The 57,671-nt window shown below is 44.1% G+C and carries 54 protein-coding genes, 2 pseudogenes and 1 riboswitch (1 of these 57 only partly in view); of the genes and pseudogenes, 43 read left to right on the top strand and 13 right to left on the bottom strand.

The genetic code is table 11. The features are described from left to right. The 25 genes from J2Z66_RS13880 to J2Z66_RS13760 form a co-directional block, all read left to right on the top strand. On the top strand, positions 1-179 hold the 3' portion of the coding sequence (locus J2Z66_RS13880) for an FtsK/SpoIIIE family DNA translocase (protein ID WP_209972032.1). It extends 2,350 nt beyond the left edge of the window; 179 of the gene's 2,529 nt are visible here — the last part of the coding sequence; the start codon falls outside the window, past its left edge; it ends in the stop codon at positions 177-179. Between the two features lie 242 nt (positions 180-421). Continuing rightward, positions 422-1,195, top strand: coding sequence for a spore cortex-lytic enzyme (sleB, locus tag J2Z66_RS13875; protein ID WP_209972031.1), 774 nt, complete (start codon positions 422-424; stop codon positions 1,193-1,195). Between the two features lie 122 nt (positions 1,196-1,317). Continuing rightward, positions 1,318-2,598 (top strand): EF-P 5-aminopentanol modification-associated protein YfmF, encoded by a 1,281-nt coding sequence (yfmF, locus tag J2Z66_RS13870; protein ID WP_209972030.1) that lies wholly within the window; start codon positions 1,318-1,320, stop codon positions 2,596-2,598. Between the two features lie 3 nt (positions 2,599-2,601). After that, the gene (gene yfmH / locus J2Z66_RS13865) at positions 2,602-3,891 is read left to right on the top strand and encodes an EF-P 5-aminopentanol modification-associated protein YfmH (RefSeq protein ID WP_209972029.1); all 1,290 of its coding nucleotides are present in this window, start codon (positions 2,602-2,604) and stop codon (positions 3,889-3,891) included. Continuing rightward, positions 3,888-4,643 (top strand): elongation factor P 5-aminopentanone reductase, encoded by a 756-nt coding sequence (gene ymfI / locus J2Z66_RS13860; protein WP_209972028.1) that lies wholly within the window; start codon positions 3,888-3,890, stop codon positions 4,641-4,643. The genes yfmH and ymfI overlap by 4 nt, the downstream gene beginning before the upstream one ends. Before the next feature lie 93 nt (positions 4,644-4,736). Beyond that, complete coding sequence (locus J2Z66_RS13855; protein WP_209972027.1) at positions 4,737-4,988, top strand: DUF3243 domain-containing protein; 252 nt, start codon at positions 4,737-4,739, stop codon at positions 4,986-4,988. A gap of 186 nt (positions 4,989-5,174) precedes the next feature. Next, complete coding sequence (locus J2Z66_RS13850) at positions 5,175-5,939, top strand: DUF3388 domain-containing protein (RefSeq protein WP_209972026.1); 765 nt, start codon at positions 5,175-5,177, stop codon at positions 5,937-5,939. A gap of 46 nt (positions 5,940-5,985) precedes the next feature. After that, positions 5,986-6,864: a helix-turn-helix domain-containing protein gene (locus tag J2Z66_RS13845; RefSeq protein ID WP_209972025.1), complete on the top strand. Its 879-nt coding sequence runs from the start codon at positions 5,986-5,988 to the stop codon at positions 6,862-6,864. Between the two features lie 59 nt (positions 6,865-6,923). Further along, positions 6,924-7,415, top strand: a complete 492-nt coding sequence (locus J2Z66_RS13840; RefSeq protein WP_209972024.1) for a YajQ family cyclic di-GMP-binding protein — start codon at positions 6,924-6,926, stop codon at positions 7,413-7,415. 121 nt (positions 7,416-7,536) lie between these two features. Next, positions 7,537-8,865 carry a 30S ribosomal protein S12 methylthiotransferase RimO gene (gene rimO / locus J2Z66_RS13835; protein ID WP_209972023.1) on the top strand — a complete coding sequence of 443 codons (1,329 nt, stop codon included), beginning with the start codon at positions 7,537-7,539 and terminating at the stop codon, positions 8,863-8,865. Continuing rightward, positions 8,862-9,449: a CDP-diacylglycerol--glycerol-3-phosphate 3-phosphatidyltransferase gene (gene pgsA / locus J2Z66_RS13830; protein WP_209972022.1), complete on the top strand. Its 588-nt coding sequence runs from the start codon at positions 8,862-8,864 to the stop codon at positions 9,447-9,449. The genes rimO and pgsA overlap by 4 nt, the downstream gene beginning before the upstream one ends. A 73-nt stretch (positions 9,450-9,522) precedes the next feature. Next, positions 9,523-10,773: a competence/damage-inducible protein A gene (locus J2Z66_RS13825; RefSeq protein ID WP_209972021.1), complete on the top strand. Its 1,251-nt coding sequence runs from the start codon at positions 9,523-9,525 to the stop codon at positions 10,771-10,773. Positions 10,774-11,037: 264 nt separating this feature from the next. After that, entirely contained in the window at positions 11,038-12,096 is a 1,059-nt protein-coding gene (recA, locus tag J2Z66_RS13820) for a recombinase RecA (protein ID WP_209972020.1), read from the top strand. 67 nt (positions 12,097-12,163) lie between these two features. Further along, a complete protein-coding gene (locus J2Z66_RS13815) occupies positions 12,164-12,868 on the top strand; it encodes a regulatory protein RecX (protein ID WP_245375528.1) in 705 nt (234 codons plus the stop codon). A 368-nt stretch (positions 12,869-13,236) separates the two neighbouring features. After that, positions 13,237-14,778, top strand: a complete 1,542-nt coding sequence (gene rny / locus J2Z66_RS13810) for a ribonuclease Y (protein ID WP_209972019.1) — start codon at positions 13,237-13,239, stop codon at positions 14,776-14,778. Positions 14,779-14,851: 73 nt separating this feature from the next. Further along, positions 14,852-15,646 carry a TIGR00282 family metallophosphoesterase gene (locus J2Z66_RS13805; protein ID WP_209972198.1) on the top strand — a complete coding sequence of 265 codons (795 nt, stop codon included), beginning with the start codon at positions 14,852-14,854 and terminating at the stop codon, positions 15,644-15,646. 108 nt (positions 15,647-15,754) lie between these two features. Next, the gene (spoVS, locus tag J2Z66_RS13800; protein ID WP_027084382.1) at positions 15,755-16,015 is read left to right on the top strand and encodes a stage V sporulation protein SpoVS; all 261 of its coding nucleotides are present in this window, start codon (positions 15,755-15,757) and stop codon (positions 16,013-16,015) included. A 93-nt stretch (positions 16,016-16,108) separates the two neighbouring features. Further along, positions 16,109-17,053: a dipeptidase gene (locus tag J2Z66_RS13795; protein WP_209972018.1), complete on the top strand. Its 945-nt coding sequence runs from the start codon at positions 16,109-16,111 to the stop codon at positions 17,051-17,053. A 199-nt stretch (positions 17,054-17,252) separates the two neighbouring features. Further along, positions 17,253-19,001, top strand: coding sequence for a 2-oxoacid:acceptor oxidoreductase subunit alpha (locus tag J2Z66_RS13790; protein ID WP_209972017.1), 1,749 nt, complete (start codon positions 17,253-17,255; stop codon positions 18,999-19,001). Beyond that, positions 18,989-19,855: a 2-oxoacid:ferredoxin oxidoreductase subunit beta gene (locus tag J2Z66_RS13785; protein ID WP_209972016.1), complete on the top strand. Its 867-nt coding sequence runs from the start codon at positions 18,989-18,991 to the stop codon at positions 19,853-19,855. Before J2Z66_RS13790 ends, J2Z66_RS13785 begins: the two co-directional genes overlap by 13 nt. A 92-nt stretch (positions 19,856-19,947) precedes the next feature. Beyond that, complete coding sequence (gene pduL / locus J2Z66_RS13780; RefSeq protein WP_209972015.1) at positions 19,948-20,517, top strand: phosphate propanoyltransferase; 570 nt, start codon at positions 19,948-19,950, stop codon at positions 20,515-20,517. A gap of 158 nt (positions 20,518-20,675) precedes the next feature. After that, positions 20,676-22,262 (top strand): tRNA (N6-isopentenyl adenosine(37)-C2)-methylthiotransferase MiaB, encoded by a 1,587-nt coding sequence (gene miaB, locus J2Z66_RS13775; RefSeq protein ID WP_209972014.1) that lies wholly within the window; start codon positions 20,676-20,678, stop codon positions 22,260-22,262. A gap of 139 nt (positions 22,263-22,401) precedes the next feature. Further along, positions 22,402-22,791, top strand: coding sequence for a YlbF/YmcA family competence regulator (locus J2Z66_RS13770; RefSeq protein WP_209972197.1), 390 nt, complete (start codon positions 22,402-22,404; stop codon positions 22,789-22,791). Between the two features lie 28 nt (positions 22,792-22,819). Beyond that, complete coding sequence (locus tag J2Z66_RS13765; RefSeq protein WP_209972013.1) at positions 22,820-23,557, top strand: phosphonate ABC transporter ATP-binding protein; 738 nt, start codon at positions 22,820-22,822, stop codon at positions 23,555-23,557. Further along, on the top strand, positions 23,554-24,030 hold the full coding sequence (locus J2Z66_RS13760) for a low molecular weight protein-tyrosine-phosphatase (RefSeq protein ID WP_209972012.1): 477 nt from the start codon (positions 23,554-23,556) through the stop codon (positions 24,028-24,030). The genes J2Z66_RS13765 and J2Z66_RS13760 overlap by 4 nt, the downstream gene beginning before the upstream one ends. A gap of 589 nt (positions 24,031-24,619) precedes the next feature. Here the strand turns inward: J2Z66_RS13760 and J2Z66_RS13755 are convergent. After that, positions 24,620-25,030, bottom strand: coding sequence for a hypothetical protein (locus J2Z66_RS13755; protein ID WP_312894549.1), 411 nt, complete (start codon positions 25,028-25,030; stop codon positions 24,620-24,622). A gap of 236 nt (positions 25,031-25,266) precedes the next feature. On the opposite strand from J2Z66_RS13755, the gene J2Z66_RS13750 reads away from it, so the two are divergent. The 8 genes from J2Z66_RS13750 (at position 25,267) to J2Z66_RS13715 (ending at position 33,047) form a co-directional block, all read left to right on the top strand. Then, on the top strand, positions 25,267-25,494 hold the full coding sequence (locus tag J2Z66_RS13750) for a hypothetical protein (RefSeq protein WP_209972011.1): 228 nt from the start codon (positions 25,267-25,269) through the stop codon (positions 25,492-25,494). Positions 25,495-25,604: 110 nt separating this feature from the next. After that, complete coding sequence (locus tag J2Z66_RS13745; RefSeq protein ID WP_209972010.1) at positions 25,605-26,612, top strand: 2-oxoacid:acceptor oxidoreductase family protein; 1,008 nt, start codon at positions 25,605-25,607, stop codon at positions 26,610-26,612. 48 nt (positions 26,613-26,660) lie between these two features. Continuing rightward, positions 26,661-28,964, top strand: coding sequence for a thiamine pyrophosphate-dependent enzyme (locus J2Z66_RS13740; RefSeq protein ID WP_209972009.1), 2,304 nt, complete (start codon positions 26,661-26,663; stop codon positions 28,962-28,964). 11 nt (positions 28,965-28,975) lie between these two features. After that, positions 28,976-29,263 (top strand): hypothetical protein, encoded by a 288-nt coding sequence (locus J2Z66_RS13735; RefSeq protein WP_209972008.1) that lies wholly within the window; start codon positions 28,976-28,978, stop codon positions 29,261-29,263. A 132-nt stretch (positions 29,264-29,395) separates the two neighbouring features. Then, positions 29,396-29,481, top strand: a riboswitch (cyclic di-GMP riboswitch). 115 nt (positions 29,482-29,596) lie between these two features. Then, positions 29,597-30,544 (top strand): C40 family peptidase, encoded by a 948-nt coding sequence (locus tag J2Z66_RS13730; RefSeq protein WP_209972007.1) that lies wholly within the window; start codon positions 29,597-29,599, stop codon positions 30,542-30,544. A 129-nt stretch (positions 30,545-30,673) separates the two neighbouring features. Beyond that, the gene (locus J2Z66_RS13725) at positions 30,674-31,264 is read left to right on the top strand and encodes a ribonuclease H-like YkuK family protein (protein ID WP_209972006.1); all 591 of its coding nucleotides are present in this window, start codon (positions 30,674-30,676) and stop codon (positions 31,262-31,264) included. A gap of 169 nt (positions 31,265-31,433) precedes the next feature. Next, entirely contained in the window at positions 31,434-31,940 is a 507-nt protein-coding gene (locus tag J2Z66_RS13720) for an ADP-heptose synthase (protein WP_209972005.1), read from the top strand. Between the two features lie 249 nt (positions 31,941-32,189). Then, positions 32,190-33,047, top strand: coding sequence for a DUF421 domain-containing protein (locus J2Z66_RS13715; protein WP_209972004.1), 858 nt, complete (start codon positions 32,190-32,192; stop codon positions 33,045-33,047). Between the two features lie 14 nt (positions 33,048-33,061). Here J2Z66_RS13715 and J2Z66_RS13710 read toward each other — a convergent pair whose 3' ends face one another. Further along, positions 33,062-34,093, bottom strand: coding sequence for a YkvI family membrane protein (locus J2Z66_RS13710; RefSeq protein WP_209972003.1), 1,032 nt, complete (start codon positions 34,091-34,093; stop codon positions 33,062-33,064). A 272-nt stretch (positions 34,094-34,365) separates the two neighbouring features. On the opposite strand from J2Z66_RS13710, the gene mgrA reads away from it, so the two are divergent. After that, the gene (gene mgrA, locus J2Z66_RS13705) at positions 34,366-35,355 is read left to right on the top strand and encodes an L-glyceraldehyde 3-phosphate reductase (RefSeq protein WP_209972002.1); all 990 of its coding nucleotides are present in this window, start codon (positions 34,366-34,368) and stop codon (positions 35,353-35,355) included. Between the two features lie 23 nt (positions 35,356-35,378). Here mgrA and xerS read toward each other — a convergent pair whose 3' ends face one another. Continuing rightward, positions 35,379-36,464, bottom strand: coding sequence for a tyrosine recombinase XerS (gene xerS, locus J2Z66_RS13700; protein WP_209972001.1), 1,086 nt, complete (start codon positions 36,462-36,464; stop codon positions 35,379-35,381). Between the two features lie 254 nt (positions 36,465-36,718). Between xerS and J2Z66_RS13695 the strand changes: the two genes are divergently transcribed. Then, entirely contained in the window at positions 36,719-37,348 is a 630-nt protein-coding gene (locus J2Z66_RS13695; protein WP_209972000.1) for a HEAT repeat domain-containing protein, read from the top strand. A gap of 21 nt (positions 37,349-37,369) precedes the next feature. Here J2Z66_RS13695 and J2Z66_RS13690 read toward each other — a convergent pair whose 3' ends face one another. After that, on the bottom strand, positions 37,370-38,740 hold the full coding sequence (locus J2Z66_RS13690; protein WP_209971999.1) for an MFS transporter: 1,371 nt from the start codon (positions 38,738-38,740) through the stop codon (positions 37,370-37,372). 38 nt (positions 38,741-38,778) lie between these two features. Further along, positions 38,779-39,234 carry a MarR family winged helix-turn-helix transcriptional regulator gene (locus tag J2Z66_RS13685; protein WP_209971998.1) on the bottom strand — a complete coding sequence of 152 codons (456 nt, stop codon included), beginning with the start codon at positions 39,232-39,234 and terminating at the stop codon, positions 38,779-38,781. A 638-nt stretch (positions 39,235-39,872) separates the two neighbouring features. Between J2Z66_RS13685 and J2Z66_RS13680 the strand changes: the two genes are divergently transcribed. Continuing rightward, positions 39,873-40,967, top strand: coding sequence for a hypothetical protein (locus tag J2Z66_RS13680; protein WP_209971997.1), 1,095 nt, complete (start codon positions 39,873-39,875; stop codon positions 40,965-40,967). A gap of 345 nt (positions 40,968-41,312) precedes the next feature. On the opposite strand, the gene J2Z66_RS13675 is transcribed toward J2Z66_RS13680, so the two are convergent. The 5 genes and pseudogenes from J2Z66_RS13675 to J2Z66_RS13655 all read right to left on the bottom strand — a co-directional run bounded on the left by J2Z66_RS13675 (position 41,313) and on the right by J2Z66_RS13655 (position 46,922). Next, entirely contained in the window at positions 41,313-41,717 is a 405-nt protein-coding gene (locus J2Z66_RS13675; protein WP_209971996.1) for a CBS domain-containing protein, read from the bottom strand. An 87-nt stretch (positions 41,718-41,804) separates the two neighbouring features. Continuing rightward, positions 41,805-42,638 carry an SMI1/KNR4 family protein gene (locus tag J2Z66_RS13670; RefSeq protein WP_209971995.1) on the bottom strand — a complete coding sequence of 278 codons (834 nt, stop codon included), beginning with the start codon at positions 42,636-42,638 and terminating at the stop codon, positions 41,805-41,807. An 11-nt stretch (positions 42,639-42,649) separates the two neighbouring features. Then, positions 42,650-43,615 (bottom strand): LuxR C-terminal-related transcriptional regulator, encoded by a 966-nt coding sequence (locus J2Z66_RS13665; RefSeq protein ID WP_209971994.1) that lies wholly within the window; start codon positions 43,613-43,615, stop codon positions 42,650-42,652. Between the two features lie 143 nt (positions 43,616-43,758). Continuing rightward, positions 43,759-46,655 (bottom strand): annotated as a pseudogene (locus J2Z66_RS13660) (Tn3 family transposase). Between the two features lie 33 nt (positions 46,656-46,688). Then, the gene (locus tag J2Z66_RS13655; RefSeq protein WP_245375525.1) at positions 46,689-46,922 is read right to left on the bottom strand and encodes a recombinase family protein; all 234 of its coding nucleotides are present in this window, start codon (positions 46,920-46,922) and stop codon (positions 46,689-46,691) included. Positions 46,923-47,225: 303 nt separating this feature from the next. On the opposite strand from J2Z66_RS13655, the gene J2Z66_RS13650 reads away from it, so the two are divergent. From J2Z66_RS13650 to J2Z66_RS13640, 3 genes are read left to right on the top strand one after another with little or no spacing between them, the layout of a single operon-like run. Then, the gene (locus tag J2Z66_RS13650) at positions 47,226-47,897 is read left to right on the top strand and encodes a response regulator transcription factor (RefSeq protein WP_209971993.1); all 672 of its coding nucleotides are present in this window, start codon (positions 47,226-47,228) and stop codon (positions 47,895-47,897) included. Beyond that, entirely contained in the window at positions 47,885-48,991 is a 1,107-nt protein-coding gene (locus J2Z66_RS13645) for a HAMP domain-containing sensor histidine kinase (protein WP_209971992.1), read from the top strand. The genes J2Z66_RS13650 and J2Z66_RS13645 overlap by 13 nt, the downstream gene beginning before the upstream one ends. A gap of 57 nt (positions 48,992-49,048) precedes the next feature. Next, complete coding sequence (locus J2Z66_RS13640) at positions 49,049-50,527, top strand: serine hydrolase domain-containing protein (RefSeq protein ID WP_209971991.1); 1,479 nt, start codon at positions 49,049-49,051, stop codon at positions 50,525-50,527. Between the two features lie 86 nt (positions 50,528-50,613). Here the strand turns inward: J2Z66_RS13640 and J2Z66_RS13635 are convergent, their stop codons facing one another. Then, the gene (locus tag J2Z66_RS13635) at positions 50,614-51,162 is read right to left on the bottom strand and encodes a hypothetical protein (protein WP_209971990.1); all 549 of its coding nucleotides are present in this window, start codon (positions 51,160-51,162) and stop codon (positions 50,614-50,616) included. Then, on the bottom strand, positions 51,131-52,255 hold the full coding sequence (locus J2Z66_RS13630) for a winged helix-turn-helix domain-containing protein (RefSeq protein ID WP_209971989.1): 1,125 nt from the start codon (positions 52,253-52,255) through the stop codon (positions 51,131-51,133). Before J2Z66_RS13630 ends, J2Z66_RS13635 begins: the two co-directional genes overlap by 32 nt. 212 nt (positions 52,256-52,467) lie before the next feature. Between J2Z66_RS13630 and J2Z66_RS44070 the strand changes: the two are divergent. Both J2Z66_RS44070 and J2Z66_RS13620 read left to right on the top strand, forming a co-directional pair. Then, positions 52,468-52,767: pseudogene (locus J2Z66_RS44070) on the top strand (fibronectin type III domain-containing protein); the annotation flags it as partial. Beyond that, the gene (locus J2Z66_RS13620; RefSeq protein ID WP_209971987.1) at positions 52,712-53,041 is read left to right on the top strand and encodes an S-layer homology domain-containing protein; all 330 of its coding nucleotides are present in this window, start codon (positions 52,712-52,714) and stop codon (positions 53,039-53,041) included. The pseudogene J2Z66_RS44070 and the gene J2Z66_RS13620, both read left to right, overlap by 56 nt. 70 nt (positions 53,042-53,111) lie before the next feature. Here the strand turns inward: J2Z66_RS13620 and J2Z66_RS13615 are convergent, their stop codons facing one another. Continuing rightward, positions 53,112-53,330, bottom strand: coding sequence for an alpha/beta-type small acid-soluble spore protein (locus J2Z66_RS13615; RefSeq protein ID WP_209971986.1), 219 nt, complete (start codon positions 53,328-53,330; stop codon positions 53,112-53,114). 450 nt (positions 53,331-53,780) lie between these two features. Here J2Z66_RS13615 and J2Z66_RS13610 point away from each other — a divergent pair, with 450 nt between their 5' ends. Both J2Z66_RS13610 and J2Z66_RS13605 read left to right on the top strand, forming a co-directional pair. Then, entirely contained in the window at positions 53,781-54,398 is a 618-nt protein-coding gene (locus J2Z66_RS13610) for a TetR/AcrR family transcriptional regulator (protein ID WP_209971985.1), read from the top strand. A 19-nt stretch (positions 54,399-54,417) separates the two neighbouring features. Further along, positions 54,418-57,486 (top strand): MMPL family transporter, encoded by a 3,069-nt coding sequence (locus J2Z66_RS13605; RefSeq protein ID WP_209971984.1) that lies wholly within the window; start codon positions 54,418-54,420, stop codon positions 57,484-57,486. The last annotated feature ends 185 nt before the right edge of the window (positions 57,487-57,671 follow it).

Genomic DNA, 57,671 nt, shown 5'->3' with positions numbered 1-57,671 from the left:
AGGCCAAGCAGGCATCTGTTTCCTTGCTTCAACGCCGTATGAGGGTTGGTTATACGCGTGCAGCGAGACTTATTGATTCTATGGAGGCTAAAGGTGTTGTAGGCCCTTATGAGGGCAGCAAACCCCGTGAGGTTCTAGTCTCACTTGAGCAGTATCACCACAACAGCGTCAGTTCCTGACATCCATCACTATAAATACAATTATCAAAGTATCCAAGAAACCACACTTTCATCGTGTGGTTTTTTGTTTTAGGAAAATGAAACCAATTTTTCTGGTTTTCATGGAGAAATGCGCTGGTGCTAGGCAAAGTACTAAACGAATTCACTATTAGGGACTGAATCTCACATGCATAGAAGCGACCTCTGTTTATCATAATAAGCAATAAAAGGCAGCAATGCGAGAAGAGAGGTTGAGTAGGAAAATGAACAGAAGAATTATGGTCATCACATTTTGTGTCATTTTTGTTCTATTTGCCGCATATCAGTTGAAGAACAGTGACACTAGCAAGGAGACCTTCAGTAAAAATACGGTTAGATATGGCGCCACTGGAACAGATGTTTATGAGTTGCAAGGAAGGTTAAAGTTTATTGGTTTCTATGGGGGAAATATTGACGGAGATTTTGGCTACAAAACGCTGCAGGCTGTCAAACGATTCCAAGGTGAATTCGGCATGAGAGTGGATGGAATTGTTGGTCCCAAAACGAAGCTAAGATTATGGGAAGCCACAAAAATTTGGAAGCCTACAGCTCCTACAGGTGGGGGGGGAGGCGGAGGAGCCGCGGCAAGCCCGCCTGCACAAAGCCCAACGGGGAATTTGACACCATCCTCCAATCTAGGGTTCTCTGAAGAGGATATTACGTTAATGTCCAATGCTGTTTATGGCGAGGCCAGAGGGGAGCCTTATATTGGTCAGGTTGCCGTGGCCGCTGTTATCTTGAACCGGGTACAATCAGGAAGCTTCCCTAATTCGGTATCAGGAGTTATTTTTCAGCCGGGGGCATTCACTGCAGTTGCTGATGGACAGATCTGGCTCAAGCCAAATGAATCAGCCAGAAAAGCAGTCAAGGATGCAATTAATGGCTGGGATCCTTCAGGAGGCTGCCTGTATTATTTCAATCCAGTGACAGCTACCTCCAAATGGATTTGGACTCGTCCACAGGTTAAACAAATTGGCAAGCACATTTTTTGTAAATAATTTGTAAATACAAGGAACAGTGTAACAGCTGCGAAAGAAGGAGCCTCTCTCGGTTGCTTCTTTCGTTTATGTAAGCCTATAATGAGAAGATAACTTCGAAGATTGAAAGGAGAGTTGAGCCTTTGAAACAAATCCACTTCGAACGCAGCATCCTGAATCAGATTCGCATTCATGTGCTGCCTACGGATCAGTTCAAGACTTTTGCCATTTCTGTATACATAGGAAGTCCTTTATCGGAGGATCACGTTACTGAGACAGCACTAACACCATTCGTACTTAGAAGGGGTAACGAGCAGCATCCGGAAACGAAGCAGTTTCGTGAATATCTCGACGAGCTTTTTGGAGCAGGCTTTGGTTTTGACATTTATAAGCGCGGTGATTATCAGATCGTACAGCTGCGTATGGATATAATTAATGACCGGTTTGTTTCATCCAATGAATCCTTGCTGAAGCAGGGGCTAGAATTTGTCGGGCAAACGCTGACAAGGCCTGTGCTGGAGGAGGGACATTTCCGCGATAAATATGTGACTTCAGAGAAACAAACGCTGCAGAAGCGGATTGAAGCTGTTATCAACGATAAAATTCGCTATGCCGCTGAAAGATGTATAGAGGAAATGTGTAAAGATGAGCCTTACCGGCTTCATCCCTTAGGTACCATTGCTAATCTCCAGAAGATTACATCCTCACGGCTTTATGAGCATTACAAAGAATGGCTGCTGAACTCGCCGATTGATGTTTATGTCGTTGGCAACACGACGCTGGCAGAGGTCGAGAGCATCGTCGGTAAAGCCTTTCAAATTCCACGGACAGAAGGAGCCAGTTACCTGAAAACCGTCCTTCAACCAGCGGCGGAGCAAGCCCGGACCGTTGTAGAAAAGCTGGATGTGAACCAAGGAAAGCTGAACATGGGCTTGCGTACTCCAATTACTTATGCAAATGATCAATATCCGGCAGCTCTCATGTATAATGGTGTGTTGGGCGGGTATCCTCATTCCAAGCTGTTTATCAATGTCCGTGAAAAGGAAAGCCTTGCCTACTATGCATCTTCCAGATTGGACGGTCACAAAGGGATTCTTACGCTTCAATCCGGTATTGAAATTAAAAATTACGAAAAGGCTGTAGCCATTATCAAAAAACAGCTGGAGCTTATGGAGCAAGGGGACATCACCGATACAGAGCTTAAGCAGACTAGGGCGATGATTGGCAATCAGCTTAAAGAGCTGCAGGATTCTGCTTTCGAGCTGATTTCCTTTGATTTCAACACGATTCTTTCCGGCAAAGAGAGGACGGTTGCTGAATTAATTAATGCCGTTGAGCAGGTGGATGTGCCCGATATTGCAGCAGTAGCGAAGCAGATTAAGCTGGATACCATTTACTTCTTACGTGATCGGAAGGGAGAGTAGAAGATGCAGACCATTCCTTATCCACATCTGAATGAAACGATATATCATGAAAAGCTTCCCAACGGGTTGAATGTTTACGTTCTTCCTAAGGAAGGATTTCAGAAGACATATGCGACCTTTTCCACCCAGTATGGATCTGTGGACAATCATTTTGAGGTCCAGGAAAATCAGAGCGTAAGAGTTCCGGATGGCATTGCCCATTTCCTGGAGCACAAGATGTTTGAAGAGCCGGAAGGGGACGTCTTTGCTTCCTTTGCCTCTCAAGGTGCGTCAGCCAATGCTTTTACGAGCTTTGACCGCACAGCTTATTTATTCTCGGCGACAGATCATGTGCTGACCAATTTGGAAACCCTGCTTAATTTTGTGCAAAATCCTTATTTTACCGATGAGAATGTGGAAAAGGAAAAGGGGATTATTAGCCAGGAAATTAATATGTACCAGGATAATGCTGACTGGAGAAGCTACTTTGGCTTAATTGAAGCGATGTATCAAAAGCATCCTGTTCATATCGACATCGCAGGCACCGTTGATTCCATTATGCAAATTACGAAGGAAACACTCTATGAGTGTTATCATACCTTCTACCATCCCAGCAATATGAGTTTATTTGTAGTGGGTGGCGTTAAGGCGGAGGAAATTATTTCTTTTGTTGCAGCAAACCAGGCGGCGAAATCGTTTAAGCCTCAGGGTCACATTGAGCGTCATTTCGAGCAAGAGCCGACTTCCGTAGCCATGGTCAAGAAGGTCATCGATCTGCCCGTATCCTTACCCAAATGCCAGTTCGGCTTTAAGGAGCCTGCGCCTGGATTTGAGGGGAATGAATTGTTGAAGCTGGAGATTACCTCCAAGCTCGTGCTGGATATTCTTTTTAGCGGAAGCTCCACGATTTATCAAACGCTTTATGATGAGAATTTGATTTCCGATAATTTCGGACATGAATATAATTGCAGCAGCGGCTACGCTTTCTCCGTTATCGGAGGGGATACCAAGGATCCTGAGCAGCTGTTAAACCGCATTCGTGAATTATTGGAGCAGGTTGGAACTGATGGCATTGACAGGGAAACCTTTGAACGCAGCCGGAAAAAGAAAATCGGCAACTTCCTGCGGATGCTGAACTCGCCCGAAGCGATTGCCAACGAGTTTACGAAATACCGGTTTAAAGATATTGACTTGTTTGATATTTTACCTATGTATGAAAGCATGACACTGGAGCAGGTGAACGCACGCTACCGCGAGCATTTCAATTGGGATCAGCTGGCCATTTCGATTGTACAGAGCAGTGATTCTGAATGAGTCAGACGAAGCCCTTCACTGAGCAAACGGTATTGATTACAGGCGGCAGCAGAGGCATTGGCGCGGCTATAGCGCAGCGTTTTGCATCCGTGGGTATGAATGTAATCATTCACTATCTGCAGTCTCACGAAGCGGCAAATGAGGTCGCCAGAGGCTGTATGAAGTATGGCTCCAAGGTGCTTACTGTATCTGCAGATATCCGCTCTAAGGAGCAGATTATCAAGATGCGGGAAAAGCTGGAGCAAAGAGGCATGATTCCTGATATCGTCGTCAACAATGCAGGAATTTCACATTATGGTTTGCTTTCTGATGTGACTGAGGAAGTTTGGGATCAAGTCATGTCGATTAATTTAAAAGGAACCTTCCTGTGCACCCAGGCATTTATTCCGCACATGATCAGCAACAAGTATGGGCGAATCATTAATGTTTCTTCGATTTGGGGCATTTCGGGAGCTTCTTGCGAAGTTGTCTATTCGACAGCCAAGGGAGGAATGAATGCTTTTACGAAGGCATTGGCCAAAGAATTGGCACCTTCCTCTATTACTGTCAATGCGGTGGCGCCTGGCGCTGTGGACACAGAAATGATGAATGCTTTTCAGGAAGAAGAGAAGACGGCTTTACAGCAGGAAATTCCCGCGGGCCGCTTTGCGCTTCCAGAAGAAATAGCTTCCCTGGTCTACTTTCTGGCACTTCCCGAATCCGGCTACATCACAGGTCAAATTATTAGTCCCAATGGGGGCTGGTTAACGTAAACTGCCATTTCACTGCTTTGCATATTTCCTTTGATGAATGTGAAGATTAGAAAGTGTATTACTTTTTCACAAAATCAAAGGAGGCACTCACAGATGGCTACTGTACTAAAGGTGTTCGAAAAGTGGAAAGAGTTTTTAGCGGAGCGGGTCAGTCAAGCAGAACGGGCTGGGATGAGTGAAGAAACGGTCAGCAAGCTAGCTTTTCAAATTGGCGAATTCCTTGCCGACAAGGTCGATCCTAAGAATGAGCAGGAACGTGTGCTTAAAGAGCTATGGGATGTGGGTAATGAAGAAGAAAGACGCACAATTGCCAAGCTTATGGTAAAACTAGTGGACCAAGCCTAACACTCATTTTTCATTGATCAAAGGGTAAAAGCCTCCTCCCGGAGGCTTTTCCATGCCTTGAAAAGTCCGCCGATTTTTTTTAAACAGATAATAAGAAAGACCAGGGAGGATTTTGAAAGATATTGTAGAATTTAATCTAATTACTTTTTTCCCGCTAATGATTGATAATGAAGAGGTGGAATTCATTTGGATGTAAAAGAATGGTACATGGAGTATAAAATTCATAAGAATCGTCCAGGCTTATTGGGAGATATAGCTTCCTTAATGGGTATGCTGGATATTAACATTGTGACTATTAATGGTGTTGAAGACAGAACCCGCGGCATGCTGCTGCAAACCAACGATGAAGAAAAAATTGATTTATTGGGTAAAATGCTTAAAAAAGTAGATAATATTACTGTGAATGCGCTTCGCACCCCTAAACTTGTAGATATTCTTGCCGTAAGGCATGGAAGGTATATAGAACGCGATTCGGATGACCGTAAAACATTCCGCTTTACTCGTGATGAGCTGGGACTGCTGGTTGACTTTTTAGGTGAAATTTTCAAAAGAGAAGGCAATCAGGTGGTAGGTCTCAGAGGAATGCCCAGAGTAGGGAAAACAGAATCCATCATTGCAGGTAGTGTATGCGCCAACAAAAGATGGACGTTCGTTTCTTCTACCTTGTTAAGACAAACGGTTCGCAGCCAGCTATCTGAGGATGAAAATTCTGTGAATAACGTCTTTATCATTGATGGTATCGTATCCACGATCCGTTCTAATGAGAAGCACTTCACCTTGCTGCAGGAAATTATGGCTATGCCCTCTACAAAGGTTATCGAGCATCCTGATATTTTTATTCGGGAGTCGGAATATACATATAATCATTTCGATTATATCATCGAGCTGCGGCATAATCCGGATGAAGAGATTAATTATGACAGCTTTACAGCCAATATTGAACCTTTTTAAACTTCATAACGTCAAATATAAGGAGCATCTGCGGGAGGTGATCTAAGTGTCTGAACTCGGATCGATATTAAAAAAAGCAAGATTGGATCAGAAAATAACGTTAGATGATATGGAAGAAACAACAAAGATAAGAAAAAGGTATTTGGAAGCTATTGAAGAGGGCAATTACAAAGTACTGCCTGGGAGCTTTTACGTGCGCGCCTTCATCAAAAACTATGCTGAAGCGGTAGGTCTGGACCCAACGGAAGTGCTAAGCCTCTATCAAACTACTGTACCTACAGATGTTGCTGAAAAAACTGTGGTGGATAACAACCTCCGTAAGAAGAGGCATGGTACGCGCAATACAGATAAGCTCAGCAGATTGGCTTCAAGCGTTATGGTTGTCGGCTTTGTTGTATTAATTCTTGGTCTTATTTATTTCTATGCTTTCCAGACCCCCAAGAAAACTTCGGATGGCGGTGATCCTTCCGACAACAAGCCTACTCGAATAACGGATCAGACGAATGTTTCAACAAATACACCTAATTCTACGGATGGAACTTTGCCGGGTGGACAACTTCCTACATCTACCCCGGTGCCTACACCTACTCCTACACCTGCGCTCACAGAAGTTAAATTCAGCAATAGTGAGAAAGGTATTGACTACTACACAGTTACAGGCGTTGAGAAGCTTAATATACAATTGAAAATTGTGGGGGCCGATTGTTGGGTAAGAATCGATTCTGTTTCCGAGGATAACACCAGAAAACTCTTGAAGCAAACGACCTATAAAGATGGAGATACGGACTCCTTTGAGCTGGAAACGTCAGCTTATTTGCACACAGGTGCTGCTAAAGCCCTGGAATTGAGCGTCAATGGCACCATTGTACCTGTAGGCGATTCGCTTAATCCGAAGAAAATTCAGCTGAATTTGCAAAAAAACTAGAAATGTGCCGTATTCTGCGCTTTCCCGGGTAATAATGATTGGAAAGGGGGTGCTTTTTTATGAGTAATGAAAGCTCATTTGATATTGTGTCTAAAGTGGATATGCAGGAAATGAATAATGCTATCCAGCAGGCTCTGAAAGAAATCGAAACCAGATTTGACTTCAAGGGCAGTAAGAGCAGCATTAATCTGGAGAAGGATCAGCTTGTAGTTACTTCCGATGATGAATTCAAGCTGCAAAATGTTCTCGATATTCTGCATTCCAAAATGGCTAAAAGAGGAATTACGCTCAAAAATCTCGAGTATGCCAAAATTGAGCCAGCGGCATCTTCAACCGTGAGGCAGAAAATCAGTCTGAAGCAGGGCATCGATCAGGAAAATGCAAAAAAAATTAATATTCTGATTCGTGATTCCAAGCTGAAGGTCAAAAGTCAAATACAGGGTGATCAAATTCGTGTAACCGCGAAAAGTAAAGATGATTTACAAGCCATTATCACTCAATTACGTAAAGCAGACATTTCACTCGACTTACAATTCACTAACCTCAAGTAAGCAACTGCACAGAGAATTGGAAGCTGAAAGTCCCGGGAAATCGGGGCTTTTCTTTTTTTGACAGCCTATGGGGCTTGTATTATACTTAATGGATGGTTAAGGATCATTGGAGGTTTCACAGATGACTGAAAAGGTTAAAGTAGTTACATTAGGTTGTGAAAAGAATATGGTGGATTCGGAGATTATGTCGGGGTTGATTCATGGTCGCGGATTTCAGCTTGTGGACAATAAAGAAGATGCCACGGTTATTATCGTAAATACGTGCGGCTTTATTGATGCAGCTAAGGAGGAATCAGTCAATACCATATTGGATATGGCTGATCTGAAGCAGACCGCCAAGTTAAAGGCATTGATTGTCTCTGGCTGTTTGACGCAGCGTTACAAAAAGCAGCTGATGGAGGAAATGCCGGAGATCGATGGCATCGTTGGAACCGGAGATTTCGATAAGATTAATCACATAGTGGATGAGGCCCTCCGTGGGCGCAAGCCGATTCTGGTTGGCAATCCTGCGTTTAATTATGACCAAGAGCTGCCCAGACTTGTCACGACTCCGCGCTACACAGCTTATGTAAAAATTGCCGAGGGCTGCGACAACGCATGCACCTTCTGCAGTATTCCCATTATGAGGGGGGCATTCCGCAGCAGAAGTATGGAGTCGATCATAGGCGAAGTGCAGCAGCTTGCTTCGCAAGGTGTCAAAGAGATTAGTTTAATTGCTCAGGATTCTACAAATTATGGAACCGATCTTTACGAAGAGTTTATGCTGCCTACTTTGCTTAACAAAGTGACAGAGGTTCCAGGTATCGAGTGGGTTCGTTTGCATTATGCTTATCCGGGATTTTTTACGGATGAACTGATTGCCACGATTGCTGCCAATCCGAAAATCTGCAAATATATCGATATGCCTCTGCAGCATAGCGAGGACTCGATTCTTAGACGGATGCGCAGACCCGGAAGACAGAAGGATACTAGAGAGCTGCTTCGTAAAATTCGCGAAAACATTCCGAATGTTGCCCTGCGTACTTCCATTATCGTTGGATTTCCAGGTGAGACAGACGAGGATTTCGAGAACTTAAAGCAATTTGTTCATGAAATGCAATTCGATCGTTTGGGTGTGTTCTCCTACTCCAAAGAAGACAATACGCCCGCTGCCCGGCTGCCGGATCAAGTTCCAGAAGAGGTGAAGGAGCATCGTGCCAATACACTGATGGAAATCCAGCGTCAAATCTCCAACCTTCGCGGCGGAAACCGTATTGGTCAAGAAATTGACGTGCTTATCGAGCGTTATGATGGCCGGAGTGACGTCTATATTGGACGTTCGCAATACGATGCGCCTGAAATTGATGGCGAGGTGTTCGTCTCTAATGCTGATTTGAAGATTGGAGAAATTGCCAAGGTTCGCATCACACATTCCTATGAGTTTGATCTGTCCGGGGAGGTTGTTGCATGAACCTGGCTAACCGCATCACTTTAGCGAGGATTTTTCTTGTGCCGATCATCATGGTTTTCCTGCTGATCAAGGTGCCGTTTCCTAATATCAGGATTGAGGAATTCAGTATTACCTACAATCAGATTATTGCCGCTTTGATTTTTATTATCGCGGCAAGCACGGACAGCTTGGATGGCTATATTGCCAGGAAAAGAAAGCTCGTTACGAATCTTGGCAAGCTACTCGATCCATTAGCGGATAAGCTGCTTGTTACTGCTGTGCTGATCTCATTAGTCGAGATGGATAAGCTGGATGCCTGGATTGTCATTTTCATTATAAGCCGTGAATTTGCTGTCACCGGACTGCGGCAGATCGCTTTGCTGGAGGGGAGTGTATTGGCTGCGAGCAAGTGGGGCAAGGCGAAGACTGCCGTACAAATTACAGCCATTATCTCTTTATTGATTAATAATTTCCCTTTTAATTTTCTGGACATCCCTTTTGATGTGATAGCAAGTTGGCTTGCTGTTATCATAACGGTATATTCAGGTTTCGATTATTTTGTCAAAAACAAACATGTTATAAACTTTGCGGAAAAAACACAGTAGGGGCGAACCTATTGTGTTTTCTTTCCCTTGAAGACAGCTTCTTTATTAATGCGGAATTATAGGAGGAACTATCATGAAAGCAGAAATTATAGCGATCGGTACAGAGCTTCTACTTGGTCAGATTGTTAACACCAATGCACAGTTTCTTGCTCAGGAGTGTGCGGCTCTGGGCATTGATATTTATTATCAAACAGTAGTTGGGGATAACGCTTCAAGGTTATTAGACTCATTTAAGCTTGCGGCTTCACGTGCCGATGTCGTTATCTGTACTGGCGGTCTGGGACCGACACAAGACGATTTAACCAAGGATGTGCTGTCAGACTATATTGGACAAGCGCTTTTTATTCATCAGCCTTCCATGGATACGATAACGAAGCTGTTCCAAAACAGAGAGACTCCTATGGTGGAGACCAATGCAAGACAGGCATTGCTATTTGAAAATAGCGACCCGCTGCAAAATGATGTAGGATTGGCTGTTGGAGCCGCTCTTACGTTTGAAGGGACACACTTTATCGTTTTACCAGGTCCACCCAAAGAGATGAAGCCGATGTTTACGAGGCATGCAACGCCTTGGCTTAAAGCGGTTATGACGGATGAGGTTCCTCTATACTCCAAAATGCTTAAATTTGCTGGAATTGGTGAATCCAGTTTAGAGCACGAGCTGATCGATATGATTGACGCTCAAACGGACCCTACGATTGCTCCTTATGCCAAAGAGGCGGAAGTGACGATACGCTTGACGACCCGTGCCCATACACCTGAGGAGGGGGAGCCTAAGCTAGCTTCAACCGAGGCGGAGATCCGCAAGCGGCTCGGTCAGCATTTATATGCTGTTAAGGATGTGCCGATCGAGCATGTAGTCCTTGAGTTGCTCAAGGAAAAGAATCAGACGCTTTCTGTTGCTGAGAGCTGCTCAGGAGGGCTTCTAAGCGATTTGCTTACAACAGAGCCCGGTAGTTCGGAAGTGTTTAAAGGAGGCGTTGTGTGCTATTCTAACGCTCTTAAACATCAACTGCTGGATATACCTATGGATATGCTGGAAGGTCCGGGTGCCCCTGGCGCGATAAGTGAGGAAACCGCCCTGCTGCTCGCCGAAAATTTGCAAAAAATTACAGGAACGGATTATGCCCTTTCCATAACAGGAGTTGCAGGCCCTTCTTTATCTGAAGGAAAGCCTATAGGTCTCGTATATATTGGCCTTGTTGGCAAGGAATCCATCCGGATAACAAAGAAGCTGCAAATCTCGGGAACAAGGGATTCAATTAAATGGAGATCATCCAAAGATGCCCTGTACCAGTTGTGGAAGCAGTTGATAAATAACTAGGTTTCGCTTATAATAAAAGTATCTGTTAGCGGAAGAACCGTAGCAAGGTGATACCTTTGTTACGGTTTTTTGTTGCGCGTTTAAGGAGATACTTCGTTCTGCACGTCGTCCCTTAGTAAGACAAGTGCATTGTCTGGCTCAAATAGTCATTTATTACGGGAGAAATAAAAAAAAACGAATGTATGTTCGAAAAAATGCTTGGCAAAGAGCGGAAAACAAGTTATTATAAGAATATACCAATTACGATAAAAGGAAGTGAATGTCTTGACAGACCGTCGCGCCGCACTTGAAATGGCATTGCGCCAAATTGAAAAGCAATTTGGGAAGGGTTCTATCATGAAGCTTGGTGAATCCACTCATATGAAGGTTGAAACTATTTCGAGCGGCTCTTTAGCTCTGGATATTGCTTTGGGCGTTGGAGGCTTTCCACGCGGCCGTATTATTGAAGTATACGGACCGGAATCCTCAGGTAAAACAACCGTAGCTCTTCATGCTATTGCAGAAGTTCAGCGTTCTGGAGGACAAGCTGCTTTTATTGATGCAGAGCATGCTTTGGACCCATCCTATGCGAGCAAGCTAGGAATCAACATAGATGATTTATTGCTATCCCAGCCTGATACAGGTGAACAAGCTTTGGAAATAGCCGAAGCGCTCGTCCGGAGTGGTGCTGTTGACATTATTGTTATTGACTCTGTAGCTGCACTTGTGCCAAAAGCGGAGATTGAAGGAGATATGGGAGATTCCCATGTGGGTCTGCAAGCACGTCTGATGTCGCAAGCTTTACGTAAGTTATCAGGTGCTATTAACAAGTCCAAGGTTATTGCAATCTTTATTAACCAGCTTCGTGAGAAAGTTGGCGTAATGTTCGGGAATCCGGAAACAACTCCTGGAGGACGTGCATTGAAGTTTTATTCCACCATTCGTTTGGATGTTCGCCGGGTGGAAACACTTAAGCAAGGTAATGATATGATAGGGAACCGGACAAAGATCAAAGTCGTCAAGAACAAAGTGGCTCCGCCGTTCAAACAAGCTGATGTGGATATTATGTATGGTGAAGGTATCTCTAGAGAAGGCAGCATTATCGACATTGCAACTGAAATGGACATCATTAACAAGAGTGGTGCATGGTACTCATTCAATAACGATCGTTTAGGACAAGGCCGCGAAAACTCCAAGCAGTTCCTTAAAGAAAATAAAGAAATCGCCAATATTATTGAGCAAAAAATACGCGAAAGCAGCAATCTGACTCAAGTCATCAGTCCGAATTTGGAGGACGATGAGGATGAGGATGAAGACGAGATTGCAGCATTAGGTCTAGAATAAAATTATAGTACGAAGGCACCTTTAAACTTTTAAAGGTGCTTTTAATTTGTAAAGGGGTGCGACGAATTTGACACATATAGAAGCTGACATAGAAGCTGAGGCTTTCATCATTACTAAGGTGGAGAAGCAGAAAAAAAACAGACATCGTTATAATATTTTTATTAACGAAGCTTATGCTTTTTCCGTTCATGAGGATATTTTGATTAAACATCGTCTCATAAAGGGAGAATCTATCCAGGTTGATCAAACGAAGCAAATTATTGAGGATGAGGAACGGCATAAATCATATTCCAAAGCTGTAGAGTTAATTGGAAGACGGCCTCATTCCATTCAGGAAATAGAACGTAAATTAAAAGAAAAAGGATATGAAGAAGACACGATCAGTTTTACTATAGACACTTTAAAGCAGCAAAACTACATGAACGACAAAGAGTTTGCAAAGATTCTAACGGAAAACCGAATTTCGGGTCAGCGTAAGGGAAGGAATTATATTCGTCAGGAGCTGCAGCAAAAAGGGGTAGACCAGGAATTCATTCGTGATGCTCTAGATGATATCAACGTAGAGGAAGAATGGAATAGTGCTCTAAAGCTTGGTGAAAAAAAGTGGAGCGTTACTTCCGGAACCAAGCAGGACCGTAGAAGAAAAACGGTCAGCTTTTTACTGAGAAGGGGGTTTGTCGGCAGCTTGGTCACAAAAGTTATGAAGCATATTGATGCTGCAGGAGAGGATGAGGAGCTGGATATTCATATAGAGGAATCCTTCGATGATTAACCTCATTAACTAAAATCTTAACCGTGTTAATTAATTGTAAATTCCCAATTAACGGATACTTGAGGTATTAGTTGGCCAATAGCTTGACAAGCTTCTTCGACAAAAGATAAAATAACAGTGTATATTTTCATAAATAATCATGATCATAGCATTCTATGATTTTGATCGGCAGCTGTAAAAAACGCCAATTTTTGCACTGTCTTTATGAATCGTATGGGCAATAAGCCATTTATGAGTGTCCATTCAATTAGAACCATACTCTGGCTGGAGCATGGGTTATGACCTACCCACACAATTGAAAAACGGATTAAAAAACCGAAGGAATCCCAAACTAACAACTTGGAGAAACCAACGAGGAGGTGAACAAGATGCACACTGCCATCTGGATCTCGATCATTCTCGTTGTTGGCCTTCTATGTTTAGGGGCCGGTTATTTTGTCCGCAAATCTCTTGCAGAAGCGAAAATTTCCAGTGCAGAGCATGCCGCTGACCAAATTAGAGAAGCAGCTAAAAAAGAAGCGGAAGCATTGAAAAAAGAAACGGTTGTAGAAGCTAAGGACGAAGTCCATAGGCTGCGCACCGAAGCTGAAAAAGACATTCGTGAACGTCGGAACGAAACTCAACGACAAGAGAGACGATTGTTGCAAAAAGAGGAATCGCTGGATAAAAAAATCGAATCTTTAGAACGTAAAGAAGAGCAGGTTGCCAACAAAGAGAAGAGAATCGAAGATACACAAGCACAGATCGACCTGATTTATAAAAACCAATTGTCCGAGCTTGAACGGATTTCTGGACTCTCCATGGAAGAAGCTAAAAGCATTATTCTTACCAATGTTGAGCAGGAGGTTCGTCACGAAACGGCACAGCTTATTAAAGAAATTGAGCAGCAAGCTAAAGAAGAAGGCGACAAGAAAGCAAGAGAAATCATTACGCTCGCCATTCAAAGATGTGCTGCTGATCACGTTGCAGAAACAACAGTATCTGTAGTAACGCTTCCAAATGAAGAGATGAAGGGACGTATTATCGGACGTGAAGGCCGCAATATTCGTGCTCTTGAAACATTAACGGGTATTGACCTTATCATTGATGATACGCCAGAAGCCGTTATTTTATCAGGCTTTGATCCGATCCGCAGAGAAATTGCCCGGACTTCATTAGAAAAGCTAGTCGCAGATGGACGTATCCATCCTGCGCGTATTGAAGAAATGGTTGAGAAATCCCGCAAGGAAGTGGATGAGCGTATCCGCGAATACGGGGAACAGGCAACTTTTGAAGTCGGTGTACACGGTCTGCATCCAGACCTGATCAAAATTTTGGGAAGACTTAAATTTAGAACCAGTTACGGACAGAACGTATTGAAGCACTCGATGGAAGTAGCTTATCTAGCTGGATTAATGGCTGGGGAGCTCGGGGTAGACGTAACTTTGGCGAAACGTGCCGGGCTGCTTCATGACATCGGCAAGGCGCTTGATCACGAAGTCGAAGGCTCTCATGTAGAGATCGGCGTAGAGATTGGTAAGAAATACAAAGAACATCCCATCGTTATTAACAGTATCGCTTCACATCATGGTGATGTGGAGGCAACCTCAGTCATTGCAATGCTCGTAGGAGCTGCAGATGCGTTATCGGCGGCAAGACCAGGGGCACGGAGAGAGACACTTGAAACCTATATCAGACGTCTTGAGAAGCTTGAAGAAATCTCTGAGTCGTTTGAAGGTGTTGAGAAGTCTTATGCGATTCAAGCAGGTCGCGAGGTGCGCGTTATGGTTCAGCCTGAGAAAGTGGACGATACCGAATCGTTCCGGCTGGCCAGAGATATTACGAAGAAAATTGAGAGTGAACTCGATTATCCGGGGCATATCAAGGTTACTGTCATACGTGAGACGAGAGCGGTTGAATACGCTAAATAACAGTGTTACATGGGAAAAGTGGCCTAAACAGCCACTTTTCCTTGTTTTAATATTCGAAGTGAGGTGTAAGATTATCAAAGTTGTATTCATAGGGGACATTGTCGGCTCAGTCGGAAGAAAAGCATTAAAAACGATTATGCCGCGATTAAAGCAAACACATGCGAACGCTATTTTTATCGCCAACGGGGAGAATGCCGCTGCTGGAAGAGGGATTACGTCGGCGATTGCCAAAGAAATGTACGAGATGGGTATTCACGGAATTACAATGGGCAATCATACGTGGGACCAGAAAGACATCTTTGATTTTATTGATCAGGATGAGAAAATGGTCAGACCGGCTAACTTTCCACCTGGAACACCGGGTCGGGGGCATACGGTTATTAAAGTGAAGGACCAGGAGCTGCTTCTTATTAACCTCCAGGGAAGAACCTTTCTGCCACCTATTGATTGTCCGTTCCGTAAGGTGGAGGAGATCCTCGAGACTGCAAAGAAAAAATATAAATTTATTTTTGTTGATTTTCACGCAGAAGCAACCTCAGAGAAGATTGCCATGGGCTGGCACCTGGATGGCAAAGTATCAGCGGTTGTAGGGACGCATACACATGTTCAGACTCACGATGAACGTATTCTGCCTCAAGGCACTGCCTATGTTACGGATGTAGGCATGGTGGGGCCGAGAGATGGGGTACTCGGAATGGAGCGCGTCTCTGTTTTGCAGAAATTTAAAACACAGCTGCCTGTTCGTTTTACAACGGATGAAGGGAAATGGCATTTTCACGCAGTTGTGATGGACTTGAACGACCAGACTGGCCTAGCCAAAGGAATTAAGCTAATCCGGTATGATGAGGATCACGTTTTTATGGATTAAATCCACAAGTTTGCAAGATTGACTCGGGGTTAGGAGGAATTATTATCTCTTCTCTAGAATATGATGGTTACTGGAATCTATCCATCATCCCCCGAGGAGGTACTCTTCATGGAAGTATTAAAAGTTTCAGCAAAATCCAATCCAAACTCTGTAGCAGGTGCATTGGCAGGCGTGTTACGTGAGCGTGGAGCCGCAGAGCTTCAAGCTATCGGTGCAGGTGCGCTAAACCAAGCCGTCAAAGCAGTAGCTATTGCAAGAGGATTTGTTGCGCCTAGTGGAGTTGACTTAATTTGCATTCCAGCATTTACAGATATCGTAATTGATGGGGAAGATCGGACAGCCATTAAATTGATAGTCGAACCTCGCTAATAGCATACAAAATAAATAAGCAATACGGCCTGTTTACCCTGTAGACAGGTTTTTTACGTTTCCGACTAGGTGCAAAGAAAGGATTGATGGAACATGCATATCATTGACGCTCATTGTGATGCGCTCTCCAAGCTTTATTTAAACCCGCGGCTCGATTTCTATAAAGAGGAAAAGGAGCTGGACGTAAGCTACCCCAGATTGCAAAAGTCAAAGGTCAAGATCCAGTGCTTCGCCATTTATATGCCAGAGCAAATTCAGCAGCCAACTTTTGAGCATGTGCGGCTTATGATAGATATCTTTTATAAAAAAATCATAGGCAATCATTCGCAAATGCGAATAGTTAATAGTATTAAAGACTTTCACGAAATAATGAATACAGAGCAGACAGGAGCCATACTCACTTTGGAAGGGGCAGATGCACTGGCAGGGAATATTGCCTATGTGCAGGACTTGTATCAAGCTGGTGTTAGAATTATAGGGATTACATGGAATTATGCTAACTGGGCAGCAGATGGTGTCATGGAGCCTCGAAAAGGCGGATTTACCATCAAAGGGAAACGTCTTATTAAAGAAATGGAACGAATCGGCATGATTGTCGATGTATCTCATTTATCTATTGCCGGGTTTTGGGAGCTTATGGACATGTATTCCAAGCCTTTCATCGCTTCCCACTCCAATTCGGCACAGCAGTGCGGCCATCCAAGAAATTTATCAGACGACCAGATCAGAGCTATAATTAGCAGAAAGGGACAAATAGGTCTAACTTTTGTTCCTTATTTTGTGAAAAGTCAGCAGCCGGTCCAGATTAAACATCTGCTTGTGCACCTCGACCATATTTGCGCTTTAGGCGGGGAAAAGCATCTTGGATTTGGCTCAGATTTCGACGGAATCGATCAATGGATTTACGGTTTGGAGAATTCAGGGAAATTTGAGAATTTAATTGAGGTTTTATGTCAAAACTATAGAGAGACACAAGTCGAACAATTTTTATTTGGGAATTGGAAACTTTTTTTACTACAGAATCTTCCAGAAAATTGACGATCAATCTATTGTTGATATGTATTCCATCTAAAAATTCTATCTTTATGCTCCATTCCAAACCCTTGCTTTTTACCAACTAAAGGAATAGAATTTTAATAATAAGTGAAAGATTTTGTTTATACCTCTTTATCAAAAAAGGATATGCGGCACAGCTTATTATTACACGCAGCTACCAATCAAAAGGAGTGGACGTACGGTGATTAGTCAGTTATCTTGGAAAATCGGAGGTCAGCAGGGGGAAGGGGTCGAGAGTACAGACCGGATTTTCTCTACAGCGCTGAACCGACTCGGTTATTATTTGTATGGGTACCGACATTTTTCCTCGCGGATTAAAGGGGGGCATACGAATAACAAGATTCGCATCAGCACTAAGCCTATTCGGGCGATTTCCGATGATTTGGATATCCTGGTTGCTTTTGATCAAGAGACCATCGATTTTAATGCGCACGAGCTTAACGCTAATGGAGTTATTGTGGCGGATGCCAAGTTTAACCCAGTATTACCAGAAGGTATTCAAGCACGTCTGTTTCCAGTGCCTATTACGGCCATTGCAGAAGAGCTGGGAACTTCCTTATTTAAGAACATGGCCGCATCGGGTGCGTCTTGGGCATTGCTCGGACTGCCTATTGATGTGTTTAATAAAGCAGTAGAAGAAGAGTTTGGACGCAAGGGGGCAGCTGTTGTCGAGAAGAATATCGAGGCAGTTCGCAAAGGCGCAGAATCCGTATTGGAGCTAGCTGGAGGACCGCTTCATGAGTTCGCTCTTGAGCCTGCTGATGGTGGACAGAAGATGTTCATCATCGGAAATGATGCGATCGCACTTGGAGCTCTTGCTGCAGGCTGTCGCTTTATGCCCGCTTACCCCATAACACCAGCGTCTGAGATCATGGAATACCTGATCAAGACTTTACCTAAATTTGGCGGTACAGTCATCCAGACTGAAGATGAAATAGCTGCATGTACGATGGCTATCGGAGCCAACTACGGCGGTGTGCGTACGCTTACAGCATCTGCAGGTCCAGGGCTTTCTCTGATGATGGAAGCTATTGGTCTTGCCGGTATGACGGAAACGCCAGTTGTTATCGTTGATACTCAGCGCGGAGGACCAAGTACAGGTTTGCCGACGAAGCAAGAACAATCCGATCTGAATGCAATGGTTTACGGCACGCACGGAGAAATCCCCAAGATTGTACTTTCACCAAGCACGATAGAAGAATGCTTCTATGATACTATCGAGGCATTCAACCTTGCAGACAAGTACCAATGTCCTGTTATCCTGATGACAGATCTTCAATTGTCGCTAGGTAAGCAGTCTTCAGCAATGCTTGACTATAACCGCATAGTAATTGATCGTGGTAATTTGGTTACTGAGCCAGAAGAAGCTGAACAGAACCAATTGTTTAAACGCTACGAGTTTACTGAGGACGGCATCTCACCTCGTGTACTGCCTGGCGTTAAATATGGTATCCACCATGTAACTGGCGTTGAACACGATCAAACAGGACGTCCTTCAGAAAGCACTGAAAACCGCCAAAGAATGATGGACAAACGGATGGAGAAGCTGAAGCATATTAAAGTTACTGATGCGGTTAAAGTGGATGCTCCTCATGAAACTCCCGATATCCTGTTAATAGGAATGGGCTCGACAGGTGGAACTATTGATGAGGCAAGAGAAAGATTAGCGAAGGAAGGTATCAAGACGAACCACGCTACCGTTCGCCTAATCCACCCTTTCCCGACTAAAGACATCAAATCCTATATAGAAAAAGCAAAGACAGTTATCGTAATTGAGAACAATGCTACAGGCCAATTAGCAGATCAAATCAAGCTGCACACAGGTTATGGCGATAAAATTCAAAGCTTGCTTAAATATAATGGGAATCCGTTCTTACCAGCGGAGATCGAACAAAAATGTAAGGAGCTGAGCTTAGCATGGCAACATTAAAAGATTTTCGTAACAATGTGAAGCCGAACTGGTGTCCAGGTTGTGGAGACTTCTCCATTCAAGCGGCTATTCAAAGGGCGGCAGCCAGCGCCGGATTAGAACCGGAAGGTTTAGCTATCGTTTCAGGTATTGGTTGTTCCGGAAGAATTTCCGGTTACGTAAATGCTTATGGTTTCCATGGTGTACATGGCAGATCGCTTCCTATCGCGCAAGGGTTAAAAATGGCAAACCGTGAGCTGACAGTTATTGCCGCAGGCGGAGATGGCGATGGCTTTGCAATCGGAATGGGACATACTGTCCATGCCATTCGCCGGAATATAGACGTGACTTATATTGTCATGGACAATCAAATATACGGACTGACCAAAGGTCAAACATCTCCACGTAGTGCCGAAGGGTTTAAAACCAAGAGTACACCACAAGGCTCGATTGAGTCGGCACTTGCTCCTTTGGAATTAGCTCTTGCTGCGGGTGCGACTTTTGTAGCTCAATCCTTCTCCAGCAACTTGAAGCAGTTGACCGCTATTATTGAAGAGGGCATTAAGCACAAAGGCTTTTCATTAATCAATGTGTTCAGCCCTTGCGTAACCTTCAATAAAATCAACACCTATGACTGGTTCAAAGAAAATATCGTTGATTTGGAAGAGATTCCTGATTACGATTCATCCAACCGGGTTATGGCGATGACCAAGCTGATGGAAACTGGCGGCATGCTGACGGGTATTATCTATCAGGACAAAACGAAGAAAAGCTACGAGGATATGGTAGTTGGCTTCAAAGAAGAAGGGCTCGCCAAGCAAAATGTTAAGATTACTGAGGATGAGTTCAATAAACTCGTTGCTGAATTCAAATAAAAAAGCGTTACAAATGAGGGCATATGGGAAACCGTATGTCCTTTCATTTGCAAGGCTATACTGATAAAAAATGTAAACTGGAGGGGACAACTATGTTTCAGGTACCTATAGGAGTTTCAGCACGTCACATTCATTTATCCTTGGAGCATATTGCACTCCTATTCGGAAACGGCTACCAGCTGCAGGTGATGAAGGAGTTATCACAGCCTGGGCAGTTCGCAGCAAAGGAGACTGTAGGGATTGTGGGACCCAAAGGGGAATTTGCCAGTGTACGCATTTTGGGACCTGCAAGACAGCAGACACAGATAGAAATTTCCCGCACCGACGCTTTTGCGCTAGGCATTCATCCGCCTGTTCGTGAGTCTGGCCAGATTGAGGGGACCCCAGGCTTGAAGGTGGTGGGACCCCAAGGGGAGATCGAGCTTTCACAAGGTGTAATCGTCGCCGCGCGGCATATTCATTTTCATACATCGGATGCTGAGAAGTGGGGGATCCGGGATAAGCAGCTTCTCAAAGTGCGGGTTAACGGAGAGCGCCCCTTAATCTTCGAGCAGGTGATCGCACGAGTATCAGACCAATTTGCACTCGATATGCATATTGACACAGATGAAGGAAATGCAGCTGGAGTAAGAACTGGAGATTTGGCGGAATGGCTCGAATAGGTCTAGTACATTAACAATAGCAGGATGGTATTGGCTAGTACTAGATGGATAAGATGGGGGCATTGTGGTATAATTTCTTATTAGTGTTTAAATTAATATTTTTAAAAGAATACAAATAATTATTTGTTGAAATGAACATAAAGGAAGTGAGACACATAATGACGAAGGAGAGCACAAACTCACCGGACTTAAAATCCGGCAAGGGTGAGAAAGATTACTCCAAATACTTCGACTTTTCAGACGCGAAGATCATTAGCGAAGAAGATGGCAAGACTACTTTACGCATTAAGGGACGCAACGTTCAGATTAATTCTGCTCCCAACTACAAAGATGAGAAGAAGCGCGGCAAGGAAGAGATCAAGGTTCATTATGATTTTTCTATTCCGGAAGACATGAAAGACTTTGGGAAAGAAAAGTATGTATATCTGGTTACTTATGGATGTCAGATGAATGAGCATGATTCCGAAGTGATGAAGGGCCTGTTTCAAGAATTAGGCTACCAGCTTACAGAAGACAAGTTTCAGGCCGATGTGATCCTGCTGAATACCTGTGCAATTCGGGAGAATGCGGAGGATAAGGTGTTTGGAGAGCTCGGACATCTGAAATCATTGAAAGCGGAAAAGCCTGGACTTATTCTGGGTGTTTGCGGTTGCATGGCGCAGGAAGAAGCCGTTGTTAGCCGGATTTTGCAAAAGCATAGCTTTGTTGATTTAATTTTTGGGACTCATAATATTCATCGTCTGCCAGCACTGCTCAAGGAAGCCTATTTTAGTAAAGAAATGGTCGTTGAGGTATGGTCCAAGGAAGGCGATATCATTGAGAATTTGCCCAAGAAGCGGGAAGGTATCAGAGCTTGGGTCAATATTATGTACGGCTGTGACAAGTTCTGTACGTATTGTATTGTGCCGTTTACACGCGGAAAAGAAAGAAGCCGCAGGCCGGAGGATGTACTTGCAGAGGTAAGGGATCTGGCAAGGCAAGGCTTTATGGAGATTACTTTGCTTGGGCAAAATGTGAACGCCTATGGCAAGGATTTTGAAGATATCAAATATTCCTTTGCTGATTTAATGAATGATATCAATAAGATAGATATTCCAAGAATCCGCTTTACGACGTCTCACCCGCGTGATTTTGACGATGATTTAATCCAGGTGCTAAGCCAGCGCGGCAATCTTGTTGAGCATATTCATCTGCCAGTACAGTCTGGCAATACCGATATTTTGAAGATTATGAACCGAAAATATACAAGAGAACATTATCTCCAGTTAGTGGCCAAGATTAAGCAAGCTATTCCGGATGTGGTTTTGACAACGGATATCATAGTTGGTTTCCCAGGGGAGACCGAAGAGCAGTTTGAAGACACCGTTTCATTAGTTAGAGAGGTCGGTTTTGATTTTGCATTTAGCTTCATTTACTCACCGAGAGAAGGAACACCTGCAGCCGGTATGGAGGATAACGTCCCCTTGGAAGTGAAGAAGCAGCGCTTATACCGATTAAATGATGCGATCAATGAGTATTGTAAAATGAGCAATGAAAAGCTCCGTGGTGAGGTAATGGAAGTGCTTGTAGAAGGAGAGAGCAAGAATAATGCTGAAGTGCTCTCCGGAAGAACACGAACCAATAAGATGGTTCACTTTGTAGGGGCTAAGGATCAAATAGGCAAGCTTGTGCATGTAAAAGTTAAGGAACCGCAAACTTGGGTGCTTAAAGGTGATCTTGTACCTGAACCTATTGCGATGTCTTAAAGAAGCTGTATTTATGAACAAAGTATTTAAGAACAATGCATTTTTGAACAATAAATTAAGAGATTTAGGAGTGTGTTAGCTAGTGTCAGAGCATGGAAAACGTTCGGGTGCTCAATTAGAGCATTATACCAATACAGAAATGATAGTGCGCGAAGACATTCTTGCGAAAGCGATGGAGCTTGCATCTCTGCTTACGACTTCAAATGAAGTGCAATTTTATCAGCAGGCAGAGAAAAAAATCGCCACCAATGACGATATTCAGAAGCTTATCAGTGCGATTAAGAAAAAGCAAAAGGAAATTGTAGCCTTCGAATCGTTCAAAAATCAAAAAATGGTTGATAAAATTGAAAAAGAAATTGAAGTGCTGCAAGATGAACTGGACGGAATCCCTATTGTCTCGGAGTTTAAGCAAACACAAGAAGATATCAACTACTTGCTTCAATTGGTGATGTCCGTGCTGCGTGATACGATTTCCGAGAAAATCAATGTGGAAGTTGGAAGCGCGGAAGCCCCCAGCTCTTGCGATTAACTCGAAGCATCTATAAGGAGTCGCTGCGATGATTACGGTTAGAAATTTAAACAAAATATATCCTCCTGACAATCAGGTTCTGTCTCAAGTTAGCTTTCAGATCGATGCAGGTGAATTCATTGCTGTTATAGGCGGTAGCGGCAGCGGAAAGAGCACTTTACTCAAATGTATCAGTCATAAGGAGAAATGGTCCTCCGGGCAATTGATTTATGATGGCCGGGACATCACTTCCCCTGGATTAATTGATCGCTGGAAGCTGGGTAAGGATTTTGTTTATATTGAAGAAAAGCCGATTTTGTACCGGAACAAAAGCGCACTTAAGAACGTTCTGAAAGGACGCTTTTATCAAACCTCCATTTTGCGCTTAATGACAGGAACCGTCAATCGGGATGAGCATGTGCTCGGCATGGATTATTTGGAGAAAGTAGGTTTACTGGATAAAGGCAAGCTGAAGGCTGGTACGCTCAGTGGGGGCGAGCAGCAGCGTGTTGCCATTGCCAAAGCGCTAGTTCAAGGCGGAAAAATTTTAGTCGTTGATGAGCCAGTTACCGGACTGGATCCCAAATCGGTCGAGTTCATTCTTAATGATTTCAAATCCTTATGCAAAAATCAGAACATATCCGTCATTGCCACCCTTCATCAGGTCGAGCTCGCAGAGCGCTACGCTACGCGGATATGGGGAGTCGCAGATGGCAAGATTGTCCTGGATATCCCGGCCAGAACGCTTACTTTACGAGAAAAACAGCTCGTATTCGGGCAGTCATGACAAAGGTACTCTTTGTATGCTTAGGGAACATTTGCCGTTCACCTATGGCCGAAGCTGTTTTTCGTCATAAAGTAAAGAAAGCTGGCTTGGAAGCCTCCATTCAAGCAGCTTCTGCCGGGACAGGCGACTGGAATTTGGGAAAAGAGCCGCATGAGGGGACGAAGACTATTCTGGATGCTCATCATATCAGCTATCAAGGAATGATCTCCAAGCTTATCAAGCTGGAAGATTTCCACGATTATGATCTGATTATTGCAATGGATGCCTCTAATGTAAGCAATTTGAGGAAGTTTGCTGCAAATAAGGAAGATGTTGTTATTCGGCAGCTGCTTGAATTTTATCCGGAGCGGGGAATTACAGATGTGCCAGATCCTTATTACACTGGCAATTTCGATGAGGTTTACGAGATGATAGATAGAAGCTGCGAGCAGCTTCTTGCCTGGATAGTGCAGCAAGAAAAAAGGCAGACGTGATGAGTAAGCATCATGTCTGCCTTTTTTTGTTAACTAAGCAGCCCGACTACTGCGAATTGAGCGCGTGCTTCACTTAATGATGTTTTTCATTGTTAAAACAAGTGTTCCAGATAAATCCGTCACGTTAATGATGATTTTCATCGTTAAAAGAGCCCAATTGGCCTCTCAGGGTGATTAAAAGGGATTTTAACGATGTTTTTCATCGTTAAAGTAAGGATGTGGAGCGGACCCTATGCTTTTAACGATGAAAAACATCGTTAAAGCATCAGCTCAGCTCATCTGCGCGGGCTCTTCATCCCCAGCACCTGTGCCCGGCTAAGAAATCTTCTCCAACCAAGAGACCCCCCCTACTGGCAGTCCGTTTGAGCTTGGTGTTCGTATGATTCGTGCGATTGTAGCTGAGTGAGGGAATGGCTGTGGGTGGAAGAGCGGTAGAGTCCGCCTTTAAAGATTTGTTCATACCTACTCATCAATTTTCAATCAGGGAACAAATCTTTAACAGCGGTTGGAGCCCACAGCCCTTCCGTCCGCAACGCACTCAAGCCATGAACACGCAACCTCAAAGGACGCCGCAAGGCATTTTTCTGCATTAACGTTCATGGGTTACCAGAACAAGGCCGGACAAAATGCCACACTCAGAAATAGCTTGCAGCATTTGTTCATGGATAGGGATGATAACATCGGTAGGTCCGAGCTTGAAAATGCCACTGCGGTTGTGAACGGTAGCCGCTTGGACGAAAAGTTTATATTGTTGTAATTCTGACGATAAATTAGTTGATTCTTGATTGGAAGAACGCCAGTTAACAAATGTTATGTTCTTAAGGCGCTGAATCTCATAAGGCACGATACTGATGATATCATCAAGCTTGAAGTAATAATTTACATGAGGCTTGTGTAGAATTAATTCTTTAGTTGTGACGGTAAGTCCATAATCCTTTTTCTTATGTGACATTCGCAGATCGCCTTCGAGCGATTTTATTTTTAGAAAGTCAGGATGCACGGGAAGTCCTCCTCACAGCTGCATTTTGGATTACTTGTAGTTACCAGAATAACATAGAACGGCTGGCAAGCCTAGTTCAGTTGTCCCAGCTGTCTAACCTGCATTAGTTTATGTTAGGAGCTTGAAAAGAAAAATTAAATATTCGACAGACATTTTGACTGGTGGCAAGTATAATAAGGATAAAATCCTTTTATGAAAGCGATTACAAAATGAATTTAAAGAATGGAGCGATCATTATGGCGCTGAACAAACAACTGTTCATAGCACCTGTCAGCTCACAAGTATGTGGAATTGTCTATGACCCGCTTACTGAAGAAGCTATCCATACCTGCGAAGATTGTGAAGAAGGGGAGTGCCGGCAGATTTACAAGGAGAGGGAGAGGGAAAAGGAGAAGGAGGATGAGGATGAGGTGCACCCCTTTTATTTGGGCGCTTGCGGCTTAATTATGGAGTACATGCTGTAGCATTTTTGGGCTGAAAAAAGGGTTGCTTCGCGTAAATTTACTGATACAATGAGAATAGAATAACTATTCATACTATTCAATCTACATTTATTTTTGAAAGGAGACATGGAATGGTTACATTACCCAAAGTAAACAATCTTGGCTTTTTCGAGATTAGGCTGGAATCCATTGGTGGTCTTGGTGCCAATTTGGCGGGTAAGATGCTGGCAGAAGCAGGGGTAGTTGGAGTCGGACTTAATGGTGTCAGCTTTTCCTCTTATGGCTCTGAGAAAAAAGGTTCTGCTGTGAAAGCACATATCCGGTTTTGTGATCCCCATACGAATATTCGCGACACCTCTCCTGTTGAACGGCCGCATGTAGTAGGCATTTTTCATGAATCGCTTTCAAAGACTGTAAACGTTATTAGTGGTATTTATGAAGACAGCACGGTACTTGTTAACTCCACGAAAACTCCAGATGAATTGAAGGAAAAGATGAACCTTAGAGGGGGAACTATAGCTGTTATTGATGCAATCGGGATTTCTCTAGAAGAGAAAAACCGGGTGAACATGGCGATGCTAGGAGCCTTATTCCGGTTGTGTGACTTTCTTGATCCTGAAGTGATGAGAGGTGTAATCCGCAAGTCGCTGGAAAAGAAGTATCCCCTGGCTGTGCAGCCTGCAATTCGCACTTTTGATCGAGGTTATGAAGAAGTTCAGTTCCATACGTATGCGCTTCCAGAAGGTGAAGAAATGCCTAAGTTTGTCCGTTTCGATACACCGGTACTTGGTTATGCAACTCAGCCGATGGGAGGAATGATTACTAATCCCGGGAATAGCATTCTCAAGGATTTAAGCATTTCAAGAGCTGGTATGATGCCGCATTTTCATGAGGATAAGTGCATTCACTGTGCATCATGCGATAATGTGTGCCCGGATTTCTGCTTTGTCTGGGAGCAGCAGCCGGATAAGAAGGGCCGTCCGCAGATGTTCCTGCAGGGTATTGACTATCAATACTGCAAGGGCTGCCTTAAATGTGTACAGGCCTGTCCGACCGATGCATTATCGGGGGAACGGGAAACAGACGGGTATGCGGATGATCACCGTACGCCTCACAGATTCGATCTTGCAGCTAACTGATATAGATATATAGTTCACTTATTCAAGGGAGAAGGGTGGAACCAACCAATGGCGATCGATATCAAGAAGGAATTAGGGCAGGCGAAAATTGAGCAGCGTATTGTTTACGAATCAGGAAATGAAATGGCCGCATATGCCGCCCATCAAATCAATTATCATATTATGGGGTATTTTCCCATATCTCCGTCTACGGAGGTTGCACAGTTTTTGGATCTGATGAAGTCCAACGGTCAACATGATATTGTGTTAATTCCGGCCGATGGTGAGCATGGATCTGCTGGTGTATGCTATGGAGCATCTACAGCAGGAGGGCGTGTATTTAATGCGACCAGCGCCAATGGCTATTTATATATGCTTGAACAAATGCCAGTCCAATCCGGAACACGGTTCCCCATGGTTATGAACTTGGTATGCCGATCGGTATCCGGGCCGCTGGATATTCATGGCGATCATTCCGATTTATATTATGCGTTGAATACAGGCTGGCCCATCTTGATGTGCCGCGATCCACAAGCTGTTTACGATATGAATATTATTGCGCTTAAGCTGGCAGAGGATCCAGAGGTTCGTTTACCTGTTCTTGTTGCCTCAGATGGCTACTTCACTTCACACCAGAAACGCCGGGTGCAGACCTTTGCCCACCGTGAGGATGTGCAAGCTTTTGTGGGCGAGCAGCCCAAGAACTTTCCTCATACGCTGGATCGCAATAACCCGATAACTGTAGGGCCTTATATGAATGAACCGGACTACATTAACAACTGTTATCAGCAGTCCGTGGCGATGTATAATGCGGAGAGCGTGTTCGATAGAATCCGCAGTGAATATGCTGATTTAACGGGACGTGACTATCCGATTCTTGATCTATACCGGATGGAGGATGCAGAGGTAGCTGTATTTCTGATGAATTCTGCTTCGGAAATTATTAAAGATGTTGTAGACCAACTGCGGGAAAAAGGAGTTAAAGCAGGATCCATTGCGCCCAATATGATCCGGCCGTTTCCAGCCAAGCAAATTGCCGAGGCGCTGCAGCATGTCAAGGCTGTGACGGTTGGTGATCGTGCCGACTCTTACGGCGGTCACGGTGGTAATATGGTCAATGAAATTAAAGCGGCTTTGTTCACATATGGCAATCGCGATACGATGGTGATCAGCCGTATTTTTGGACTAGGTGGCAAAGATTTTTACTCGGAGGATGGCCATAATCTATTCCAGTTTGCCATAGATGCCGTAGCTGAGGGGAAAGTGGCGGTTCCATTTGATTATTACGGCCACTCTGCTGGAGACCCTGCCAAGTCTCCTAAGAGGGTGATGAACCCGATGAAGTATGAGGATCTCAAAACAGGGCTGATCACGGTCACTCCCAATGAAGAAACCCATAAGCTGAATGTACGGATTCCGCCGCTGCGCGCACTAACCGGTAAACCGAAACGAATTGCTCCTGGTCATGGCGCTTGTCCTGGCTGCGGGATTTTCTCAGGACTGGAGCTGTTCTTCAAAGGCATCGAAGGGGATATTGTAGCTTTGTTCCATACGGGATGTGCAATGGTTGTAACGACAGGCTACCCGTACTCTGCCCATAAAGCGACTTACATTCATAATCTGTTTCAGAATGGGGCAGCGACCTTATCGGGCGTCGTGGAGATGTTCTGGGAGCGTAAGCGCCGCGGTGAATTAGATGAATTTAATTTGCAGGACGATTTTACATTCGTGATGATTACGGGTGATGGCGGTATGGATATCGGCATGGGACCGGCCATAGGTGCAGCTCTGCGAAATCACAAAATGATCATATTAGAGTATGATAACGAAGGTTATATGAACACGGGAGCACAGCTTTCTTATTCCACGCCGATGGGGCACAGGACTTCGACTTCTAACGTTGGTACCAAGCAGGCGGGCAAGGTATTCCATCACAAGGATACAGCGCAAATTATGGCAGCTACGCATATCCCTTATGTATTTACGGGGTCCGAGGCTTACCCCCAGGATCTGGTGAAAAAGGCAGCGAAAGCGCAGTGGTATGCTCAAAACGAAGGCATGGTGTATGGCAAGATTCTAATTGCCTGCCCCTTAAACTGGCTTTCTGAGGATAGCGACGGTTCAGATATTGTGGGTGCGGCTGTGGACTCTTGCTTCTTCCCGCTTTATGAAATAGAGCATGGGGTAACGACAATAACTTACAATCCCGAGGATAAGAACAAGAAGATACCATTGTCGGATTGGCTCAAAACGATGGGTAAGACGAAGCATATGACCAAACCCGAGCATGCCGAATCGTTACATGCATTCGAGCATGAAGTGGAACGCAGATGGAATATGCTCAAAGCCAAGCACGAAAATCCTTATTTATAAGGAGTGATTAGATGCCATTTGTTCTGCAGCATACAAGCACGTCACAAATTTATACCTGCGAGCTTGTAAATCATTACCGTTTGGAGTATTACGGTGTGAAATTTTGGCTTACTGAGGAAGAGGCGGCGGAAGGAGCCGGGATTTTTTTGGAAGAAAAAGAAATCGGGGACACGGCGGCCTGGAAGATCATTGAGATGGAAGAAGGGCAGATGAAGCTTGGCAACGTTAAGCTGAAGAATGATCCTTCTTATGTTCTTTTTTGGGATGAAGGCGATAGACCCCGAGCGGAAAAAAAGTAATCTCTCAAAAAATGACAGCGGGTCAATAGGCCAAACGCTACTCTTCGTTCGTAAGGGAATTATAACCAAGCGCCTATTCTCCACTTAGGCTCTACAAATTATAATAGGGATATAACGTTTATATGCATCATCACTTGAAAAAGGCAAAACAGCCGAAAGGCTGCGACGCAAAGCTACAGGGGCTTATGTGCAAGGCACAATGCCAGCCAGCTGCTGAAAGCGGTGGTCCGGATAACCCGTGCTGACCAGTCAGCATTGGGTTATCTTTTTATTTACAGGAGGTGAGCTAAAAGGACAAGGTTAGAAATATAATAACAACATGGAGGCTGCAGAATGAAAAAAGCGGTTCTAGTAGTATGGATGACTTTTTTAATAGCGGTATTCTTGTTACCGCAAGCCGCAGCGGCAGCAGAGCCAGCCATTACAAAAGCTGAGGTAGCAGCAGGGGTCTCGTTTCGAAAAGGTCTGGACACCTCCAGCGCATTTATACGTTATTTGAAGAAGGGTGAGGTTGTAACAGTCTTAAGTGTACCGAGTTCATATTGGTATCAAGTCAGAGATGCTCAGGGACAGGTAGGTTATGTCAGCTCCAGCACTAAATACATATCGGTTGTTAGCAATGCCAAAACCATTGCAACAGTTAACTTTCGTACGAAGCCATCAGCAGATGGCAGCAAAGTTCGCCTCTTTCCAAAAGGAGAAGAGCTATTGGTGCTTGAGAAAATTAATGATAGCTGGTACAAGGCAAGGGATCTCAGCGGTGTTGTCGGTTATGTGAGCAGCGGCAAAACCTATCTAGCGACAGACTTTTCGATAACGGGGCTTATTGTTCCTCCGCAAGAACGAACTGAAAGTGTTATTAATGCGGCTGCAGCTTATATGGGAACACCTTACGAGTATGGATCTGCGCGTCTAAACACCAAGACGTTCGATTGCTCCGATCTAATTCAACAGGCATTTTGGGATGCGACAAGGATTATGCTTCCGGGTGACTCTCAGGCTCAAGGAAATTTTGTGAAAGCACGGGGTCCTGTGAAAGCAAACTGGAAGGATTTAAAACGTGGGGATCTGCTGTTCTTTATGTCCAGTAAAGGAACCAAGGCTGCAAATTACGCTGGTGTGAATAAATCCAAAGAAGCCATCACTCATGTGGGAATTTATTTAGGCAACGGTCAAATCCTTCATACTTATTCTGTAGCTTCAGGTGGGGTAAGAATCGATACGATTGGCGGAAATGCGTGGGAATATCGCTTTTTATTCGGCGGCAGCCCGATAAATTGAAAGAATATTCGATCTTTTTGAAATTTGTCATATAATAAAGGTAGGAGTGCGAAGAGACAGACATCCTTTATCGCAGTTTTCCTAATTCGTAGAGGAAGGAACCCTACCTTTGAGGCGCTGGTGAACCTTATGAAGAAGAAGCACCATCATCTGACCATGATTCACGATCTGGAATTTCGCAATACGTCAGAAAAGGGACTAAGTCTGGAAAAGGTTCATGAACGTATTCTTCATTTTATGCGGTTGGAACCCAAAGCAGCATACAAGTTCATTATCGGAACGGATTGTCAGGTTCACGTAGGACATACCAAATTCATCACCGGAGTAGTCATTCAGCGTATGGGCAGAGGTGCCTGGGCTTGCTATAGGCAGGTTATTGTACCAAGAGCGCTGGACTCTGTGAAGGAGAAGCTGTCCACGGAAACCATGTACAGCGAAGAAATTGCCATGTTCTTTAATGAGCAGAGGCGCTCAGAAATGGAGGACATCGTGCTGCCATTTCTTTATCAAGGTGCTTCGTTTGAGATGTTTATTCACATTGATGCGGGTGCAGATAAGCTGAGGAATAAAACAGCCATGTTCGTGGAGGAAATGGTAAGTCGAGTGGAGTCAATGGGTATGGTGCCTATTATCAAGCCCGATTCCTATGTAGCCTCTTCCTACGCCAACAAATTTTCAAAAAAGCCGCATCATCCGACTGATGAAAGTGTAACTGTCTAGGGTGCTTATTGTTAAACCCGTTATATCGTAAGGATGATTTAAGCTGATCATCGTTGCCGGTTAACGGGCTTTTTCCTTTATAAGAAGGATTTTGCATGACCATCTAGAATAAAGAGGGGATAACCGTCAAAGGTTTGTGATGATTTGGCATGAAAAGGGGGGAGCGGGTATGTCCCGTATTTTTGTTATGGAAGCAGTTATGCTGGCGATTCACGGTCAACTGTTAAAGCCCGGATACCCTGTCGAATATATACTTCCTTATACAAGCATTATGGAGTTATATGAGATGAAGGACGGGCTGGAGCCGATCATGCCAACTGAGGATGATGATGTTCACGTTAAGAAAAAAATCGGCGAGCTTATCGCCTATTTCGAGGATTCGTTTAATCGCAAAAAAATCGAAAAGGCGCTGCAAATGGCATGGCGTAAAAGTCCGCCACTACCAGTAGATGAGGACGTTACGATCACGGTGCTATATGCTGTAGAGAACGCAGAATACGGGGAAGAATTCGATCCTATAGAGACGGAGCTTATCCTAGCTGCAATCAGGGAAAAATCACCACTTTTAACGGATCAATTGGATTTTATGGAAAAGCTGATTGAAGCTCAAATCCCGATTGAGATATATGACGTTGAGGATTTTGAATTTGCTGTAGAGGGAGATTTTTTGCTTTAAAAAATGGTAATAGCTGTGCCATCCATTACGGAGATAAGTTTACATAACTATAGTTATGTAAACTTATTGTTCAGGGATAAACAAGAGGCGCCTAGAAGGGTGCTTTTTTGTCGTTGCATACGTTTCCTGAAAAAAGATAAGTTCCAGGTTCCTTTATGAAACCGCACAAGTATATACATTCCAAAGATTGTACATCTTAAAGCATATAAGTATGCATAAGTAATATGAAATAGAAAGAGGGAAACAAGCATGCCAGAAGGGTTAGAGGTTGCCGTAAGAACGTTGTTAGCCATCGTCATTTTATTTCTAATGACCAAGCTATTAGGGAAAAGACAAGTTTCGCAGCTTTCTTTGTTTGAATACATAACCGGAATCACAATCGGGAGCCTGGCTGCCTACATTTCACTCGATTTGGATACCAATTGGTATTTGGGTATTATTTCACTCGTGGTATGGGTTGGTTTTTCATTAGGCATTGAATATTTACAAATAAAAAGTAAAAAGGCAAGAGATTTTCTGGATAGTAAGGGTACGGTGCTTATTAAAGACGGGAAAATTTTAGAGGATAATTTAAAAAAAGAACGTCTCACTACGGATGAGCTTATGGAGCAGCTGCGAACAAAAAAAGTGTTTATGGTAGCTGACGTGGAATTTGCCATCATGGAGCCTAGCGGAGATATTAACGTTTTGCTAACTAGAGAAAATCAACCCTTGACACCTAAACATTTAGGAATCAAAGTAGCTCCGGAGCAAGAACCACAAGTGGTGATTATGGATGGAAAAATTATGGATGAACCATTAGCCACAATAGGTCTGAATCGCGGCTGGCTGCACACTGAGTTGGATAAAATTGGTGTGACGATTGAAAATGTATTTCTCGGTCAGGTAGATTCCTACGGACAGCTGTATGTCGATCTATTTGACGATATGTTAAAGGTTCCTCAGCCCCAAAACAGGGCACAACTGCTTGCCACGTTGAAAAAATGCGAAGCGGATATTGAATTATTTGCTTTGTCTACAACAGAGAAAAAAGGCAAACAAATGTATGAACAGTGCTCTAATGACTTAATCCAGATTATTGAGACTGTTAAGCCATTTCTGAAGTGACCCCTTGCTTATAGCTATGATTTAGCCGGCATCCGTTTGAACATGAGAGAGACCATCAAGAAAAGTCCCATGTAACCAAAGACGGGGTAAAGGGCTGATAAAAGGGAGCTGTAACCGATCTGTCCAATCAGCAGGCATCCGAATAAAAGCAGAAGAACGATCAGCTTTTGGGGGATAGGATATACCTGCTGGATTTGGCGTGTCATACCGAACACATTCCCGACTAGGGTTGTAAATACTTCGCCAAATACCACAACTAGAAAGAGAAGCCGAACAGCATTCCCAAGGTTCCGAATGATTTCGGCCATTGGTATAGCAAAATCCCATATTTGCGGCATGTGGTAATGAAGAGCCATATGACTGATCGAGAGCATGAGTCCCAGTGTCAGGCTGCCTAATAACCCTCCCCACTTCAAAACACTTTCGTCCTTAATTTCTGAGCCCAGCGGAACGAGTACAGCTTGCACCATCGCTAGATTGAAAGCGGCATACGTTATGGAATGGAAGAGCCATTTACCATGATCGGGATACGCATACACTTCAGCATAGAAGCCCTTCAAACCTAATTGTGAAGCGACAAGAAGAGTGAAGCCGAGCATCATCGGCATAACCAGCAAATTGATGGAGAGAAGACCCTTCATGCCTTTGATCAATACGAGAAAAGAGAGAGTGATAGTGAATAAAATGCCCCACTGAAAGGGAAACCCTAGCTGCTCCTCCACGATGGCCCCTGTGCTGGCCAGCATGACGGAGGTTACTCCGAGCAAAATCACAAATATAAATAAGCTGATAACGCGGCCCCAGGTCTGCCCGAATAAATAGGTGTTCATCTGGTGATATGAATTCGCCTGGATGCGATGTGCCAGCACCATCATCTTGGTCCCAATCCAGGCAAATAAGCCTGTAGTAACTATTATTCCTGCTAACCCCAGAGTTCCATGAAATGTGAAAAACTGCAGGATTTCCTGCCCAGAGGCAAACCCGGCACCAACAACTGTTCCAATATAGGTGGACGCCACTTGAACGATTTGCATTCGCTTGCCCATGAAATGTCCCCCCACAGATTACGAGTTCCTTGTCCCATACCTTGTACAATCTATATGTATGCAGTTGTCTTTTGATTATGCGGTTGCTTAAGAGGTTTATCCCATTTCTTGAAGGTGATACCAGAAATATTAGTTTACATAATTATTATTATGTAAACTAAATGAAGAGACTGAAATGTGAACAAGTTTTCATTCTTTTTTTATCTGTTCATTTAACCTATACTTAGAGATGTAGTACAATCCGGCATAACCGGAAAAGAGGAGGAAAATGAGTGGTATATCAAGCGAATCACAATCGATACGCAGAGATGAAGTATAACCGCACAGGAAAATCGGGTCTTAAGCTGCCGGCGATATCTCTTGGCTTGTGGCATAATTTCGGTGGAATCGACAATCATGAAAACGGTAGAGCTATGCTGTTGAGGGCATTTGACCTTGGAATCACCCATTTTGATCTCGCCAATAACTATGGTCCACCTCCTGGATCAGCGGAAGAGATGTTTGGTAGAGTGATGAAGACAGACCTGGCTCCTTATCGCGACGAGTTGATTATTTCAACGAAAGCTGGCTATCATATGTGGGAAGGACCCTATGGAGAATGGGGCTCTAAGAAATATTTAATTTCAAGCTTGGATCAAAGCTTGAAACGTATGGGACTTGAATATGTAGATATTTTTTATTCCCACCGTCCGGATCCGGATACACCTTTGGAAGAAACCATGGGTGCCTTGGATCAGATTGTTCGTCAAGGCAAAGCGCTATATGTAGGCATTTCCAGCTACAGTGTTGAGCAAACGAAAGAAGCAGTCAGCATTCTAAAGGATCTTGGTACCCCGCTGCTTATTCACCAGCCTTCTTATAGTATGTTAAACCGCTGGGTGGAGGACGGTCTGCAGGATGTTCTTGAGGAGCATGGTGTGGGCAGCATTGCTTTTTGTCCATTGGCACAAGGACTATTGACGAATAAATATGTGACGGGCATTCCAAGCGATTCCCGGGCGTCCAAATTGAGTGGATTTTTGAAGGAAAAAGATATCACTGAAGATAAAATAAGCAAAATCAATCGGCTAAATGAATTGGCAAGCCGCCGTGACCAAAGCTTGGCACAAATGGCGTTAGCCTGGGTACTTAGGGGTGAACGGGTAACTTCTGCGTTGATTGGCGCCAGCCGAGTGTCGCAAATTGAGGAAAATATTGCAGCGCTGAATAATTTGAACTTCCTGCCGGAAGAGCTGGCAGAAATCGAAAAAATCCTGAAATAGTTTTCAGGATTTAACTTTGAGCATCAGGATTCCTTGTTCTTATCAATGGCTTCTGCCATCGTTCTATCCGTAAGATGAGCGTAAATTTGTGTAGTTTCTGGAGAAGCATGTCCCAACTGCTCTTGAGTTTTATACAAATCGTTACGCAAGTAGTAATCGGTAGCGAAGGAATGCCTTAATTTATGAACGGATAAATAGGGCTTGCCAAAGCGTTTGGCATATTTGATTACCATTTCCTGAATCGCCCGTTTGGTCATACGCTCGCCTTCTTTTTTGCCATTGGCTATGGCAAGGAAGAGGGCTTTTTCCCTTTTTACAGGTTTGTAAAGGGATTGACGTAAAGCTAAATAATCTGTTAGGGCTTGAATGGCGTTATTCCGAAAATAGACAGGTGTTTTGAAGGTATCGTCATTGCTGCCCTTTCTGTAGACGTAAGCAACCTTGTTTTTCAAGTCGATATCATCGACATTCAGGTTGTATACTTCGGAGACACGAATACCAGAGTTAAGGATAAGCGTAACGATGCAAGTATCACGTATTTTATTAAGCTGATAAGAATATAGGGCTTGTTTATTTTTCGCTACATCAGTTTCGTACCCGTTATTTTGAATATAATCGATAAATTCAGAGATTTCTTCTTCCTGCAACAGCTTGCCTTCGAGCTTAGCGGCGGAATCCTTAGGCTTTTGAGAACGTTTAATTTCGACTTTTGCCATAACATTGCGCTTGAGCAAAGGGTAGAACTGTTCATCCTCGGCAATTTGGCTCAAATAATGAAAAAGTGATCGTAAGGAGGACAGCTTGCGGTTAATGGTCGTTTTGACATTGGCGTTTTCCTTGCGTGTGGAAAGAAACATTTTGTAATTGTCAATGCTATCCATATGCAGCTTTTCCAAATCCTCAATAGGAATTTGCCGAATAGATTCGCCCTCCGTTAAGCCTTCTGCCCGAAGCCAGGAAAAGAAGGTTTCATAATCACGGATATACTCCAGCAAGGAAGAGGGAGAGAGATCGGGAAGCTTATAATTAATAAACTTTTCTACATACCAGGGCATGGAAACTACTTTTTTGTCCAATTCATTGCGGTCTTTGATTTTAATGATATTCATCTTTACCGACACCTCGCTGTTTTTATTATAGAATTGAACAGGAGTAGTAGCAAGTCTATGGCCGAAAATGGAGAGTAGTATCTATACTCGTTGCGCTGCTTTCTCTACATTACGGATCATGGCATGCGCTGCTTGTATAGGATTGCTGATGAGCACCTATTCGTGATCAGCATAATAAGCATCAGAATCATGTGGCAAACAAACAGATATAGTATAATACAATAAGAAAATCAGAAGATAGTGAGGGAGAAAATATGAGCATTTTAGATAAGTTGGCTGTTTCGCTCAACCGCAAGGATGAGGTACCCAATCAGGAGTTGGCCCACTCCATAGCAGTCAACGGTGATGAGGCAGCGGTGGAAGAGTTGATAGATCTGCTAAGCCATAAGAACAAAAACGTACAAAGTGATTGTATCAAAGTACTTTATGAAATTGGCGCGCTACAACCAGATCTGATTACAGATTATGGCATGACATTCGTTCATTTGCTGGGTCATCCTAACAACCGTCTTGTCTGGGGAGCAATGACGGCGCTTGCTGCCATTACGGAAGAAAATCCGCAATTTATTGCTTCCCAGCTTGAAACGATTATGTTAGCTGCTGATAAAGGATCGGTTATTGCCAAGGATCAGGCTGTACGTATTCTTATCCAGCTTTGTTCCATTGAAAAGTATGCCGGACAAGCATTTTCTTTACTCATTGAACAATTGAAGCATTGCCCGACCAATCAACTTCCGATGTATGCGGAACAAGCCTTGCCAGTTATTCATGATGGGAATAAAAAGAGTTTTATTGATACCCTGTCGTCCCGTCTGGATGATATTGAGAAGGCTTCTAAACGAAGCCGGGTAGAGAAGGTGATAAGGAAAATGCAGAAAATCTAGCATTAAGGTTTGCTGCAGCGATCAGCTTTCTCGCGTTTTTCTACCAAATTGTGTCCAATATAAGAAGGCTACGCCGACCATCATCAAAGCAAGGAAAAACAAGATATTGCTGTAAACAAACGCTGCAGGCTGCTTAATGAAAGGATTAAGATGAAAATCATTAGTGCGGAAATCAAGCACCTTACCAATCAAACTAGTTGCCATCGCCCCGGAAATAAAGCCAAGCATGGAAAACAACCCCATTCCAACCCCTACCTGATCTTTAGACAACGTACGTGAAATGGTATTCGATACGGAAATTTGCATAAAGGTTTGTCCAAGACTTCCAAATATCAAGCAGCCTGCAATGATCCACTCGGAATATCCGATAAAAGAGGACAACCCCATAAAGCACACAAAAATTAGCATGGTTGCTGTCAAAAACAAAACCGTATTTCCTTTTTCATCCGCGAGCTTGCCGCCTTTACGTCCGAGCAACGCGGATGTGATAGCCGCGGGAAACATGACAAAGCCAATCATGGCCGGAGTTAGATGATTAATTTTGGTCAGGAATTGAGGCGTTATAAAAGGCAAGCCGAATACGAGCGAGGTTACAAGAAAGGCAATAACCAGGCCTGCTGAATATTTCTTGTTTTGGAATAGCTTTGGATTGATAAAAGGTTCGGCCGCAGTTCGGATACGAATAATAAAGAGCAGCAATAGAACGATGCTCAGCGCAAGTAAAAGCACATTTCCTTGTGTGATGGAAAGCATAAGTGCAGCCACGGTACCTGCTAACAGGATGCCGCCAAGGATATCAATTTTGCTTGCCGTTCCTTTTTCATTATCCAGATATTTTCTATACAAAGGTAAGGTCAGCAGGGGGAGGAGGGACAGCAGAAACAGAAAGCGCCAGCTGGCAAAGCTGGATATTAAACCAGAGACGATAGGGCCCAAGGCAGCGCCTAAAGCGAGACCGATCGCGGAAATTCCGAGAGCTCTTCCTCTTGTATGGGGAGGGAAATAACGGACCGGTATAATCATTGCAGTTGCCGGAATAACGGAGGACCCGACAGCCTGAACTACTCTGCCAAGAATGACCATCCAGAAATGAGTTGCAAATAGACCAACTATAGAACCTGCGGCAAATAAAATTAAGCCAAATGTCAGCAGGTTTTTTAGTTTGTATTTGTCGGCAAGCTTGCCATATATGACTGAGCCGATAGCGTACACAATCATATAGCTGGAAAGAATCCAGCTCACCTGAGAAGGAGTTAAGGTGAATTCCAAGCTAATAACTGGTAGCACAACATTAAATATAGAAGCGTTCATCACGGAAAAAACCAAAGTAAAGGCGAGTATTTTTATTAATTTATCTGCATGGCCTTGTGAGTGTGGGGCAGAGGATTCCATGTGTATACCTATCCTTTCTTAAACTAACTATTACTTAATTATTGATAAGAGCGAAGTACCTTGCGCAGCAGCAGCTTCAAAATAGCTTCTTCCTCCTCGGATAACATGTCATCACTACGGCTTTTAATTTGCTCCACTAGCGGAACAGCCTGATCATTAATACGCTGGCCTTCAGGCGTAATATAGATCTGCCGGATTCGGGAATCATCAGGATGGTGCCGCCGCTCTACCCAATTTTTGTCGCATAGTCCTTTGATGAGGTTGGAGACGCTCGATTTTTCAATATGTAAGAAGGCTTCCAGCTCTGATTGAGTAATTCCGGGCTGATGTGTCAGCAGACGCAGTGCTAAAGCTTGCTGAGAGGTTACGCCAACTGGCCGAATCGCATTTTCAATCTCGCGACGGGTCGTATTAAAAAGCAGTTTGATCAGCTCATGGACAGAATCGCCTGTCCCCCAAGGGAAGCGAATGTTGTTTGGATCGTTATCTTTCATCTTATCGTCTCCATATCCTTGATAGTTTCATATCGAACTAAATAATCGCACCTTCGAACTAAATAGTTTCATATCGAACTAATTACAGTTAAAACTATTTTTTGTTTATTGTCAATGACTCGAATGTGCAAATGAGGTTTCTTGAGTGTGAGAGAACGACGTCATTTACCAATTGCAGCTATGCAGGAGGGGAGGATCCGAAAAACGTTGGGTTTGTGTTGGTATTCACGTTAATAATATGGGGGTGTGGGGTGATGTTAATGGTTTTATTATTTACGTAACTATTGTTATGTAAACTATCACAATAAGGCTGGAATATAGTTTGTGTGGTGATAAAGAAGAAGTTTTAGATGCTTCTGGGAGAGTGGATGTGAAGGGGAGTGTGATTGTGAAGAATGTAAGTCAATGTTAATAGGAAATGCGAATGCTAATTCACAATAATTAATGACATTAATAATTTATTATATAAATAATTAAATACATTAATAATTAGTGAAAATAAACAAGGTTTTGGAATTTACGATTTAATCAGAACATGATACATTGAAGACGTATAAGGAAAAAGTTTTACGAAAATGAATGGTACTTATAATCCCAGCTTATTATGAAATGATATCAAAAGAGGAAGTGAGACGGAGATGACGGATCAGACACGGCTGCAGTCAACCGGAGATTGGGAGGTTTTGTTCCCTGTTGATGGTGACATGCTCCATGATTTCGATGGGGAAGTTAGAGAAGGACATTTACATATTCATGTCTCAATTTCAGCCCCAGGTAATCAAGTAATAAAAGTAAATGGTATAGCGATTAAGCCCTATAACGAGGAATATTATGCTGAAATCGCTTTGGAAAGCTACAAAAATGTGATAACAATTGAAGATGAAAGCCGTAGAGAGGAACTGGTCGTTTATTGGTTAAAGGGTGCCGCGAATAAGTACCGGCTTTCCATTGACGATAATATTTGGTTCCTTAAAGACATTGCTGAGCATCGTGATACATACCGCTCTATTTTTGATAATCCATATCTTGGTTTTTTGAAGGAAGTCCATGATACATACGGAACTAAGGTGCATCTCAATCTATACTTTCAGACAGATGGTTTCGACCTTACACAAATGCCCGATACCTATAAGGATGAGTGGAAGGCCCAAGCAGATTGGCTGCGACTGACGTTTCATGCTTTGCAGAATGAACCGGATATGCCCTATAAGGAAGCGGGGCCGGCTGAAATAAGACGTGATTATGAACGAGTGACTAATGAAATTATCCGTTTTGCTGGAGCGGAACTTCTTGATCCGGTTACGACTATTCATTGGGGAGAGGCGACACTCGAAGGATGCAGGGAGTTAAGGCAACTTGGGTTTCGCGGCTTGACTGGATACTTTTACTTCGTGGACGATAGACCGCTGGTCTCCTATTATTTGAATAAGAAGCAAATCGACCATTTGAATGGGCGCGACTTCTGGATGGATCACAGTGAAGATCTCATTTTCATCAAAATCGATGCTGTATTGGACAGGCTGCAAATGAATGAAATTGTTCCTGCTCTGCAGCGGCTTAAGCATGACGCTAATCATAAGGGCTTCCTTGAGCTGATGATTCACGAACAATACTTTTATCCGCATTATTTTAATTATCAACCGGATTATAAGGATAAAATTTTTGCTGCTGCAAAGTGGGCTTCAGAAAATGGATACGAACCTGCATTCCCAAGTGAATGCATCTTTGAGTAATAGACAGACCAGTGTCAACAATATTACGCCGCTGCAGGTCAAATTTTGGCTGCTCTGCAGCGGAAAGTTCGGCAATTTCAATCGGAATTTTAACGGATATTTATTATTCCAGTTATCCAGGATACGTTAAATCCGCGATTTTTTCTTTTAAACCATTTTTAAAAAATATTTAAAAAGCTATCCATTCTATACTTCTTACGACTTCATGTAAACTAATGGTACTCTAGAGTATCGCAGGAGTGTGAGCAATCAGAGAAGAGAAAAGGAGGATGACGAGCCTTGTGCTCGTCATTCTTCATATAGAGGAGGGGGCTATTATTGACAAGTTCCGAAGATGATGGATCCTCAATCCGTTATATTTTTCGTATAATACTCAATAATATCTTTTCGGCGAATGATGCCTAGGAAGGTACGGTCATCGTCAACTACCGGAACGAAGTTTTGATCAGCTGCTAATGCAAGCATATCCTCCATTTGGGCATTAATAGAAACACATTCGTTATAAATCCGTTTCTTGATTTCATGAACGGGTACTTGCTGCAGGTTATCAAAACTGAGTCCAGACGTGTTCTTTAGCTTCCACAGCATGTCGCCTTCCGATAACGTTCCCACGTATTTTCCTTCGTTGTCTATAACTGGAAGTGCCGTGTAATGGTGAAATTCTAGTTGTTCAATAGCTTCCTGCATGGAAGCGGAGGAGACGATAAAGGCCACTTCATCTTTGGGTAGTAAAAAAAAGCTTATTTCCATCGTCATGTGCTCCTTTGCTCTGAAATTTGTAAGTCTACATTATTATTAAAACATATTTTACAGTATTATGTGTAGTTATGCGATTTTTCATCTCTCACCATGTTTATTGGCATATTTGAATTTGATATTTCCGTGCTTTTCTCCGAATTCCTCAATGTCCGCTGCAGTTTGTGTTCCTATTAGGATATCTGACATGATGCCATTGGAACGGAACCAGCCCAGTCTGCGTTCCTGCTCGTGGTAAAAAAGAGCACAAAACGGATGATAATAAGTATCCAGCGCTTGAAAGGTTGGGAAAAATGCTTGCTCTGCCAACGCTCTTGCTTGAAGTGAAGAAACCAATTGGCCCTTCAATCTGCCCTTTGCGGAATTTTTCATATGACTAATTGCAAAGACAGAAGCAACAATCATAGTGTTTTCGCAAAATGATTCCATACAAGGCTCCCAAAACCAGTTCCCATCATCCAAGAACATAATTTGCCTTTTATCCAGCGATAATGCAAAAGGTTCTTTTTTTCTCATGCGAAATACAATATTTCCTTCCTCCATATAGATCTGGTCAATCGTTAAATAACGATCTCTCTTTTTTACATCTCCATCGGCTGTCAGCCGTTCATCATTACCCACAGTATGGTAAAATACACGCAATTCTTTTGGCAGAGATATTCCTAACCTTTCTTCCGCTTCATCGATTTGTTGTTCCGTGCAGCCGTAGGTAATATCATCACCGTGAACAATTCTGCTCAAGATCAATAACCATTTTTTCATGTTTTCAATTTCTTCATCCGATGAGCCATGATTTTGGTATAATTGAGGCACGCTGTCTTTATTTAGAACCTCACTTAGATAATAAGTACCGGAGAATACTTTTTTTCCACAATTATCTACTCTATAAGTACCGGATTGAATGGGATCTTCCATATAAATTCCTCCTATTTTCTGATTTTATTCTTACCGCAACAGCTGCAGCTTTTGTGCTGCATTCCAGGCCTGACTGCGGGAGTGACTCCAAGCTTCGCATAAATGCGAGAGAGGTATACCCTGACTGTCCCCTCTGATAATGCAAGCTCCTCCGCGATTTGCTTATTGGAGGCCCCATCTCGGATTAAATATAACATGTTTAATTCGCTTGGGGTGATCGGCTCGACCAAAGCGGAAGCAGGAGAGGGAGCATTCATTTCCTTTTTTTGAGTGAACAAACCAATTAGCTTTCGTACGTATGTTGCAGATACCTCTTTCAGTTCCGATGAATGGATTGTGTGGCTTCTGTGTTGGACATACAATTGAAGCAGCTCCGCCATCATGCTGCCTTCGTCAAGAAAGCTCCTTACATAGCCATTCGCTTCGCCAATAATCAACGCTTCATGTATATAACGCAGCGCGGCCGATTTTTGTCCCCTTTGATGTTCGATAAGAGCTTGCAGGATTGAAATCTCTACTATGCTTGATAACTGACATTCCCTTGCTGATTGAGGCTTGAGCCGCTCCAGTAGTCGGAGAGCTTCCGAATATTTATGCTGCTTGCTCAAAAGACGCACCAAGGTGATGTATTCGAGCTCTCTACTATAGGTTGGCATATCATTTTTGGGTATATGGAGTAAGATTATTTCTTTCTTAGCCTGTGCAACCGATCCTTCCCATAAATAAATTTGAATTTTGAAAGCGCGCAAAAACAAAAGCCAATTAAGTTCGCTAAGCTTCGCGGCTGCTTCAATCGCTTCGTCTACCGATTCATGAGCAAGCTGGACTTGCCCATCTGCCATGAAAAGCCGGTCCTGCATGATTCGATGTGGCACAAAGAGCCCTGGTGTGTGGGTGGTACTCATGGATTTTCCGATTTGGTGCAGAAGCGCCCGGCAATCAACCAATCGATTCCATTCATAAAACCCTTCGCACATCGACTGTTTCACATACAGGTTAATCAGAGAGTTACCCCAGCCATGCGACTCAAGAACACGGGTAAACCGTATGCCGACCAACTCTGCATCAGGTGAGAGTTCTCCTTTAAGGGGTCCCCTCACGAAACGGAAATAATCGTACGCTAAGAGTAACTGACTGGACGTAGCGGCCTGAACTTGCCAGGTGCTACCTGCTTGCTCTGTTGCAATGTGTAGTCGCCAGTCAGGTTGATGTGTTCCCATCCGAGTGGTGATAGGTGTTGTAATAGGTTGTCATCAATCGATCGTCCGCGCGTTCTTAACGCTTGTATCGCTCGTTCCAAGTAGACTGTATTCCACAGTACAATGGCTGCTACCACCAGATTGAGGCCGGAAGCACGATAGCGCTGATTCTCGAAACTGCGGTCACGCAGTTCGCCCAGTCGGTTAAAGAATACGGCGCGGGCTAGAGCATTCTTGGCTTCACCTTTGTTCAGGCCAACCTGTACCCGGCGGCGCAGTTCAACATTTTGTAGCCAATCCAGCGTGAAAAGTGTACGCTCGATACGTCCTAATTCCCGAAGCGCCATAGCTAGTCCGTTCTGACGAGGATAACTGCCCAACTTTCTAAGCATCAGAGAGGCGGTAACGGTGCCCTGTTTAATCGACGCTGCTAAGCGAAGAACATCGTCCCATTGAGTACGGATGTGTTTTACGTTGATGCCGCCACCGATCAGGCTTGCCAGCGTTGGGAATGCTTTTATGTCTCCGTGCACATATAGATTTTTGTCTTTGAGGTCGCGGATGCGCGGTGCAAAGCGGAATCCTAATAGTTGCATCAGGCCAAAAACATGATCAGTAAAGCCTGCTGTGTCGGTGTAGTGTTCTTCAATGTGTAAATCCGACTCGTGGTACAGCAGACCATCCAGTACATGAGTCGCATCGCGTACAGCGGCATTGATGACTTTGATGTGAAATGGTGCATATTGGTCTGATATATGTGTGTAGAATGTGACGCCCGGCGGCTTGGCCTGTGCCGCCAGCCCGGAACCACTGACCGACTGATGATGAAGTCGTGCCGTCTCCCCACCAAGTACTGTAGGATTGTTGGGACTGCGCGTTGATCACTTCGGCCAGCGCCGCCGAGTAGGTTTCATCGCGGATATGCCATGCCTGTAACCAGGACAGCTTGGCGTAGGTCGCGCCGGGGCAGGATTCCGCCATTTTAGTCAGTCCGAGATTGATCCCATCAGCGAGGATTGCAGTCAAAAGCAGATTTCTATCAGCGACTGAATCGTTGGTCTTCATATGGGTGAAGTGACGCGTGAAGCCAGTCCATCCGTCCACTTCCAACAACAGATCGGTAATTTTCAAATGTGGTAGCAACGCATACGCTTGACGCATCAGGGCATCTGCTTTTTCTGGAACCGCGTTGGTGAGAGGGGTGATTTTGAGTCCACTGTCTGTAATGGCAGCATCCGGCAGCTCGTTCCAGTAATTTCAGCCGCTCTTCAAGGAAGCGTTCACAATCGATGTCTACGGCTAAGCCAAGCTCTTGGCGTTGACGTTGATCTGTGAAGCGTGGTATCGGCAATAGATACTCCTCGAAGTCCTTGAACTGGCGTGATCCCTGCACCCAAATGTCACCAGAGCGTAGAGCGTTCTTCATCTCCGTCAGCACGCAGAGTTCGTAGAAGCGACGGTCAAGGCCGTCCTCTGTGCGGACAACGTTTTCCCAGCGCTTGCGAATGAAACTCGTCGGTGCATCTTCTGGCACCTTATGCACTTGACGTTGATTCATGCTCTTAAGTAATTCCACCCCTTCCAGAATGTCACGTGCGGCTGGCGCAGCTTTGAGTTGAAGCGATTCCAAAAGTGTTGGAGTAATGCGGCGAAGCTGGCTGAAACCGTCACCGATCAGCGGAAGATAGTCGAAGTCTGCGGGCTGAGCCAATCTTTCTGCTTCTGTGACGCTCTCGGTAAATACCTGCCATGGCAAGATGGATTCAATGGCCGCAAACGGATCACCTCCACTTTGTTTGGCTTCCAATAGTGCTCGACCGATGCGGAAATAAAGACGCAACTTGTCGTTGATCGCCTTTCCCGACTGTTGAAAGCGATCGGTGTGATTTCGTTTGGCTCGGTTGAATAGCATCCCGAGTATACGGTCGTGCATATCTATGATTTCGTCGATAAGTGTGGCTCGGGTATCGTGTACGACAGCGACCAAAGTAGCGTAGCGGCGGGTGGATTCCAGATCTCGCAGATGCTGCGAGGACATCTGGCTGCCCTCTCTGGCGATTTTCATTAACCGATTCTGATGAACGGTACGTACCAGACCATCTGATAATCCCAAGGTTCCAATAGTTCGCAGCCGTTCGATATGTGCCATGACATGTTTGGCATTCGGAACGCCCGGTGGCTGCCGTAGCCAAGTCAATGAACTGGTCATGGTGCCCTCACGAACAGACAACAGATTGTCCAGCATTTTCCGTAGGTCTGCGGACAAGGACTCAGTTAATGCCTCGTATACATGCCGGATTCCACGGGTGAGTGCTTCTGCGCACACCCTTTCGATCACATCGATGGTCGGTACAATGATATGTTGTTGGCATAACATATCCAGTAATGCCGTTGCCAACACCATGCCTCGGTCAGTCTGCTGCGCGAGTTCGGAAAGATGATGGACGAACTTACGGATATGAGACGTCCCGAATGGAGTCACCCCAAGCCAAGCTTGCAATTCCAGCAAGTGTTCGCGCCGGGTTTCAACCCGCTGAGCGTACTGCGGCCATAGACCAGGATCGAGGTGCAATTGCCGTGCTACGAAGAATAAAAGCGCCTCTGACGGTTGAGTATTTGTGGGCAACACGCAGCCGGGGTAACGCAGGTAGCACAATTGAACGGCAAAGCCGAGGCGGTTGTGCCCACCGCGATGCTGCTTGATGACGGATAAATCCGGCTCACTTAAGGTGTAGTGCCGGATAAGCTCATCTTCGGCAGTTGGAAATGCCAAGAGGGAGGCACGTTCGGTTGAGGTGAGGATGCTACGACGCGGCATGTTTAGTCTCCCCTCAGATATTGATACAACGTCTCACGACTGATGCCATAGGTCATCCAAGTTGCGAGCAAGACGATCCATGCTATGTACCACCACTATATCTCCTTCACGAACAAACGCGAGTAACGCTTCTAATTGCGGTCTTTGCGTATCTTTACCGGATGCTTTGTCCGTAAATAGCCGATCTATCTGAACTTGTTCCAATTGTCGTTCTGGATTTTGCTCGAAGCTGCTTACCCGGACATAACCAATGCGTTGACCCTTCATAAAAAGCTCCTCATCCCAATAGTGTCAGGAATAAGTCTATAACCCTTTGCGGAATGAGTCAATTAATATTAATTACTATCCTATTCTGACGCTTTTCAAGTGGTCTTCTGACGTCAGTTTGAGGTATAGTTTATTATGACAAGCAGACTAGGGGGATTAAGCTAACGGGAGTTTAGTGGAATAGAGGAGGCTTAACTCAGCTGGGAGACCGCATCGCTGGCAGTGATGCGATCAGGGGTTCGTTCCGCGCTGAGCTTGGTAGTATAATGATGGGAGCAAATATTTGGGAAGAAGGAAGGGCAAATGAAAAAGATATTGATCATAGATGATGAAGATGACCTTCGAAAACTCCTGAGGGATTATTTTGAAGTAAACGGGTATTTTGTATTGACGGCAAAGGACGGCAATGATGCGTTGCGGCAAGTTGAAAAGCAACCGGACATTATTTTGCTGGATATCAACATGCCTGAGATTAACGGTCTTGACGTATGCAGGAAGATCCGGAGTTTTGTGTCCTGCCCCATTTTATTTCTTACCGCACGTGTAGAAGATGCGGATAAAATAAACGGTTTTCAGGCTGGAGGAGATGATTATATTCAAAAACCGTTCAGCATCCATGAACTAGGCGCCAGAGTGGATGCCCATTTACGCAGAGAAATTCGAAATCAAAAGAAATCTTCGGTTAAATTTAGCGACGATCTGGTCATAGATTATTCAGAGCGAGCGCTTTACTGTAACGACATACAAATTTATTTGGCAAAAAAAGAGTTTGATATCATAGAGCTTTTGTCAACACATCCTGGAATGGTTTTTGATAAAGAACGTATTTATGAACGAGTATGGGGAACGGACGAAGAAGGTGACAGCTCCGTGATCGCTGAGCATATCAGACGCATTCGATCTAAAATGAAAGAGCATGGTTGCGAAAACAAGGTAGAAACCGTCTGGGGTGTAGGGTATAAATGGCGAAAATAATAAGCTATCTTCGACTGAAGAATATGACCATGCTGCAATCCTTCATTGCATTAAATTGCGTGTATTTAGTCGCCGTTTTAACAGCCATTGTGTTCGAATTCGAATGGGCCGATCGGATTCGGCGACGCTTTGCCGATCATCCTTCCGGAAACGATTGGGTTCTAACTGCTCAGATTATCGCGATGTTGTTGACGATCGGAGTCGGATTAGTCTTGATGGCCAGCCTCTTTTATAAACTGAAATTGAAAAAACCTCTGGAAATCTTGATGAGCGCATCGGAGAAAATCTCGGCGAACGATTTGGGGTTTCAAGTTTCCTATGACAGCAGGGATGAAATGAGCGACCTTTGCCGCGCATTTGAAAAGATGCGCAGCCAACTGGAAAGCAATTTTAAAGCCCTTTGGCGCTCGGCCGAGGAACGCAATCAGATAAGTGCCATTTTCGCTCATGACTTGAGAACGCCGTTGTCAATCATGAAAGGATATTTCGAGTTTATAAACAGCTATCTGCCGCAAAAAAAAATATCCGAGGAAAAACTTCTGGACACGATTAAAACGATGGAATCTCATATATTGCGGATGGAGCGTTATGTAGAGGCCATGAGCTCGATTCAGAAGCTGGATGATATACCGATAAACAAACAGGAGATTGAAATCGACACACTCATCGCCTTACTGGATGACGGCGCCAGCCGGATTGCAGACTTAAGAGGTAAAACCTACGACTCGTGCAGGAATGCGGATTCGACAAGTTTGTTTGTCGATCTGGATCTCGTTATGCAGGTTTTTGAAAATATGATAGCAAACGGAGTTCGATATGCTTTCAGTCAAGTGAAAGTCGATTACCTTGTTCGCAACGGCTTCTTTTCCATAACGGTCACCGATGATGGCCCAGGGTTTTCCAATGAAGGGTTGCTGAAAGCCGTTCTCCCTTTTTATCGGGGAGAGGCGCCGGAAGCCAATGAGCATCATGGGTTAGGGCTTTACACTAGCAAAACACTGTGCGAAAAGCATCAGGGAGGCTTACAGGTTGCAAACAGTTCCCGTGGCGGCGGAAAAGTAACCGTAAGCTTTTTATGCCGAGTTGATAAATAGTTGATATTTAAGGGTTAGCATTTCCTTATCTCAATATAAGGAGTGCTGATCAATAAAATGACTGTCGTGTATAAAAGTATCCTCGCTTGTTTAATTTGCATGCTTCTGGCGGTGTTTATTTCCGTATTTCCTGCAGCAGCTGTTGAAACTCGAGGTAAAACAGAGATCGTGGCTGAAATTGATAATTATGTAAAGAAAACCATGAAAGTTAACCATATTTCCGGTGCATCTCTTTCAATCGCGTATGGGGAAGATGTGTTCTACACGCAAGGCTACGGTGAATATTCCGATGGAAGAAAAATAACCACTAAGACGACCTTCCCGATTGCCTCTTTGAGCAAATCCATAACAGCATTGGCTGTATTGCAGCTGGCGGATAAAGGACTTATTGACCTTGATGCTCCGTATGTCTCATACTTTTCAAACATCTCTCCCACGGACGAACGTGTCAACCGCATCACGATCCGGAACTTACTCAATCAGACAAGTGGTCTTAACGATAAAGTGAATCCCGACATGACGAAATCCGCTCAATTCCAAGCGTTACAAGAGATCAACGCCTCTATGAATACGGTAAAGCTTGCCGCCGATCCGGGAACGAAATACTACTATCACAATCCAAACTACCAATTCTTAGCACTTCTCGTTGAGCGGATCAGCGGGCAACGTTTTTCCGAGTATCTCTATGATCATATCTTTGCGCCAGTCGGGATGAAAGACACCTTCAACGTCAGTACCACGCAACAAATCATTGAGAATCCTGCCATTCCTCAGGGGCATTATCTGTTGTTAGGAAAGTCGATAAGAAAAGCCGAACCGTTATGGTTTATTGACGGTCCCGCCGGTATTATTTCAACTGCAGAAGACATGGCAAAATGGATGCTAGCTCAATATAATGGCAGTCTTCTTGCCCCAGAGCTGATGGAACAATACCATACAGCCGGACAGAGCGGCCCGTATGGTATGGGTTGGCTTGCAGAAGAGGATGGACATGAAGGCCGGACGATTTCCCATAGCGGAATTTTCTGGACGTATAAGGCGGAAGAAACGATATTTTTGGATCAGCAGCTAGGCATCACGATGATGTTTAACTCCGGTTTAAACACTTTTGTCGATTATTCAGCTTTTGTCGACGGGATTGCAGGGATTATAAAGGGTGAAAAGGCGGAAACTTCTATCTTTAACAGCAGAAACATCGAGGCGTTTATTATTGTGCTGGTGATTGCGACGATTCTTTGGGGTGTATATACACATTTTCGTATCAATAGGAGCAAAAAGGGCATCACGACCGGAAAATTGATTCTTTCATCGGTCGGGACACTGTTCCCTATCTTGATTCTCTTGTTTCTGTCACCACTAACAACATTTATTGGCGGTGGGCGAGTTTTGCCTTGGTTCGGACTATGGACCACCATGTCATCACTGATTATATGGCTTGCTGTAATATCGCTGGTGAATATAACGAATTGGGTATGCCGTTTCAGATTGTATTACCATGCTAAGAAGAGGAGTAATTTTGAAACTGACGCCCGATGAAGTCGCGTGCCAAGAAACACACTAGATCATGGGGTGGGTTAAACGAGGGACGGGTAACGTTAGTTCAACGAGTTCTAGCTACCCGGTTACGAAAACCGGATTCTTTTGTAGAATAAAGGGTCCGGTTTTTTCATGTAATTGCTTAGCGTACGATTTTTTCCGTTTCGTGAGGTGACCCCTTTAAGTCCTATAGGGGTTCGTTTTACAAGAGGTTCAGTTGAATTATAGTTAAAATTATAAAACACCCCAGTATCAGGCAACATACCTTCTTCAATTTCGTCCACAAATAACTGCCACTCCTCGTAATTCCCAATAAAGAAAAGCAGATTGGATTTGAGGAACAAAATCCCGCTTTGAATGTGCTTGTGTCTTTCCGTATTATCCACAGTCTCAACCTGTTGTTCAATGGCTCGCAATTGCACAGCAGCTCGTTCAGTCTGACCGGTTACTGTTAAAACAAAAGCGTAAATAAGAGATAATTCCGGAAAATAAGTGGTTTCTGGCAGGGCGATCTCAAACCAACGCAGCAAGTTCGTAAATTCTCCCCGCTTTAAGATGTTTGCAATGTGTGTCTCCAGTAAGCTTTCGAGAAGAGAATAATCTTCAGCTGCTAGGGGCATGATCGATGGCTTCATCGATCATGCCCCTAGCAGCAAAGCTCTGGCTCGCTATACGGTTTGTCTCAAGCCACCCGGCAGGATCGCTGCGCTTAATCACATTGCTAAGAAATTCAGCAAACAAATGATGGTAGTGAAACCAGACGCCTTGATCATCTAGCGGGCTCATAAAGAGGTTCAAAGCTCTAAGTTGTTCGAGAATTTGATTGCTATTCGATTGTTGGGTGACAGTGTTGAAGATCAAAGCGTCCATCCGTTCAAGAACAGAGGTGTGCAGTAAGAAATGCTGGATGTTGGCAGAAAGCTTATTGAATACTTCATCAAATAAATATTCGGACACGCTTCTGTTGTTTCCCTTAAACCCCTCAATAAAATGGTCGCGATTCGTATGAGAGCGAAGAGAAAGGGCTGCCAATTGAAGCCCGGTGATCCAGCCTTCTGTCCGATCCAGCAATTTTTTGAGATGCTGAGCGGAAAGAAGCGGGCCGACTGTCTCATGATAGAAAGACTCGATCTCTTCCATCGTAAATTGTAGATGTAGAGCATTAATATTGACTTGCTCTTCTCTTGCAATCCATTTGCTCGTTGGAAGAGGAAGATCGGTTCGGCTTGCTACAATCATATGAACGCTATTTGGCAAATAATCGATAAAATAAGATAAACTGTCGTGAATTCGCTGATTGTTAATTGCTTGGTAATCATCAAGTATGAGGACAAGCGGATGGGATAAAGTACACAGTTCGTTAATTAAGGCATCAAGGAATGTATGAATCGATACTGTAGGTAAAGCTTGAATAAGCGACGTGATTCGTTTCGTAGTGTCGGCAGGGAAGGGACCGGCCAGGGCGTGAGAGATGTAACGCCAAAATCTGACCGGATCGTTATCCGTTACGTCTAGAGAAACCCATACGGCGAGATGGTTGGTCACGCGAGCCCACTGGCCTATAAGCGTTGTTTTCCCATATCCGGCTGGCGCGCAAACTGCAGTTAATCTTCCATGCAAGCCCTTGGTAATAGCGTTTATCAGCCGCTTGCGATTTATTAAGTTTTCTCGGGGTACGGGAATACTTGTTTTTGTTTTTAATAGAATATGTTCGTGTATGGGGTTCATTGTTCCTCCGAGATTCCGGCAAAATTCTTTTGCTTTCAGTATACAACACATGCTATTTTTTTGTCGGAAAAACAGGACATAAAGTTAACATTTGCAAATTGTTTTCAGATTTTCTTATGCTAAAATAGGGCCTTGATACGGTTTATAGATGCGCCCTTGGACTTTCCGTATCGGTGGGATTTGTTAAAAGATAATAATCGGAAGTAAATCAAACAAGTGTGAGATTAGATTGGCCAATGGCCACAGCGAATGTCGGTGTGACTGGGTATCGAATATATCTTGACGATAATCGTGAACCTGTCTTTGAGACAATTACCGGAAATGTCTATTTGCATACTGTAGTGAATTTAAAGCCAGGTACAATCTATACCTTTATAGTCAAGGCGTATAATTCAGCGGGTGAAAACTCAGGTTTGATCAGCCAAGCCACAACCGTAGCGGATAAAACGGAGCTTAATGCTAAGATTACTGAAGCCAGCCCCATCGTCTGTCAAGTTCAGCGATCTTGCTAGACATTGGGCAGAGGTGCATATTCAGCAAGCTCTAACAGCGAAATTGATTAGCGGTTATTCTGATCATACCTTCAGACCGGACAATTCAATTACCCGGGCTGAGTTTATTGTGATGCTAATTCATGCACTAAAGCCCAAAGCACAAGGTGTACCGTTAACGTTTACGGACCATGCCAAAATTGGCACGTGGGCACAACAAGAATTGGTATACAAGTATGCCGAAGCGCAAGCAGGAGACAAGCCCTCCAACTTCCCCAAGCCCCTAAATATATAAAGAAAAAGACTGTTATTACCCCAATGAAGAAGCGGGTAGAACAGTCTTTTTTTCTGGGTAAAAGCTCAAATTAACGTTTAAACCCTGTTATTTGTTGCTCCGCTATTTGGACAAGTCTGCGTGTGATGTGACCACCTATTGCTCCTGCATCACGAGTAGCCATGTTTCCATAATAACCATCCTGCGGAATTTGGATGCCCAATTCTTGAGCAACTTCATATTTAAGTTGATCAAGTGCCTGTTGAGCTTGTGGAATGAGCAACGTATTACTACTTCTTCTTCTTGCCATTAGTGTATCACTCCTATCTGGGGTATAAGGGTATTGTGCAAAGTTCTTTGTCAATTTATACATTTGAAGGGAAAAATATTTTGTTATCTCCAAATGGTAGCATGTATACCTTGTTTTCTTTCCTGGTGAACTCGAATCGATGCTTCGTCTTGATGCCTCGCAGTAAGGGGATGCCGTATAAAGCGGATAAATGAATTGTAGGATTAAGTAAGGAAACGTGTATAAGTTTAAATAAGCAAATAACATTTTTGGGAAGGGCACCTTATAAAAGTGAAGAGGTGTCTTTTTTAGCAAAGGTAGATGAATAATCTTATGCTCCATACTTGTGCAGGACAGTACTAAATAATTGCAACAATTTTGTCAAATTTGCGTGCTTGTTCGCTATTGTATCTTGGACTTTGAATCCGTATAATCATCTTTATTAAATCAATAATGAACAGGTGATTACTTATGCAAATCCTGAAGGATGAGGTTAGACATAATATTGTTCAAGCAGCCTTGTCAGAGTTCAAGCGGGAAGGTTATCTAACTGCATCTATGCGTCAGATTGCCAAGTCAGCGGGAATTACAAGCGGAAATGTCTATCGCTACTTCAAGAATAAGGAAGAATTGTTCGACGCAATTGTAGGTCCTGTCCATGAGCAATATGCAGCTTACATGCAGGAAATCAGCCAAGAAATCGAGCATAGCAGGACGAGAGATGCTCCGGAGATACTTAGCTATTTTCGAAAAGTCGAGGGCACGATTGTTGAATTGTTCAAATCCTACAGCTCGGAGCTCATGATCCTTCTTAATCGAAGCGATGGGTCCAAATACGAGAAGGTCAAACCGGAACTGGTGGATCTTGCTTTCAGTATTCTGGATAAAGTAATTGTAATCAAGAAGTCGGGTCAAGCTCGGCAGCTCCAGGAAGGGATTACGCTTGCCAGGATGCTGGCGGCTACGATTGTGGAGGGAATCTGTCTCATTCTCAGAGATAACGAAGAAGGTGATACGTTAAAGCGATTAATTGATCAATACATGCATGTATATTCCGAAGGCATTGCTGCCTTGTTGGGACAAATGTAACCTGGGGGGACTCTAACATATGAGGACAATTATTAAATGGCGCTGGGCGATTCTGATCATCTGGCTTGCAGCTACGACTGTGTTGACTGTATTCCAACCGGATGTCAACGCAATTTTGCATGAACGGGGTCAGGATCCGCTAACTGAGGATAGCCCATCCAAGGTGGCAAGCAAGCTGCTCGGGCAGATGAACGAAACGAGCGGAACGAATAATATTATCATATTTTTCGATGAGGATAAGCTCTCGGATGAAGATATGAAGCAGATTGGAGCGGGAATTGAGAACTTGAAGGCCAACGAGGCCAAGCTTGGTCTCAGCCAGCTGATCGATCCCATCACAACACCGGAAGCCAAGTCCTCCCTCATCTCCGAGGATGGTACGACCTTGATGGCCAGCTTTATTCTAGACAAACAAGGTCAGAGCGTTGACGATATACATGCCGAGTTTGAAGAAGTGCTTAAGGGAGTAGATGTTCAGTATTATTTAAGCGGCGAAGATTTTATCCAGAATGACTACATCAAGGCCTCAACCGAAGGTGTGGAAAAGAGTGCGATCTTAACGGTATTGTTCATTCTGATCGTGCTGGTAGTCATGTTCCGCTCCTTAGTCATTCCCTTCGTTTCTCTGATTGCGGTCGGTATTTCCTATTTGTGCTCAATGGGCATTGCCGCGCAGATTATTGATAAGTTCGATTTTCCCATCACGAGTGTGACACAGATGCTGCTAGTCCTCATCTTGTTCGGTATCGGGACGGATTATAATATCCTCTTGTTCAACCGGTTCAAGGAGGAATTGGCGCACGGCAGCTCAGTAGATGATGCAATCGTTACTTCCTACCGGACTGCTGGAAAGACGATTGTATACAGCATATTGACAGTATTCATTGCTTTTGCTGCACTTAGCTTCTCAGAATTCGGAATATACAAATCAGCGAATGTCGTAGCGATTGGTGCAATTGTGTTATTATTGGAAATTCTAACGTTGACTCCTTTCATTATGAAGGTGCTGGGAACAAAGATGTTCTGGCCCTCTAAGAAGGTTGGTGGACATAAGGAGAGTAGGTTCTGGGCGAATCTGACTGCTTTCTCCGTGAAACGCCCAATTGTCACAACGGTTGTTATCATTATATTACTTATTCCAGCACTACTGACCAGCGGGCAAAAGTTATCGTTCGACCAACTCGCTGAGCTGGGCGATGATCATCCTTCTACCAAAGGGTTCAGTATCGTAGGTGAACACTTCAGCCGCGGCCAGGCACTGCCAACAACTATTGTTGTTTCAAGCGATAAGCCGATGGATAACAACGATGCTATGAGCACCATAGATAAGCTCACAAATGAGCTCAAGGCGGTCGAGGGCGTCAACTCTGTAGCTAGCGTAACACAGCCACAATCTGAGCAGATTGAGGATTTCTACGTAAGCAGCCAGACCGAGGAAGTGAGCAAGGGAATCTCGGCGACCCAAGATGGCGTAGACCAGATCAAGAGTGGCATCGGTCAAATGCAAGAGAAGCTAGTCGTGCCCGACTTCTCGAGTCTAGATCAACTCGTGGACGGAACGGATAAGGTGCAGCAGGGTTATGTGCAGATCACGGATGCATTGAATCAAGTTGCCAGCGGGATTGGCCAAGGCGCAGATGGTGCCGGGGATTTAAAGACTGGAATTACGAAGCTTGCTGGAGGTCTTAAAGAGATAGCCTCCAATACTTCGCAGCTTAGCAAGGGGCTTGACCAGCTGCAAAAAGGATACCTAGATGTGGCTTCCGGTTATGAGCGGGTGTCAGGTGGTATTCCGGCTTTGGAACAAACACTTGCTGGAATGAACACGCTCATCGATACATTAGGAACGAAGCATAACGAATTAAAGGACGACGAAGATTATCAGGTATTGAAGCAGACGGGGGAGGGACTTTTATCTGGCTTAGCTCAGCTTAGAGGGGGTCTTGACCAACTCAATGGCAATTATGATAAGCTTAATAAGAATTTCTCCCAATCAACCAATGGACTTGCTCAAATTGCTGCAGGTCAGACGCAATTGGTTTCAGGATTAAACAGCTTGGAAGCTGGAGCTGCGGAGCTGTCAACGGGCTTAAAGCAAGGAAGTGCAGGCAACCGTGAGATTGCGGCCAATATGCTGAAGCTGAACGCCGCTTTGGTTGAAGTGAAAAGCGGGCAGCAGAAGCTGAATGCAGGCTTAGCGGAACTGTCCGGCGGCATGGTTCAACTGAAGGATGGCCTAGGTAAAAGCGGTCAGGGGCTTGGTGACATCTCCGATGGCTTGGGCAAAACAGGGGATTTCCTGAAGCAGCTTAGCGGCACTAAGACATTCTTCATTCCACGCGAGGCGCTGGAGAGTGAAGGCTTCCAGCAGGCGCAAGACAATTTTATGACTAAGGATCGCAAGATCACAAAGATGATTGTTATTCTGAAAGATGATCCGTATTCGCCAGCAGCTCTGGATACAATCGAGCGGATCAACTCGACCATAGACAGCAGCCTGAAGGGCTCCGTACTTGCGGGTGCGACATTCGGCGCTGCAGGTCCGAGCTCAACAACGTATGATACGAACAAAGCACAGATCAAATCCTTCAACAGCACGGCGATTATCGTAATCATCGGAGTGTTCCTGGTATTGTGGTTCGTTATCCGGGCGTTCTGGCCATCTGTATATATCGTATTGTCACTGCTTGCTTCTTATTACGTGGCTATGAGCGCATCTAACCTGGTTACAAAATATGTAATCGGAGCGGACGGTGTTTCCTCTTTTGTACCGTTCTTCTCATTCATTGTTATTGTGGCGGTCGGTGTAGATTATAGTATATTCCTCATGATGAGGTACAAGGAGTACGGGGATATTGCACCAGGTGAAGCGATTGTCAAGGCAGCCAGAAGTGTCGGCGGAGTCATTATTTCTGCGATGGTCATCTTGGGAGGAACGTTCGCAACGTTGATTCCTTCGGGACTCATCTTGCTGATAGAGCTCGCCGCTGCGGTTATAGTTGGCCTGTTGGTGCTCTGCTACATCCTGCTACCGATGCTTGTGCCAGCATTAATGGTATTACCAGATGCATTAAAGAAGAAGAAATAGAAAGATCGAATCTCGCCCAACGCACTCTTTAGTGCTCTAGGGCGAGATTTTTTACAATAATTCAAAGGTTCAAAGCCAATAAAACGATTATTCGTTGGATTTATTTAATGATTAGTGATCAACATTTGCATACAATCCAAAACAGGCTCCCGAAAAAGAACCGGTAATTCTGCGAAAAAATCTTC

Origin of the sequence: Paenibacillus eucommiae (genome assembly GCF_017874215.1) — a bacterium.
In the GTDB taxonomy this organism is placed as follows: domain Bacteria; phylum Bacillota; class Bacilli; order Paenibacillales; family NBRC-103111; genus Paenibacillus_AI; species Paenibacillus_AI eucommiae.
The sequence above is the reverse complement of the archived record's forward strand: the minus strand, read 5'-3'. Positions and strand labels throughout refer to the sequence as shown.

Excerpts from the sequence above, each read along its gene's own strand:
- sleB (WP_209972031.1), top strand. The coding sequence starts at position 422 with ATGAACAGAAGAATTATGGTCATCACATTTTGTGTCATTTTTGTTCTA.
- yfmH (WP_209972029.1), top strand. The coding sequence starts at position 2,602 with ATGCAGACCATTCCTTATCCACATCTGAATGAAACGATATATCATGAA.
- ymfI (WP_209972028.1), top strand. The coding sequence starts at position 3,888 with ATGAGTCAGACGAAGCCCTTCACTGAGCAAACGGTATTGATTACAGGC.
- J2Z66_RS13855 (WP_209972027.1), top strand. The coding sequence starts at position 4,737 with ATGGCTACTGTACTAAAGGTGTTCGAAAAGTGGAAAGAGTTTTTAGCG.
- J2Z66_RS13840 (WP_209972024.1), top strand. The coding sequence starts at position 6,924 with ATGAGTAATGAAAGCTCATTTGATATTGTGTCTAAAGTGGATATGCAG.
- rimO (WP_209972023.1), top strand. The coding sequence starts at position 7,537 with ATGACTGAAAAGGTTAAAGTAGTTACATTAGGTTGTGAAAAGAATATG.
- pgsA (WP_209972022.1), top strand. The coding sequence starts at position 8,862 with ATGAACCTGGCTAACCGCATCACTTTAGCGAGGATTTTTCTTGTGCCG.
- J2Z66_RS13825 (WP_209972021.1), top strand. The coding sequence starts at position 9,523 with ATGAAAGCAGAAATTATAGCGATCGGTACAGAGCTTCTACTTGGTCAG.
- rny (WP_209972019.1), top strand. The coding sequence starts at position 13,237 with ATGCACACTGCCATCTGGATCTCGATCATTCTCGTTGTTGGCCTTCTA.
- spoVS (WP_027084382.1), top strand. The coding sequence starts at position 15,755 with ATGGAAGTATTAAAAGTTTCAGCAAAATCCAATCCAAACTCTGTAGCA.
- J2Z66_RS13795 (WP_209972018.1), top strand. The coding sequence starts at position 16,109 with ATGCATATCATTGACGCTCATTGTGATGCGCTCTCCAAGCTTTATTTA.
- J2Z66_RS13785 (WP_209972016.1), top strand. The coding sequence starts at position 18,989 with ATGGCAACATTAAAAGATTTTCGTAACAATGTGAAGCCGAACTGGTGT.
- pduL (WP_209972015.1), top strand. The coding sequence starts at position 19,948 with ATGTTTCAGGTACCTATAGGAGTTTCAGCACGTCACATTCATTTATCC.
- miaB (WP_209972014.1), top strand. The coding sequence starts at position 20,676 with ATGACGAAGGAGAGCACAAACTCACCGGACTTAAAATCCGGCAAGGGT.
- J2Z66_RS13770 (WP_209972197.1), top strand. The coding sequence starts at position 22,402 with ATGATAGTGCGCGAAGACATTCTTGCGAAAGCGATGGAGCTTGCATCT.
- J2Z66_RS13765 (WP_209972013.1), top strand. The coding sequence starts at position 22,820 with ATGATTACGGTTAGAAATTTAAACAAAATATATCCTCCTGACAATCAG.
- J2Z66_RS13760 (WP_209972012.1), top strand. The coding sequence starts at position 23,554 with ATGACAAAGGTACTCTTTGTATGCTTAGGGAACATTTGCCGTTCACCT.
- J2Z66_RS13750 (WP_209972011.1), top strand. The coding sequence starts at position 25,267 with ATGGCGCTGAACAAACAACTGTTCATAGCACCTGTCAGCTCACAAGTA.
- J2Z66_RS13745 (WP_209972010.1), top strand. The coding sequence starts at position 25,605 with ATGGTTACATTACCCAAAGTAAACAATCTTGGCTTTTTCGAGATTAGG.
- J2Z66_RS13740 (WP_209972009.1), top strand. The coding sequence starts at position 26,661 with ATGGCGATCGATATCAAGAAGGAATTAGGGCAGGCGAAAATTGAGCAG.
- J2Z66_RS13735 (WP_209972008.1), top strand. The coding sequence starts at position 28,976 with ATGCCATTTGTTCTGCAGCATACAAGCACGTCACAAATTTATACCTGC.
- J2Z66_RS13730 (WP_209972007.1), top strand. The coding sequence starts at position 29,597 with ATGAAAAAAGCGGTTCTAGTAGTATGGATGACTTTTTTAATAGCGGTA.
- J2Z66_RS13725 (WP_209972006.1), top strand. The coding sequence starts at position 30,674 with ATGAAGAAGAAGCACCATCATCTGACCATGATTCACGATCTGGAATTT.
- J2Z66_RS13720 (WP_209972005.1), top strand. The coding sequence starts at position 31,434 with ATGTCCCGTATTTTTGTTATGGAAGCAGTTATGCTGGCGATTCACGGT.
- J2Z66_RS13715 (WP_209972004.1), top strand. The coding sequence starts at position 32,190 with ATGCCAGAAGGGTTAGAGGTTGCCGTAAGAACGTTGTTAGCCATCGTC.
- J2Z66_RS13710 (WP_209972003.1), bottom strand. The coding sequence starts at position 34,093 with ATGGGCAAGCGAATGCAAATCGTTCAAGTGGCGTCCACCTATATTGGA.
- xerS (WP_209972001.1), bottom strand. The coding sequence starts at position 36,464 with ATGAATATCATTAAAATCAAAGACCGCAATGAATTGGACAAAAAAGTA.
- J2Z66_RS13695 (WP_209972000.1), top strand. The coding sequence starts at position 36,719 with ATGAGCATTTTAGATAAGTTGGCTGTTTCGCTCAACCGCAAGGATGAG.
- J2Z66_RS13690 (WP_209971999.1), bottom strand. The coding sequence starts at position 38,740 with ATGGAATCCTCTGCCCCACACTCACAAGGCCATGCAGATAAATTAATA.
- J2Z66_RS13685 (WP_209971998.1), bottom strand. The coding sequence starts at position 39,234 with ATGAAAGATAACGATCCAAACAACATTCGCTTCCCTTGGGGGACAGGC.
- J2Z66_RS13680 (WP_209971997.1), top strand. The coding sequence starts at position 39,873 with ATGACGGATCAGACACGGCTGCAGTCAACCGGAGATTGGGAGGTTTTG.
- J2Z66_RS13675 (WP_209971996.1), bottom strand. The coding sequence starts at position 41,717 with ATGGAAATAAGCTTTTTTTTACTACCCAAAGATGAAGTGGCCTTTATC.
- J2Z66_RS13670 (WP_209971995.1), bottom strand. The coding sequence starts at position 42,638 with ATGGAAGATCCCATTCAATCCGGTACTTATAGAGTAGATAATTGTGGA.
- J2Z66_RS13665 (WP_209971994.1), bottom strand. The coding sequence starts at position 43,615 with ATGTGCGAAGGGTTTTATGAATGGAATCGATTGGTTGATTGCCGGGCG.
- J2Z66_RS13655 (WP_245375525.1), bottom strand. The coding sequence starts at position 46,922 with ATGAAGGGTCAACGCATTGGTTATGTCCGGGTAAGCAGCTTCGAGCAA.
- J2Z66_RS13650 (WP_209971993.1), top strand. The coding sequence starts at position 47,226 with ATGAAAAAGATATTGATCATAGATGATGAAGATGACCTTCGAAAACTC.
- J2Z66_RS13645 (WP_209971992.1), top strand. The coding sequence starts at position 47,885 with ATGGCGAAAATAATAAGCTATCTTCGACTGAAGAATATGACCATGCTG.
- J2Z66_RS13640 (WP_209971991.1), top strand. The coding sequence starts at position 49,049 with ATGACTGTCGTGTATAAAAGTATCCTCGCTTGTTTAATTTGCATGCTT.
- J2Z66_RS13635 (WP_209971990.1), bottom strand. The coding sequence starts at position 51,162 with ATGAAGCCATCGATCATGCCCCTAGCAGCTGAAGATTATTCTCTTCTC.
- J2Z66_RS13630 (WP_209971989.1), bottom strand. The coding sequence starts at position 52,255 with ATGAACCCCATACACGAACATATTCTATTAAAAACAAAAACAAGTATT.
- J2Z66_RS13620 (WP_209971987.1), top strand. The coding sequence starts at position 52,712 with ATGCTAAGATTACTGAAGCCAGCCCCATCGTCTGTCAAGTTCAGCGAT.
- J2Z66_RS13615 (WP_209971986.1), bottom strand. The coding sequence starts at position 53,330 with ATGGCAAGAAGAAGAAGTAGTAATACGTTGCTCATTCCACAAGCTCAA.
- J2Z66_RS13610 (WP_209971985.1), top strand. The coding sequence starts at position 53,781 with ATGCAAATCCTGAAGGATGAGGTTAGACATAATATTGTTCAAGCAGCC.
- J2Z66_RS13605 (WP_209971984.1), top strand. The coding sequence starts at position 54,418 with ATGAGGACAATTATTAAATGGCGCTGGGCGATTCTGATCATCTGGCTT.